Genomic DNA, 51,463 nt, shown 5'->3' on the forward strand with positions numbered 1-51,463 from the left:
ATGCACACACGGCTTTGCGGGAAGCACTTGATCTGCCGGACGAACCGTGGCGATTCCTGCCCGTGCAGTTCGGCAAGGCGCGCGCGGTGGCCGCGTATGCCGGTGACCGGCCCTGGGGGTTGATCCACGACGGGGTCGACGACGACAGCTCGGACGACGGGCTCGTCGTGTGCGTCGATCCGCACTGCGGGCTCGATCAGGTGGATCCCGGTGAGCTCGCCGCCAGAATGCGCGACCGCGCTCACGCCCCGGGCACGGTCGGCGCCGACACCGCGAAGGGCCGCTTGCGATGAGGCAGACCGAGATCGTCCTGCTCGGCACCGCGGGAGGTCCCCGCCTACAGGCGAGCCGGGCCGGGATCGCTTCGGCAGTGGTCGTCGGCGATGCGTTGTACCTGGTGGACTTCGGGTATGGCGCGTGCCGCCAGCTGACGCTCGCGGGGCTGGAGCTGGGGCGTCTGCGGGCGGGTTTCGTCACGCACCTGCATTCCGATCACGTCGCCGACCTGGCGAACCTGTTGCTGTACGGCCTGGTCGAGGACCTCGGTGCGGCTTCCGGGCCGGTGCGGCTGTACGGGCCCGGGTCCCGGGGTGCGGTGGCGCCGCTGTCCGCCGGCCTCGACGGGCAGGACGTCGTGTGCCCGGACGATCCGGTGCCCGGGTTCGCCGCGACGGTGCGCCACCTGTACCAGGCGTTCGCCGCCGACATCAACGACCGGATGCGGGACAACGGCTGCGGCCATCCCGACCTCCTGCTGGCGGCACACGACATTGCGCTTCCCGCCGGGGTGCCGTTCGATCCGGAGACCGCGCCCGCGCCGCCGATGGACCCGTTCCGCGTCTACCACGACGAACGGGTCGAGGTGTCGGCGATCCTGGTGCGGCACGCACCGATGGCCCCGGCGTACGCGTTCCGCTTCGACACCGCCGGCGGATCGGTCGTCTTCTCCGGTGACACCGGCGTCTGCGACAACATCGTCACCCTCGCGACCGGCGCCGACGTACTGGTCCACGAGGTCATCGACGAGCTGTGGGTGCGGCAGGTGCTCGGCGGCGGCGACACACCCCAGGCGCGGGCCACGATCGCGCACCACACCAGCGCGCACACCTCGATTCCCGACGTCGGCCGCATCGCCCAGAAGGCCGGAGTCGCCACGCTGGTGCTGAACCACCTCGTGCCCGGCGAGCCCGACCGGCCCCGGTGGCACGCGGCGGCCGAGTACTTCGACGGCAGGCTGATCGTGGGTGCCGACCTGGATCGGATACCGCTGGCCCGGTGACCCGAGATCCCTGCGACCTCCACTCATTCGACGATGAACGGGAACGACAGCATGTCTCAAGATCAGCAGATCGCGGTCGACACCGGCACTGCTTACGGATTCGTCCCCGGCAAGCCGCTGGAACAGATCGCCCGCGTCGGTCCGAAAACGCCGATGGGGGAAGTGCTGCGGCGGTACTGGCAGCCGGTTGCCCTGACGACCGGTGTCACGCAACGACCGCAGCTCGTCCGGGTGCTCGGCGAGGACCTGGTGCTGTTCCGCGACGGCTCCGGCCGCCCGGGCCTGTTGTACCCGCGGTGCTGTCACCGCGGTGCGTCGCTGTTCTACGGCGGTGTCGAGAACGACGGCATCCGCTGCTGTTACCACGGCTGGGTTTTCGACGTCGAGGGCCGGTGCCTGGAACAGCCGTGCGAACCCCAGCTGGGGCTGCACCGTGATCGCGTGCGCCAGCCGTGGTATCCGGTCGCTGAGCGCTACGGGCTCGTGTGGGCGTACCTGGGACCGCCGGAGCGCAAGCCGGTGCTACCGCGTTACGACGTGCTCGAAGAGGTCGGGCCGGGCGAGGCCGTGCACGCCGACGACTCCGGGTTTTCCGGCGGTGGTCCCGCGGAGCTGGACTTCAATTGGCTGTCCCACTGGGAAAACGTGATGGACCCCTTTCACGTTCCCATTCTGCACGCGCGGTTCAGCGGCAACCAGTTCGTGCCCGAGATGGCGATCATGCCCGAAGTCGCGTTCTCCTACCGCGACTACGGGGTCCGGGCGGAGTCGACGCGCGAGCTGCCCGACGGCCGCACGCTGCGCCGGGTCACCGAAGCCGTGTTCCCGAACCTGCGGGTCGTTCCGGACCCCCGGCTCAGCCTCGGCGCGTGCAACGTCCTCGGCTGGGTGGTGCCCGCCGACGACGAGAAGTTCAAGATCTTCACGCTGTTCAAGTCGGCCGACCCGGACCGGCTCGCCGCGATGCGCACCGAGTTCGAGGGCAAGCGCTGGGCCGAACTCACCCCCGAAGAACACCAGCGCATGCCGGGGGACTACGAGGCCCAGCGGAGCCAGGGCCCGATGAGCCTGCACATGGACGACCACCTGACGACGACCGACCAAGGCGTCACCATGCTGCGCCGGATGATGGCGCGGGTGGCCGCCGCGGTCGCGGACGGGCAGGATCCGCCCGGCGTGGCGTTCGACGAGGACGCCGCCCTGGTGCGCGTTCACGGCGGTAGCTACGTCGAGGCCCCGTGATGGAACACCGGATCCGGGTGCGCGCCCTCCGCTGGGAGGCCGACGACGTCATCTCCCTGGAACTGGCGGCCGCGGATGGCGAGCCGCTGCCCACCTGGGAGCCCGGCGCGCACATCGACCTGGTGCTGCCGGAGGACCGCGTTCGCCAGTATTCCCTCTGTGGTGAACCGGAATCGCCCACCTGGCGTGTGGCGGTATTGCGAGAGAAGGCCGGGTCCGCCTGGGTGCACGATCGGCTGCGCCCCGGTGCATTGCTCACGGTTCGCGGCCCACGCAACCACTTCCCTCTGGTGGACGCGCCGGCGTACGTGTTCATCGCGGGCGGAATCGGCATCACGCCGATCCTGCCGATGGTGCGTCAGGTGGCCAGCTCGGACGCGGATTGGCGGCTGCACTACGCGGGACGCCGGCGCGCATTCACCGAGGAGCTGGCCCGTTACGGGCACCGGGTGTCGTCGACGCTCGAGCGGTTCGATCTCGACGCCGTTCTGGACCGCGCGCCCGAGGATGCGGTGGTGTACTGCTGCGGGCCGCCCGCACTGCTCGACGCGGTCTCCGAGCGGTGTATCCGGCGCCTGTTCGTCGAACGGTTCGTCCCGCAGGTTCCGGCCGAAGCGGCGCGCTCCGGCTCCGGCTTCGACGTGCGGCTCAAGCGTGCGGGGCTGACTCTCCAGGTGGCCGACGGCCAGTCGATCCTCGACGTGGTCGAGGCCGCCGGCGCAGGTCCGCCGTCGTCGTGCCGGGAAGGGGTGTGCGGGACCTGCGAGACGCGGGTCATCGAGGGCGACGTCGACCACCGCGACAGCATCCTCACCGACGCCGAACGAGCCACGGGCGAAACCATGATGATCTGCGTCAGCCGTGCCGCCGCTGGCCGGCTCGTCCTGGATCTGTAATCACGCGGATGCCTCGTGAGAACAGTGTTGACACCGCAGGTGACACCACTTACGTTGCTGATTATGACCACAGCACAGGGGGCGGCAGGACAGGGTGCGCGCGGAACAGGCCGGCTGGACCGCGACCGGATCCTCGACGTCGCGGAGCGGATCGCGGCGACCGAGGGCACGGCGGGACTGACGATGCGCCGGCTGGGCACCGAGCTCGGGATGAACCACACCGCGGTCTACCGCCACTTCCGGGACAAGGAGGAACTGCTGGACCAGGTCGCCGACCGGCTGCTGGAACGGCGAGCGGAACCCGTACCGGGCGCAAACTGGCGGGAGACGCTCAAGAGCCAGTTGCGGCACGCGATGGGCCGGTTCGACGTGCACCCGGACCTGGCGCAGCTGATCGCGCTGCGGCCGAGCACTTCCGAGACCCTCGCCGCGCAGATGGAGCGGGCGCTGGAGACGTTGCAGGAGGTCGGCCTGACGCTGGAGCAAGCGGCGGCGGTCTACCAGATCACCGAGAACTACGTCGTCGGGTTCGGCCTGTACGCCTCGCTCGTGCGGTGCGCGGAACAGGAGGGGCGGACCCTCGACCGGGACGCGGAGCGGCGTGCGCTGGGCGCGCTGCACCCGGACCGGTTCCCGAACGTCGTCGCCGCGGCCCCGCGGCTGCTTCCCGACGACGAAACGATTTTCGAGATGGCGATCGAGATGGTGCTGGACGCCGTCGAGCGCATGGCCGGGGGAAAGTCCGTTACCTAGCAGGACGCTCAGAAGGGAGCGAGTCTGTGCGAGACAAGAGAATGGTGCTGAGCGCCGCGGCGCTGCTGGCACTGGTATCGGCAGGCTGCGGAGCCCCGGCACCCACCCAGGCCGCCAACCAGGCGGAAACGCTGTCGGCGACCACGCCCGACCCGGCCGGTGACACCGGACCGATCACCTGGGCCCTATACCGTGCGACGAACTCCCTGGATCCGATCAAGGCGTTCGACATGCCCGAGAACGCCGTCGTCGACTCGCTGTGCGAAAGCCTGCTGCGCGAGCAACCGGATCTCACCATCGCTCCCGGACTGGCCAAGTCCGCCGACTACGCCAACCCGACCACTCTCGTCCTCACCCTCCGGTCCGACGTGCGCTTCTGGGACGGGACGCCGCTCACCCCGGCCGATGTCGTCTTCAGCCTCGAGCGCGCCCGTGACCCGAAGGCAGGCGGCTTCTACTCGTCCGTCTTCGACCGGGTCAAGTCGATCGAGGCCACCGGCGCCTCGGAGGTCACGATCCACCTGGCGCAGCCGGACTACTGGCTGCGCGGCCAGCTGTCCACCATGGCCGGATCGATCATCGAGAAGGCCTATGCCGAGCGTGCGGGCGACAATTACGGCACGCCCTCCGGCGGCGCGATGTGCACGGGTCCGTTCAAGGTGAAGTCCTGGAACGGCGGTGGCGATGTCGTCATCGAGCGCAACCCGTCGCACTGGAACACCGGTGAGCACGCCAAAGCCGCGCAGATCACCTTCAAGGCCGTGGAGCCCGCCGCCGCGGTCGCCGCGCTGACCACCGGCGACATCCAGGGGTACTACAACCCGACCCTTCCGGCCTACCAGCAGCTGAAGCAGGGCGGCTCGGTGAACGTGGTGCCCGGCCCGTCCTTGACGACCGACGCGCTCGTCGTGACCAATCTGCAGGGGCCGCTGGGCGATGTCCGGGTGCGCCGGGCGCTGTCTCTCGCCATCGACCGCCAGGCCTACAGCAATTCCGTGTACCACGGCCAGGTCTCGCTGCCCCGCACCTCCACCAATCCCGGCACCTGGGCCTACGCCAAGCCGGTGTTCGCGTCGACCTCGGCCGTGGCGCCGGTGCTCGGCCGCGATCTCGACCAGGCCAAACAGCTTGTCCAGCAGGCCGGAGCGCAGGGGAAGACCGTGGTGCTGGCGGCCGTGCCGGCCCTGAACAGCCTGAACACGTTCGCCACAGTCGTGTCGGACGCGGCCAAGGCACTGGGCCTCGACGTGCAGATGAAGACCTTCTCCCCGGACGTCTTCGGCACCTTGTTCACCGATCCGAAGGCGCGGGAGGGGATCGACATGATGAGCACCCTCAACGGCCCCAGCTACGCCGACCCGGGCCCCTACCTGGCGACCTACACACTCCCGGACGGCTCGCAGAACTACTCCGGCTGGCAGGACGCCAAGGTGACGCAGCTGCTGAGCGCGGCGCGGGAGACCGCCGACGACACCACCCGGGCGCAGACCACGGCCGAAGCCGACAAGCTGATCACCGACCAGCTGCCGTGGATCCCGATCACCCACCCCAATTCGGTGCTGTACCTGTCGAAGAAACTCACCGGGGCGCCGACGTCGGACATGTTCATGAGCGGTCCGTGGGCGATCAACATCGGGGCGGCGAAATGAGCGATCTGCACTACCTTTCGGCGACCGAAGCGCTGCGCCGGTTCCGGTCCCGCGAACTCTCCCCGGTGGAACTGCTCACCGCGGTCATCGAACGCGCCGAGCAGGTCGAGCCGACCGTCAACGCCCTGTGCCACCGGCGGTTCGAGGAAGCCTTGCTGCAGGCTCGTGAAGCGGAGGAACGCTATGCCGGGCGAGGCCCCGCTCCGCGGCTGCTGGAAGGGATCCCGCTGGCGATCAAGGAGGAAGAAGCGATCTCGGGACAGCCGTGCACGCAGGGTTCACTCCTGTTCCGGGACGAGATCGCCGACCACACGTCGTGCTTCGCCCAGCGGATGCTCGACGCCGGTGCGATCGTCCACGCCCGCAGCACCACGCCGGAATTCTCGGCCGCCGGGGTCACCCGGTCGAAGCTGTGGGGCGTGACGCGCAACCCGTGGAATCCGCGCTTCGCCGTCGGTGGTTCCTCCGGCGGATCGGCCGCGGCGCTCGCCGCGGGGACCACGACACTGGCCAGCGGTTCGGACATCGCCGGCTCGATCCGCATTCCCGCGTCGTTCAACGGCGTCGTCGGCTACAAGCCGCCCTACGGCCGGGTGCCCGTCGATCCGCCCTTCAACTACGACACCTACCTGCACAACGGGCCGATGGCCCGCACGGTCGAGGACGCCGTTCTCCTGCAGAACGTCATCGCGGGACCGGATCTCTCGGACATCACTTCGCTGAGCCCGAAACTCGTGCTGCCGCAGCGTCCGGAACCGGTCGCGGGACTGCGGGTCGCGGTGTCGGTGGACTTCGGCGGCTGGGCCGTCGATCCTGAGATCCGGAAGAACACCCTGGGCGTCGCCGACGTGCTGCGCTCGGCCGGTGCGGTGGTCGAGGAGGTCGCGCTGTCGCTGTCCCGCGAGCAGGTGAACCGGGCCTCGGCGATCCACTACGGACTGACGATCGGCTTCCTCGAAGACCTCGTCCGCGCACATCCCGAAGACGTCTCGCCGTACCTGAGCGCTGTGGTGGAACGGACCCGGAGGCGGAGCCAGGGTGGCACCGTCGTGGAGGGGTACCAGCTGGAAGCCGCGCTCCATGCGTCGGTGGCCGAGGTGCTGCGGGCCTTCGACGTGCTGCTCTGCCCGACCGTCGCCACCCGCGGCCTGCCGGCCGACGAGGACTACGCGGGTGACGTCACGATCGAGGTCGGCGGCGAGGTGTTCGACGATCCCATCGACGCGATCCTGACCGTCCCCTTCAACATCCTCGGCCGGTGCCCGGTTCTCGCGGTGCCCTCGGGGTTCGCCGGCAACGGCGTGCCCACGGGCGTGCAGCTCGTCGGACGGCCCTACGACGACGAGACGGTGTTCCGGGCCGGCGCCGCGCTGGAGAGCGCCGATCCGTGGTTCGGTGTGGCGCAGCGGCGTCCGCGAGGTGGTCCGTCGTGACCAGCATGAGTGTGCGGCCGGCCACCGACCGGCCCGCCAAGGCCATGGGGGCGGCGCGGTTCGCCGTGCGGCGGCTGATGATGCTCCTCGGGACGCTGCTGGTCTCGAGTTTCGTGATCTTCGGTTCCCTGTACCTGGCGCCGGGCGATCCGGTTTCGGCGCTGTCGGGAGCGCGGACCCTGCCGCCGGAGGCGGTCGTGGCGCTGCGCGCGCAGTACCACCTCGACGACCCGTTCCTGACCCGTTACTTCCGCTGGCTGAGCGACGTCGTGCTGCACGGCAACCTCGGGACCTCGATCACCTACCGCGAGGACGTGAGCTCGGTGATCGCCTCACGGGCCGGGGTGACGATCGAGCTCGTGGTCTACGCCGGTCTGCTGGTGGTGCTCTTCGGGGTCGGCGCGGGTGTCCTGGCGGGTCTCAAACGTGGTCCGCTCGACTCCTCGATCGTCCTGGTCACCACGGTTTTCGCGGCGGTGCCGTCGTTCGTGGCGGCCATCGTCCTGCTGTCGGTGTTCTCCGTGAGCCTCGGCTGGCTGCCCGCCGTGGGCGCGGGCAGCGGCTTCGCCGGCAGCATCGAGCACCTCACGTTGCCCGCGTTCGCCATGGCGCTCTCGGCGATGGCCATCGTCACCCGCATCACCCGCGTGGCGGTCCGGACCGAGTTGGGGCGCGAGCACGTGCAGACCGCCGTCAGCCGCGGTATTCCGTATCCCACCCTCGTGCGCCGGCACGTCCTGCGCAACGCCGCCATCCCGGTGGCCACCGTCGTCGGGATCACGATCGCTTCGCTGTTCGGCATGTCGGCGGTGGTGGAGCAGGCGTTCGGCCTGAACGGCCTCGGCGCGACGCTGGTGAAAGCGTCCCTGTCCCGCGACTTCGCCGTCGTGCAGGGGGTCGCGCTGGTCTTCGTCACCGCGTTCGTGGTGGCCAACGCGCTGGTGGACGTGCTGTACGCCGTGCTCGACCCGCGGGTGAAAGCAGGGAGCCGCGCCTCATGACCGTTTCCACCGCGCTCCTCGACCGCGCCCGCACCCGGCGGCGGCGCATCGCGGGCAGGAAGGCCGTGTTCACCGCGTGTGCCGTCGTCGTCGGTCTCGCGGTGCTCCTGGCGATCTTCGGGCCGCTGCTGGCGCCGGGCGACCCGGACGCCGCCGACCTGAACTACGCCTTCGTCGGCCCGGTCTCCGGGCACCCGCTAGGCTTCGACAGCCAGGGCCGGGATCTGCTGAGCCGCCTGTTCACCGGGGCCCGGACGGCGATGGCCGGGCCGTTCCTGGTCGTCGTCATCGCGATGCTGGCCGGTTCGACCCTCGCCGTCGTGTCGGCGTGGGCGGGCCGCTGGATCGACTCGGCCATCTCGACGGTGACCGACATCCTCTTCGCCTTCCCCGGAATCCTGCTGGCGCTGCTCGCGGCCGCGGTCTTCGGGCCCGGCCTGACGGCCCCGACGGTCGTCCTGGCCATCGCCTACACCCCCTACATCACTCGCGTCCTTCGCGCCGCGGCGTTGCGGGAGAAGGCCCGGGCCTACATCTCCGCCTGTGAGGTGCAGGGCCTGTCCGCGGTCGCGATCTGCGTGCGCCACCTGCTGCCGAACGTGCTGCCGATGATGGTCGCCCAAGGCACGCTGCTGTTCGGCTACGCGATGGTCGACTTCGCCGCCATCTCGTTCCTCGGCCTCGGGGTGCAGCCGCCGACCGCCGACTGGGGCGTGATGGTCTCCACCGGCCAGCCCGGCGTCCTGCAGGGCTACCCGGCCGAATCGCTGACGGCCGGTCTCGGCATCGTCGTGGTCGTCGTGGCGGTCAACCTCCTGGGCGAGCACCTGGCACAGAACAGCGAGGAACGATGACCACACCCGTACTGGAAGTCGAGGACCTGGCCGTCGACGTGCCGGTGGACGGCGAGCTGCGCCGGGTACTGCACGGCGTGTCCCTCTCGATCGGCGCGGGCGAGGCCGTGGGCCTCGTCGGCGAATCGGGATCGGGCAAGTCGATGACCGCCCGCGCCATGGCCCGGCTCCTGCCGCCGGGCTCGACTACCGACGGGGCGGTCCGGTTCGACGGGACCGACGTGTCGAGCCTGACGGACAGCCGGCTGCGCAGCTTCCGCGGCGACGTCGCGATGATCTTCCAGGACCCCCGGGCGCACATCAACCCGGTGCGCCGCATCGGAGACTTCCTGACCGAAGCGCTGCGGACACTGGGCGGCGTCGACAAGCACTCGGCGGCCCGGCGGGCCATCACCGCGCTGGCCGACGTCGGCATCCCGGACGGGGAGCGCCGCCTCGACCAGTACCCCCACGAGCTCTCCGGCGGCCTGCTGCAGCGCGTGATGATCGCCGCGATGCTGCTCACCGAGCCGCGCCTGGTGTTCGCGGACGAACCCACCACCGCGCTGGACGTCACGACCCAGGCCGAAGTGATGGCGATCCTCGACGAGCTGCGTCGCGAGCGCGGGTTGGCGTTGCTGTTCATCACCCACGACCTCGACCTCGCCGGCGCGGTCTGCGACCGGACCGCGGTGATGTACGCCGGGCAGATCCTCGAAACCCGCGAAAGCGCCAAACTCCACGACGATCCGCTGCACCCGTACTCCGCCTCGCTCGTGTCGGCCCGGCCCGTGATCGATGAGACCGTGCCCCGGCTGGCCGCGATCCCCGGACGGCCGCTGAGCGCGTTCGAAGCACCCGACGGCTGCGCGTTCGCGCCCCGCTGCTCCTACGTCGTCGATGCGTGCCGAGCCGCGCGCCCGCCGCTCGAAGACGTCGACGGCGGCCTGGTCCGCTGCCTCCGCGCCGGGGAACTGCGTGGCCGGCTGAAGGAGGAGGTGGCCTTCCATGGCTGAGGCGGTACTGCAGGTCGCCGGCCTGCGCCGGGAGTTCGGCGACGTCGTCGCCGTGGACGGCGTCGACTTCAAAGTGCCCCGCGGTGGTTCGCTGGCGATCGTCGGCGAGTCGGGCTCGGGCAAGAGCACGGTGGCCAACATGATCGTCGGCCTGTGCGCCCCGACCGCGGGCACGATCACCGCGTGCGGCCGGGACCGCAGCAAGCCGGCCCGCTCGGCCAAGGAACGCCGGCAACGCGGGCGGGAGGTCCAGATCGTCTTCCAGGACCCCTACTCGTCGCTGGATCCCCGCCACAGCGCCGAGCAGGCACTCGACGAAGTGCTGCGCCTGCACGGGCGGTCGACGGGCAAAGAGCAGCGCCGGGCCCGCATCGCGGAACTCGGCGACCTGGTCGGGCTCGACGCCCGCCAGCTGCGCGCCCACCCGAACGCCCTCTCGGGTGGCCAGCGGCAGCGCGTCGCGATCGCCCGTGCGCTGGCCGCCGAGCCGGAGGTCGTCATCCTCGATGAGTCCGTGGCCGCCCTGGACGTGTCCATCCAGGCCCAGGTGCTGAACCTGCTCGCCGACATCCGCGAGCGAACCGGGGTGTCCTATCTGCTGATCAGCCACGACCTCGGCGTCGTCCGGCAGATCACCGACGAAACGATCGTCATGCACCGCGGGCGGGTCGTCGAACGCGGCCGGACCGCCGACGTGCTCACCCACCCCCGGCAGCCCTACACCCAGCTCCTGCGGGCCAGCGTCCCGCGGCCGGGCTGGAAGCCGACGCGCGCCGGGCGCGTCACTACCGAAGGAGCATCAGCATGAGCCGCCGGCTCGACCTTGCACTGGTCAACGGGCGCGTGCGCACCCTCGACCCCGCCCGGCCGTGGGCGAGCGCCCTCGGCGTCGCCGACGGGCGGATCGTCGTGGTCGGCGACGACTCCGATGTCCGCGCTGAGGCCGACGGCACCACGCAGGTCCTCGATCTCCGCGGCGCCACGGCCGTGCCCGGCATCGTCGACAGCCACCTCCACCCTTTCCAGGGCGCGCTCAAGGCCCGCGGCGCCGACCTGACGCAGGCCCGCACGCTCGACGAGGTCCGCCGGCTGGTGGCCGCGGAACACGCGCAGTGCGAGCCGGACCAGTGGGTCCTCGGCTACGGCCTGGACTACGACGTCTTCGCGCACACCGGCATCAGCGGCGAACTGATCGCCGGAGCCGCCGGTGGTGGCCCGGCCCTGCTGACCTTCGTCGACTTCCACACCGAGCTCGCGACGCCGCGGGCCCTGGAGCTGGCCGGGGTCGACGGCGCCCGGCGGTTCGGCGAGCACGCCGAAGTCGTCGTCGACCACACCGGCACGCCGACGGGCGAGCTGCGCGAAATGGGGGCGATCCGGCTGGTGCGCGACGCGATCCCGCCGCTCAGTGCGGCGGAACGCTACCGGCTGTGCGCCGAGCAGCTGAAGCGGTTCGCGGCGGCAGGCATCACGGGCGCCCACGGCATGGACGGGCGCGTGGCGACCCTCGACCTCCTGCGCGAACTCGAGGCCAGCGGCGACCTGAGCATGCGGCTGGTCATGCCCTACTGGGTGCAACCCGAGATGTCCCAGGAGGTGTGGGAGTCCTACGCACAGCATCGCGGGGAAGCCGGCGAACGCTGGCGCACCGGGGTCGTCAAACTCTTCATCGACGGCGTCATCGACTCCGGCACCGGCTGGCTGTTCGAACCCGACAGCGAAGGCGGGGGACTGCACCCGTTCTGGTCCGACATCGGCCGGTACTTCCGCGCGGTCGAGTTCTTCGCCGCACGCGGGTTCCAGATCGCCACCCACGCCACCGGCGACCGCGCGGTCCACGAGGCACTCAACGCCTACCGGGCAGCCGGAGCCGCCCCCGGTGTCCGCCACCGCATCGAACACATCGAGACGCTGCGCCCCGAAGACCTCCCGCGCTTCGCCGCCGAACAGGTCGTCGCCTCGATGCAGGCCCAGCACATGATGGGGCTGGCGCCGGACCGCTCGGACAACTGGTCCCGGCGGCTCGGGCCGCAGCGGTGTGACCGCGCCTTCCCGATCCGGGCGCTCGGTGAAAGCGGCGCCGTCGTCACACTCGGTTCCGACTGGCCGGTCGCCGGCTACGACTGGCGGGAAGGAATGGCCGCCGCCCAGCTGCGCCGCCCACCCGGCGACACCGACCGCGCTCCCTACGACGATCAGGGCATCGACGCTCTCACCGCGCTTCGCGGGTACACGGTCCAGCCGGCCCTCGCGACGGGGGACGCGGACCGGCTGGGCGCCCTGAAGCCGGGCAACCTGGCCGACATCACGGTCCTTGCCGAGGATCCAGTGGAGGTCGCGCCCGACGATCTCGTCCACAACCCGGTGGTCCTGACCGTGGTCGACGGCGAAGTCGTCCACTGTGGACCGGAATGCGCGGGGTGATGCCGATGTTGCCGCAGACATCCGCTCTCGAAGGCTGGGCGATGTCCCTCGAACTCGATGGCGAGATCGTCACGCTGGGGTTCGCGGACGGAATCGCGGGCTGGAGCCACCACGACGGCAGAAGCGGAGCCGACCCCTACGACGCCGTCGAGGTCGCGCCGGACATCTTCTTCATCGACGTCTGGCGGCGCAGCCACAGCGAGCGCGAGGCGTTGACCCTGATCGTCGACCGGACGTCCGGGCGGGCGATGTCGGTGCTGACTACGGTGAACGACCACGCGGTTCCCGGGAAGCCCCGGATCACCCAGACCTTCGCGGCCGGCACGCTCGCGGGCGTCGACGTCGAGCAGTCACCCGCGGAGACCCGCGACCTGCTGGGCCGGCGTCTCGTGACCGTCTACAGCCCGGAACTGGTCTACGAACACGTCTACCTCAACTCGCGGCTCTGCGCCTGGCAGTGCATCCGGGGCGACGAGCCGGGCAAGGCGGACTGTGACGAGGCCACTTACTGGCGTTTCGCCGAGAACCTCTACGTCTTCGCCTTCCGCGAACGGATGATCCCGTGCGCGTCGGTGATCCTCCTCGACCTCACCCGGTCACGCTCGACCGGAAAGTTCCTGGAGATCGAGGACGGAAAGATCCACAACGGCGGCATCGGTTCGGACCTCCACCTTCTTCCGGCTGCAACCTACCCCGACGGGCTTTCGCCGTTATGAGTGTTCCCACCGCTGATCCTGTGCGCTCGCTGGTCGACGCGGAACCGGTGCCCTTCTGGCTCGACGACCCGGCGCGGCCGGCGCCGTTCCCGGCGCTGGCGGGGGAGGAGACGTGCGACCTGGTGGTCGTCGGGGGCGGGTTCTGCGGGCTGTGGACGGCGCTGCTGGCCAAGGAACGCCGTCCCGAACTCGACGTCGTGCTGCTCGAAGGCCGGGAAGTCGGTTGGGCGGCGTCGGGGCGCAACGGCGGGTTCTGCGAGGCGAGCCTGACCCACGGCTTCGGCAACGGATTCTCGCGGTGGCCCGACGAGCTGGCCCAGCTGGAGCGGCTCGGCATGGAAAATCTCGACGCCATCGAAGACACCCTGCGGCGGTACGGGGTCGAATGCGACTGGGAGCGCGTCGGCGGGATCGCCGTCGCGACCCGCCCGCACGAGGTCGCCGAGCTGCGGGAGGGAACCCGGCGCGCGAACAGCGTCGGGACGAAGTACGAGTTCCTGGGCACCGATGAGCTGCGGAGCGAGGTGAACTCGCCGACCTACCTCGCGGGCGTGCTGGACCGTCGCGGTACGGCGCTGGTGAACCCGGCCCGGCTGGCCTGGGGCCTGAGGGAGGTTTGTGTCCGGCTCGGCGTGCGCCTCTTCGAGCGCACGGTCGCGACCGGCATGAGCACGCGCGGGTCCCGCATGGTGGTGTCCACCGGGTACGGCCGGGTCGTGGCCGGCAAGGTGGCGCTGGCGACCAACGCCTTCCCTTCACTGGTACGCCGGATCCGGCCGTTCGTCATCCCCGTCTACGACTACGTCCTGGTCACCGAGCCGCTCACCGCGGCGCAACTGGATTCGGTGGGCTGGCGACACCGGTACGGGATGTCCGACAGCGCCAACCAATTTCACTACTACCGGCTCACCGCGGACAACCGGATCCTGTGGGGCGGCTACGACGCCGTCTACCACTACGGCGCGAAGCAGTACGCCGAACTGGACCAGCGGCCGGCCACGTTCCGGGTGCTGGCCGAGAACTTCTTCCACACGTTCCCCCAGCTCGACGGCCTCCGCTTCACCCACAGCTGGGGCGGCGTGATCGACGCTTCCAGCCGGTTCACGGCGTTCTACGGCACGGCGTCCAGTGGCCGGGTCGCCTACGCGCTGGGCTTCACCGGCCTCGGCGTCACCGCCACCCGGTTCGCCGCCCAGATCATGCTCGACCACCTCGACGGCGTCCGCACCGAGCGCACCGAGCTGGCCATGGTGCGCACCAAACCCCTGCCGTTCCCGCCCGAACCGCTGCGCTGGCTCGGGGTCGAGCTGACCCGGCGGTCCATGGCCCGCGCCGACCGCGAGTCCGGCAAGCGGAACCTGTGGTTGCGGGCGATGGACACCTTCGGCCTCGGCTTCGACAGCTGACCTTCGCAACGAAAGGAATCTGGATGACAGTCCTGTTCGAACGGGTCACAGCGGAGTCGGTGCCCGCGGACGCCGTCCTGGTCCGGCTGTCCTCCGACAAGCGGCTCACCGTACTTCCGCCGGCATGACGGAATCCCCACTGAGAAGCGGGATCTCCGCGCTGGCGGCGGCCCGGCTGATCAGCGCCGACCTGGGTGCCGTCGAACTCGCACCTGACGGCGCGTCCGCGGAGCTGGCGACCGCTTCCGCCGGGCTCACGAAACTCGGGCACACCGAAATCGGGCTGTGGGAAGCCGGGCCGGGTATCGATGCCGACACCGAAGCCGACGAGGTGTTCCTCGTGTTGTCCGGCACCGGGACGGTCGAGTTCGCCGACAGCAGTGTCCTGCGCCTGCGGCCGGGGACGGTGGTCCGGCTCTGTGCCGGGGACCGTACGACGTGGCGGATCACCGAACGGCTCCGCAAGCTTTACCTGATCCGACCGGAGGATGAACCATGCTGTTCCGCAACGTGATCGACGGCCGGGTCGTCGACGCCGCCGACGGCCGGACCTACGACGTCGTCGAGCCGGCCACCGGTGAGGTCTACGCCCAGGCCGCGCTGTCCGGCCGGGCCGACCTCGACCGGGCCTATGCGGCCGCCGGACGCGCGTTCGAGCAGTGGGGCCGGACCACGCCGCAAGAGCGGTCACAGGCCCTGCTGCGCATCGCCGACGCCCTGGACGCGCGGACGAAGGAGTTCGTCGACGCCGAATGCCGCGACACCGGCAAACCGCGGCACGTGACGTTGTCGGAGGAAATGCCCCCGACGACCGACCACTTCCGCTTTTTCGCCGGCGCCGCGCGCCTGCTCGAAGGGAAGTCCGCCGGCGAGTACTTGGCCGGCCACACCTCGTTCGTCCGGCGCGAACCGATCGGCGTCGTCGGCCAGGTGACGCCGTGGAACTACCCGCTGCCGATGATGGTCTGGAAGATCGCGCCCGCGCTCGCGGCCGGCAACACGGTCGTCCTCAAGCCCAGCGACACCACACCGGCGACCTCGACCATGCTCGCGCAGCTGTGCCAGGAGTTCCTGCCGCCCGGCGTCCTCAACGTCGTCTGCGGCGACCGGGACACCGGCCGCGTGCTCGTGGCGCATCCGCGTCCCGAGATGGTGGCGATCACCGGATCCGTGCGGGCCGGCATCGAAGTGGCCGGATCGGCCGCCACCGACGTCAAACGGGTCCACCTGGAACTGGGCGGCAAGGCCCCGGTGCTCGTCTTCGACGACGTCGACATCGAGAAGGCCGCCGCCGGAATCGCCGGTGCGGGGTTCTTCAACGCCGGGCAGGACTGCACCGCGGCGACCCGCGTGCTGGTGAGCGAGCACATCCATGACGCGTTCCTGGACGCGCTGGCCGCCCAGGCGCGGGCGACGGTGACCGGCGGTCCCGACGACGACACCGCCGCCTACGGCCCGTTGAACAACGCCGACCACCTCGCCCGCGTCGCGCGGATGGTCGACGAGCGGCCCGCCCACGCCCGGCTCGTGACCGGCGGGCATACCGTCGGCGAGCGAGGCTACTTCTACGCACCCACGGTGCTGGCCGATCTCCGCCAGGACGACGCCTTGGTGCAGGATGAAGTGTTCGGCCCTGTGATCACCGTCCAGCGCTTCACCGACGAGAGCCATGCTCTGCAGCTGGCCAACGACTGCCGCTACGGCCTCGCCGCCAGCGTGTGGACCCGCGACCACGGCCGCGCCATGCGCCTGTCCAAGGAACTGGACTTCGGCGCGGTGTGGATCAACACCCACCTCCCGTACCTGTCGGAGATGCCCCACGGCGGGTTCAAGCACTCCGGCTACGGTAAGGACCTGTCGATGTACGGGCTCGAGGACTACACCCGCATCAAGCACGTGATGTCCTGGATCGGAGCGTGAGCGGCCTGCATGATGTGGGAGCCGGCGTGACCGGGGCAGCGGGAGGTTGCTGACCGGGTGGCACGCTATGCGGACTTCGAAATGGGCGGGCAGTGGGCGGCGCCCGGCCAGACCGCGCTGCTGGCACTGCTCGACGAACTCGGCCTGCCGACCTTCGCCCGCTACCGCGAAGGCCGGTCGCTGTACAACGTCGCCCGCTACCTCGGGCCCGCGATCCTGACCAAGCCGGCGCACGCGTTTCGGTGTTGCAGGGGGAAGGCCGTGCTCCGTCGGTGCTGAGCACGTGTGCGGTCCGCGACCGGTTCGAGCGCCTGCATGCAGTGCTGGCCGCCCGCGGCCAGCGAGGTCGCAACATCTACGGTCAAGGCTGTCTGGATGACACGGCGGCAGCGCTGGCCGTTTGGGGTGAACGGGGATCATGACAATCTCGCCCAGAGTGAGCCAGGTGATCGTGCCCCTTAGCCGGTCCCGCGGCGGACTCACTACCAGGATCCACCTGGCGTCCGACGGCCAGGGGCGGCCGCTGTCGGTAGCGCTGACTGGAGGAAACGTCAACGACTCCACCCAGTTCGCCACGGTCATGGCCGGGATTCGAATTCCGCCGCCCCGGCCCCGAGGCGACCGGCGAGGCGGCCGAGTCAGGGCATGGCGGACAAGGGCTACTCCAGCCGCGCCATCCGCACCTACCTGCGCTGACGCCACATCCCCGAACGCCGCGACCAACGAGCCAACTGGCGCCGCGGCACCCGGCGAATAAGGGCGCTACCGGTGAGACGGCCCCCGTCCGGTGGGGCATGTGCAAGAGTCGTGACTCTGCGCTACCATCATCTCATGATCTCCTCCAACACGGGAGATATCCCACGTATGGGGGTTCAAGTCTCGGACACAGTATTACCCCACGGATCGCGTAACGCGATCTTAAAGCCGGGTCATCGTAGTTCAGCTTGAGTCGATCTCTTTCAGTCGCCATCCGTCGCTGTCGCAGACTACGTTCTGTCCCGAATCGCGCAGTGCTATCGCGACGCGACTGCTCAGTGCCCGGGCAGACTTCAACCTGGCGTGGACGTCACCGTCTTGAATGCCGAGCCGGATATGGATCTCGTCGACGAGGTGGTCCTCGCGGATGTAGAGCGTCTTCAGCTGAGGCTGGTCCGCGCGTTGAGTGCCGGTGTGGCCGTGACGGCAGCGGTACGTCGGTCGCCCGTGGTTCCAGTGCGAGTCCAGCCGCCGGTCGCAAACACCGCAGTGGATCAAGCCGGCCAGCGCGAACCGGCGAGGCCGACCATCGCTAGCAGGGCGAGCGGCCCGGATCTGCTGCGCGGCGACGAAGTCCTGCTCCGTGATGAGCGCCGGATGCGCAGCCTTCGCGGACAGCGCCGGTGTTGACGCTGGGGCCTCGGAGCCCGTGGCGCGGCGGTTCCAGGTCTGGCGGCCGGTGTAGCGCGGGTTTGCGAGGATCACGGCGACCGTGCGCAGCGTCCAGGCGCGGGTGCGGTGTCGGTTGCGGTCCGGGTCGGCGCTGGACGGGCATGGGATGCCGCGTTCGTTGAGGTGCCGGGCGATGCTGGCGACGCTGTGCCCGGCGAGACGCTGGCGGAACATCCAGGTGACGTGCGGCGCGGCGCGCGGGTCAGGAGCGAGCCGTTGCAGCCGCCGTCCCCAGCGGGCATCGGCGGCGTTGGGGTGTGGGCCGGCGTCGACGAGCTGGTAGCCGTAGGGTGGTCGGCCGCCGAGGTAGCGGCCTTGCTGGGTGGCCTGGGTTGTGCATCGCCGCCAGGACGCGGTGGCGAGCGCGGAGCACTTCGCGCTGGGACTGGGTGGCCAGCAGCGACAGCAGTGCTCGATGGTCCCGGTTGCCGAGATCGACCGGTCCGCCTGTCTCGGGGAGCCAGAGCTGAATACCGTGGCGGTTGCACCAGGGTGTAGAGGGTGGCGAACTGGGTGCCGGTGAAGGCGCGTTCGTATTCACCGACCACGATCGTATCGATCACGGACTCCGGACTGGAGATTTCGGTCATGAGCTGGGCAGCCTGCGTTCGCTGTCGCCATGGGACGCGGCGTGAGGTGCCGGCGTCGAAGTAGGCGGCGACGACCCTGGCCGTGGCTCGTGACCAGTTCATCGGCCATGTCGCGTTGCCAGCCCTGTGAGGAGACGCGGTCTTGATGGCGGGTGGTCGAGGTCCGGGTTCCCGGGAGGAGTCGCGTTGGGCGAGCTGAATCGTGGGGCAAGCCGTTCGATATTTCGAAGTGGGAAGTGAAGGAAGTCTGGGAACGGGTCAGCGCCAACAAGGGTGCGCCGGGAGTGGACGGTTGCTCGATCGAGGACTTCGAGAAAGATTTACGGGGCAACCTGTACAAGATCTGAAACCGGATGTCCTCGGGGAGCTACTTGCTGCCGCCGGTGCTGGCGGTGGAGATTCCGAAGGCACACGGCGCCGGTACTCGGGTGCTGGGCGTGCCGACCGTGGCTGATCGGGTGGCGCAGAGCGACTGGGTGATCGATCTGGACATCGAGAAGTTCTTCGACAGCGTCCCGTGGGACCTGGTCGTCAAGGCGGTGGAGTCGCACACCGACCAGCGGTGGGTGGTGCTGTATGTCACGCGGTGGCTGCAGGCGCCGGTCCAGACCTCGAACGGGGAGGTCCAGTCCCGGGAACGGGGCACCCCGCAGGGGTCGGCGGTCTCCCCGGTGCTGGCGAATCTGTTCCTGCACTACGCGTTCGATGCGTGGATGGCGCGGACGTTCCCGGCCATCCCGTTCGAGCGCTACGTCGACGACGCGGTCGTGCACTGCACGAGTGAGGCTCAGGCCGAGCACGTAGCCCGGGCGATCGGCGTCCGGATGGAACAGGTCGGGTTGCGGTTGCATCCCGGCAAGACGAGGATCGTGTACTGTCAGGACGGTAAGCGGCGTGGTGTTCATGACCACACCGCCTTCACCTTCCTGGTGTTCACCTTCCGTCAACGCTGCGCCAAGGATCGTCAAGGCAGGCGGTTCAGTGCATTCTTGCCCGCGGCCAGGAAGGCCGCCCTGAAAAGGTTGAGTTCGCACGTGCGGTCCTAGCGGCTGCACACGCGCACGACCCTGACTTTCGCTCAGCTCGCACGGTGGGTCAATCCTGTCGTGCGGGGATGTATGCAGTACTACGGGGCTTACTACCGCTCCGCACTGCATCGGCTCCTTACCCGCATCAACACCTACTTGGTGCGGTGGATCCGAAAGAAATACAAACGCTTGCGGGGCATGAAATCCGCGGTCCGGTGCTGGCGGGGGATCGTCGTACGACATCCCCGGATGTTTGCGCACTGGGCATGGGTCGCGGCTGTCCCGCCTGCTCAACGATCAAGATGACAAGAGCCCGGTGACGAGAGATTGTCACGCCGGGAATCCGTGGGAGCCCGGGGGTGAGATTCCCCCGGGCCACCCGACTGAGTTCGGGTTCGCTCGCGGCTTTCCCTCGTGGGCGTCTCCGGTGCGTGTTCGTGGTGCTGGAGGTGCATGGTGGCGGTGCCGGAAGCAGTCGCCGGGCTCGCGGCGATCCCCGGCGTCCGCACGGCTGCCCAGCTCGGCGAGCCGAACCTCGATGCGTCGGCGTCCGCCGGGTCCCTGCCGGTGGCGCCGGCGCTGGCCAAGCTCGTGCCGGGCGGCCTCCGGCGCGGCACAGCACTCTCGGTCTCGGGCTCGGCCGCCCTGGTGCTGGCGCCGGCGAGGAACGTCGAGAAGTCTCGGGAGAAGCAGAAACAGGTGAGTCCTGAGTTCGACGACTACGAGGCACGGACGGACCGGCTCATTCCGATGATGCTGCTCGAGCGTCGTCTTTGATACCCGTGGTCGAGGAAGCCGGCTCCTCCTCTGTCGAATATCGGCGCCGGCTCGCCCCGACCGATGGACAGGACGCGGGTCCGACCGTCCCTTTGCCGGCATCACCGCCTATCCCGACTGATGCGCGACCGTGACACCCGGATTGATCGGCCGTGCCCGGGCGGTTCCCGGCCGCTGACCGCGGCGCGGAAGCCGGTCCGGGGGATCAGCTGCGGGTCCACCTCTGGTTGGTGCCGCCGTGGCAGTCCCAGATGATGACCTTCGTCCCGTTGGCGGTGGCGCCGCCGTTGACGTCCAGGCACCTGCCCGACGCCACCGCCGTCACGCTGCCGTCGGAGTTGACGCGGAATTGCTGGTTGCCCTGGCCGTTGCAGTCCCACACCGTCACGGCGGTGCCGTTGGCCGTGGCCTGGTTGGAGACGTCCAGGCACTTCGCGCCGTCGTAGGCGCGCAGCTCGCCGGCCGCGGTCGTGGTGAAGCGCTGGTTGGTCTGGCTGTTGCAGTCCCAGATCTGTGCCAGGGCGCCGTTGGTCGGCGTGCTGCCGGCGATGTCCAGGCAGCGGCCGGAGTTCTGGCTCACCAAGGAGAACGACGTGGGCGCGGGGCCCCCGCCACCGCTGACGACGTACACCGCGGTGCCGTGCGCCGGGACGCCGGCCGAGATGGCGCCGGACGTGGTGGTCGTGCCGTTGGTCCAGGCGTCGCGCAGCGTGAACGAGCTGCCCGACAGGCCGATCGCGCTCGCCGTGGTCGAGACGGTGGTCGTGCCGCCGCCCTGGTTGAACAGGGCGACCGCGACGTTGCCGTTGGCCAGCTGCTTGGCCAGGACGCGCCGGGTGCCGTCGTTGGAGATCTGCCTGGCCTGCAGGCCGAGGCTGTCCTGGTTGATGGCGATGAGGTTCGCGTTCTTCAGGATGGTCGACGTGGCGGCGTCCATGTTGCGCAGGTCGTTGCCCGCGATGAGGGGCGAGGCCATGACGGCCCACAGAGCGAAGTGGCTGCGCATCTCGGTGTCGTTCATGCCGCCGCGCCCGACTTCCATCATGTCCGGGTCGTTGAACCCGCCGGGCTTGGCGTAGGACGCCAGGGGCACGGTGACGTTGACGATGTTCTGGATGCCCATCGGGTAGCCGTTGGTCTGCCCGGTGTCCCACTTGTTGGTGATGTCCTCGGTGGTGCGCCACATGTTCGCCACGTCGCCCCAATTGCGGCGGGGTCCGGTCTTGTCGTGGATGCTGTTGGAGTTGATGCTGTAGACGATCGGGCGGCCGGCGGCGCGCAGCGCGTCGCGCATCTTGGCGAAGGTGCGCACCTGGTCGTCGATCGTGCCGCTGGGCGAGCACCAGTCGTACTTGAGGTAGTCCACGCCCCAGGCCGCGAACTGGCGTGCGTCCTGCTCCTCGTGGCCCAGCGCCCCGGTCGAACCGGCGTAGGAGTTGAAGTACTGGGCGCACGTCTCGGCCAACGGCGCCTGGTAGATCCCGAACTTGAGGCCCTTGCCGTGGATGTAGTCGCCGAGCGCCTTCATGCCGCTGGGGAACCGGCTCGGGTCGCCTTGGAGGTTGCCCGCGGAGTCCCGGTTCGGGTTCATCCAGCAGTCGTCCACCACGACGTACTCGTAGCCCGCGGCACGCATGCCGGAGTTGACCATCGTATCGGCCATCTGCCTGATCAACGTCTCGTTGATGTTGCAGCCGAACGTGTTCCAGGAGTTCCACCCCATCGGCGGCGTGCGCGCCACACCGTTCTCCAACGCCTCCGCCGACGACGTAGGCAGCACCGTCGTGATCGCGGACAGCAGCACGCCTGCCGCCAACAGCGTGGCCGCCCTGCGAGGGCGGGGAAGTCGTGTTGCGGTCACCCTGATCTCACTCCTCGGTGCGTACGACGTTCCGGTTGTTCGCCGACGGGGCTGTGACGCAGCGACTTCCGTCAGCGGCGCAGGCGGAAGCCAGTCTGGCATTCGATGTTCACGCTCACAAGAGCGCATTCCGCCGACGTCCGCGAACAGCGGGGTTCCGGTGCCGGATACGAAAGTTACAGCACCGAACCGCGGATTGGCCTTGACTGAACGCCTTGTTGGAATGGCGCACAGAACCGAGGAACGGAGACGATGTGGCGATTTCGCGGCGAGGCGTCTTGCGGTGGGCGGGCGCGGCGGTGGCCTCAGGTGCGATGGGTGTGGGCGGGGAGGGGATCGCGGACGCGCTCCCATCGCGGTGGGAGCGGTTGCGCGCTCGCCTGGACGGCGAACTCCTGGTGCCCGGTGATGACGGCTATGACACCGCACGGCTGCCGTTCAACTCGCTGTTCGACCACCATCGGCCTGCCGCGATCGCCCGGTGCGTGCGGCCACATGACGTGCAGCGCTGCCTGGAGGAAGCACGCCTGTCTCGCGTCCGCGTGGCTGCGCGTGGCGGTGGGCACAGCTACGCCGCCTAGTCCACACCGCACAACGGCTTGGTGGTCGACCTTTCGCGGATGTCCGCGGTCGAGGTGCGGTCCGACGGCACTGCCGTGGTCGGTGCGGGTGCGCGCCTTGGCCAGGTCTACTCGGCGCTCACCGCCGCCGGTCGGTGCCTGCCGCTGGGCAACTGCCAGTCCGTCGGCATCGCCGGGTTCACTCTCGGCGGCGGACTCGGCTGGACGCAGCGCACGTACGGCCTCGTCTGCGACAGGCTGCGTGCCGCCAGGATGGTCACGGTGGCCAGCCGGGTGGTCACCGCGTCGGAAGACCGCGAGTCCGAACTGTTCTGGGCGTTGCGCGGCGGTGGCGGCGGCAACTTCGGAGTGGTCACCTCGTTCGAGTTCGCCACCGCGCCGATGCCCGAGGTGCTGACCGTGTTCCGCGTCCGGTTCCCGGCCGGGTCGGCGGCAGACGTCCTCGGCGGATGGCAGCCGTGGAGCGTGGCGCTGCCCGATGAGGTGTCGACCTTCTGCGTGGCCACACCGAACGGCGCGGTGGACGTGCTCGGCTGCGGCGTCGGACGCGAGGGCGTGGTGCTCGCGGAACTCGCCCGCCTGCTCGACGCGACCGGCGTGGACGCACCGATCGAACACGCCGAGGTCGACTACCCGACCGCGACGGCGATCATGACCGGTGGTCAGCCGGCCCGCAACGCATTCCGCGCTTCGTCACGGATCGTGGACAGGTGGCACGACCCGCAGACGGTGGCGGACACGGTGCGCGGCATGGACAGCGCGCTGTTGATCCTGGGCGCGCTCGGTGGAGCGATCGACCGGCAGACGCCGACGGACACGGCCTATCCGCACCGCGGCGCACCGACGTCCATCGAAGTCTTCGGCTCCGTCGGCACCCTGCCGCCCGACCAGGTCACCCGTGAGGTGGACCAGGCGCAGAAGGCGTTGGCGCGCCTGGTCGGCACCGGCACGTACATCAACTACCTGGACCCTCTGCAGCAAGACTGGGCCCAGACGTCCTACCGGCACAACCTGCGCCGGCTGCGTGCCGTGGCGCGCCGCTACGACCCGGACCTCGTGCTGCGGTTCCCCCAGTCGGTGCGCTGAGCAGCGAGGGACTCCGCGTCCGCCAGGTACCGGGCCACCGGGCCCAGGGTCAGCATTCCACTGCCGGCGCCGGCGTCTTCCGCCTGAGCGTCCCGCAGGGCCGCCGCGGCCCGCGCCGCGGCTTCGGGTTCGTCGAGGCGGACTGCGGCGTGGGCGGTCAGGCACCACATCGCTTCCTGCATGTGGTCGGGAGGTGGCTCCGGCGCCGCGGCCAGGGCGGTGCGGGCCTCCTCGGCACGGCCTTGGCCCAGCAGCACGTGGGGCCATGCCCAGGGCAGATACGGCCCCCAGTCCAGGTGCCGGTCGGTGGGCGTGGGACGGTCGTGCAGCAGACGCAGTCCCAGTAGGGCGAGCGGGAACAGGCCACGGTGCAGGCCGGGCATCCCGGCGGTGCGAAGGGCCTCCTCCGCGGCACGGTACTGAGCCGCGGCCGCAGCCGCGGCCGGTCCGGCGGGCTCGGTGCTGCGGGTCGCCGTGACCCGGGCCCGGAACCAGGCGGTGAGGACGCCGACGAGAGGAGCCTCGGTGGTGGCGGCGAGATGATCGGCCGCCGTCGCGTGCGCGGCCGCGGTGTCCAGATCACCGAGGGCCGAAGCGGATTGCAGGCGGACGAGCCGGCCGAGGACAGCGAAGTTCGGCAGGCCGTTCCTGGTCGCCACGTCGAGGATCTCGGCACCGATCCCGTCGCGTACCGCCGCGAGGCCGGGGCGGGCGAAGGACTGCAGGAACACGCCGTTGAGCGCGAACGCCAGCAACGCCGGATCGCCCAGCTCCCGGGCCAGCGCCTCGGCTTGGTGCGCGGCCTGCCGGGCGCGGCTCAGCACGCCTGCGGCCAGGTCGGCGGTGCGGCTTTCGACAGCGATCGTGGCCAGCAGACGCGCCCGGAGGTCGGCGGGCGCGTCGGGTCCGAGCCGGGTGAGCGTGCGTTCGGCGGCGGTGACGACCGCCCGGGACTGTTCGGGGTCGTCGGCGCGGCTCCAGATGGCGGGAACGTCGTAGGCGCCGATGATCCGGGCGGTCAGGTGCAGGTCCCCGGTGCGTTCGGCGGCGTGGATCGCGGCGAGGCGGTCGCGCCGCGAGTGGATGAGCGCGTCGCCGCCGGCCAGCGCGAGCGTGCGGGCGAGGTCCACGGTGGTGCGTGGGCCGAGCCGGACACCCGGGCCGGTCCACGCGTTCGGCGGGCCTGGAGCGGGCCCGGTCAGGATGTCTGCCTCCAGACGTTGCAGGTCAGGTCCGGGATCGAGGCCGAGCTGGCCCGCGAGCATCGCGCGGGCGCGGCGAAGGGTCGACAGCGCGTCGGCCTGGCGGCCCGCGTGGTGCAGCGCGCGGGCCAGCAGTCCCCAGGCCGGTTCGCGCCACGGATGTTCGGTGACGTGCGCGCCGAGTTCGGCGACGAGGTCGGCGCCTTCTCCGGCGTCGAGGAGGATGCGGGCGCGTAGTTCCAGCGCCGCCAGCCGCAGTTCCTCCAGCCGGCTGCGTTCGCGTTGCGCCCACGGCGAATCCGGCACGTCCGCGTAGGCGGGGCCGCGCCAGGCCGCGAGCGCCGCGCTGAGTTCGGTCACCGCGCCGGGGGAGTGGCGGGTCCGGGTGAGCGCGTCCTCGAACCGGTGGACGTCCACGTTTTCGCGGGGCAGGCGCAGCGCGTATCCGGGGCCTTCGGTGACGATCACCCGCGGCGGGGTACGCGGTGACCGGTCGGGTTCCAGGGCGCGGCGCAGGGCGGCGACGAACGTCCGCAGCGCGCCGACCGCGCGTGCCGGTGGCTCGGTCCAGAGGTCGTCGACGAGCGTGTCGGTGGTGACCAGCCGTCCTTCGGCGGCGACGAGGCGGGCGAGCACCTCGCGGTGGCGGGGACCGCCGAGGTTGACCGGGCGCCCGTCGTCGTCCGAGGCCCGCACGGCACCGAGCACGTCGATTCGCATGCCCCCATCATCGGGGCCGGAGGCCGGAGGCGCCCGGGCGCACTGATCGGTTGCTGATCGCCGTCGCCCAGGCTCGGCCGGGTCAGGTTCCCGATCCGAAAGACGACCTTCGATGACACTCTCCATTCCCGGTTTCGACCACGTCCGCCTGCCCGGTACCGACGGTGTCGAGCTGGCGGCCGCGGTCGGCGGCAGCGGCAGCCCGGTGGTCCTGTTGCACGGCTTCCCCGAGACGCACCTGATGTGGCGGCACGTCGCCGAGCGGCTCGCCGGTGAGCACACGGTGATCTGCCCCGACCTGCGGGGTTACGGCGCCAGCGCCAAGCCGGTGGCCACCGGCGAGGAGGTGTACGCCAAGCGCACCATGGCCGCCGACGTGGTGGCTCTGGCGGCCGCACTTGGCCACGAGCGCTTCGCCCTCGTCGGGCACGACCGGGGCGCCCTGGTCGCCTTCCGGGCAGGCTTGGACCACCCCGAGACCGTCTCGCACCTCGGCATCCTCGACGTCGTTCCGACGCTGGACATGTGGAACGTGCTGCACGGCGTCTCGGCGGCGGTGGGTTACCACTTGTTCCTGATGGCGCAGCCGCCGGGCTTGCCGGAGACGATGATCGCGGCCAGTGCGGACGCCTTCTTCGGCTCGTTCCTCGACGCGTGGGCCAACGACCCGGCCGCGATCCCGGACGACGTGCGGGCGGAGTACCTCCGGGCGAGCGCGGCGGCGGTGCCGTCGATCGTCGCGGACTACCGCGCCTCGGCCGGCATCGACCTCCGGCACGATCAGGCCGACCTGGATGCCGGGTCACAGCTGGCCATGCCGGTGACGGTCGTCCAGCAGGACTGGGGCGCGCAACTGGGCTACGACGCCGCCGCCGTGTGGAAGGCGTGGGCGCCGGATCTGGACCACCGGCTGACGAACGCCGGGCACTTTATGGCCGAGGAAGCGCCGGACGAGATCGCGGGCGCGATCCGAGACCTCCTGACCCGCTGAGCTCGTCTTGATCAGCGGGTCGCTGCGCCCAGACCCGGGCCATCCTCCTAGGCGTTGAGCGGGACGCCGAACCATTGCCGGGTGGCGTCTCGGAGTTCGTCCTGGTCGGGGTGGGTCTCCGACGAAGCCCATGCCACGATGCAGGACGCGATCAACCTGGGCTGGAAGCTCGCGGCCGTGATCACCGGCGGCCGACGTTTCGACAGTGCCGACCACCGCCGCGACCACCTGCGGGTCCAGGTCGTCGACGGCGTCGGTGCCGGTGCGCGCGGCGATGGCGAGGGTCAGCTCGTCCTGCGCCGCGGCGTCCGCCTCGGCTCCGGCTCCGTCCGCGTCACGCTGTACGACGAAGCCGGGAGCCCGGTGGCCGTGGTCGAATCGCTGACGACCCGGCCGATGGCGGCGCCCGACACGATGCTCTACCGTCCACAATGGATTCCGGTCCCGCCGTCGGCGGCCACGGAACCGGTCCGGACCAGTACGGAGCCGCAGATCGCCGTCCGCGACGGCGTGCCGCACGTCCTGCGGATCACCCGGGCCGCCCCGGCACCGGCGCGGCCGATCGACCCGTCCGGGACGGTGCTGATCACCGGTGGCACGGGCGCGCTCGGCGCCCTGGTGCCCCGGCACCTCGTCACCGCGCACGACGCCCGGCGCCTCCTGCTGGTGAGCCGCAGCGGGCCGGCGGCGCCCGGAGCCGGCGAACTGCTCGCGTCGCTACGGGACCTCGGCGCGGACGTGCGGATAGTCGCGGCCGACGTCGCGGACCGGGCGACTGTGACGCGGCTGGTCGGCAGCTGCGAGCCGCCGTTGACGGCGGTCGTGCACAGCGCGGCCGTGGTCGACGACGGGGTGCTGTCGGCCCAGACGCCGGAACGCCTTGACGTCGTGCTGCGCCCCAAGGCGGACGCGGCGCTGGTCCTCGACGAGGTGACCCGGCACCTGCCGTCGACGGCCTTCGTCCTGTTCTCCTCGGTCACCGGCGTGTTCGGCAAGGCCGGGCAGGCCAACTACGCGGCCGCGAACCGGGTGCTGGACGCGGTCGCGTACCGCCGCCGCGCGGCGGGGCTGCCCGGGCTGTCGCTGGCGTGGGGGCTGTGGGAGCTGGGCACCGGTCTGGGCGACCGGATCTCGGCCACCGCCCGGCGGCGGATGCGCGCGTCCGGCGTGGAAGGGCTGTCGGCCGAGCAGGGCCCGGCGCTGTTCGACGCCGCGCTCGGCTCGGTCGAACCGGTGCTGGTGCCCGTCCGATTCGACCCGACGGTGTCGATGGCGCCGCCGACCGGCCGTTCGCCCGCACGCTTGCCCGCGCCGTGGGCGAGCTGGCCGGAGAACCCGGCTGAGCCGGAGCTGCGTGAGCTGCTGCGCGCGGAGGTCGCGGGGGTCCTGGGGCACCCGAACGCCGCCGTGATCGACGACGACCGCCCGTTCCCGGAGCTCGGGTTCGATTCCTTGACCGTGATCGAGCTGCGCACCCGCCTCGCCGGGTTGTCGGGCATCGACCTGCCCGCCACCGTCGTCTTCGACCGGCCCACCGTCACCGAGCCGGCGCGGCATCTCCTGGATCTGCGGCGTACCGCGCAGGAACGAAACCCGGCTCGTTCCCGTCAAGAAAATTACATGTCGTGAATTCGGCCATTCGCGCCGTGGAAACGGTTTCCTGTCCTTGACAGTGGTCAGGACGGCAGGTTTAGTTCATTATCTGGACGAAGTGGTCCGGCGAGGCGTTGGAGGCAATCGTGCAGGATCGCCACACATCACACGCCGATGATCCGACCGCCGGCCGTTCGCGGTTCTCCCGTCGGATGTTCCTCGGCGCAGGCGCGGGCGTTGCCGCCGGGGCGACGTTGGGACTGGCCGGGCCGGCGTTCGCGGAGACGGGCAAGGTGCGTGGAGAGACTCCGTTCGGGCCCGTTGTCGTGGCGGACCCGGGAGGACGGGCGTCCTACGCCCGGGCCGTGCGGCTTATCGCCGGGCGGCCTGCCGGGATGTCGCGGACGCTGCTCGCGACGTTTCAAGGGGGAGGCGGTCCGGGTTTCCCGCTCTACCGGAGCGACGACGGTGGCCGTACCTGGGAGAAGCAGGGCAGTGTGCCCAACGGCGATGAGGCCACCGGACTTTCCCTTCATCCGTTCCTGTACGAACTGCCCCGGGCGTTCGCGGGCTTGCCCAAGGGCGCGTTGCTCTTCGCCTGCAACTGGCTGGACAGCTTCACCAGCACCAACATCCAGCTTCACGCCAGCACGGACGGCGGCCGCACCTGGCGGTTCCTGAGCACGGTGGCCCGGGGCGGACCGCCCGACACGACGAACGGCGCGACGCCGGTGTGGGAGCCTTTCCTGCTGCTGCACGACAACCGGCTGATCTGCTACTACTCCGACCAGCGGGACCCGGAGTTCGGTCAGAAGCTCGCCCACCAGACCAGCACGGACCTGCGCACGTGGGGTCCCGTGGTCGACGATGCGACCGGGACGACGTACCCCGAACGACCGGGCATGACCACCGTGGCCAGGCTGAACCGGGGCCGGTGGATCATGACCTACGAATTCGGGGCGCCCGACGACCCGGACAACCCCGATCAAGGCCACTACACCTACCACGTGCACTACCGGATCGCGAAGGACCCGGAGTCGTTCCGGTTCTCCCAGGACACCCCGCTCCTCGACCAGAACGGCGTTGCGCCGAACGGAGCGCCCGTGGTGTCGTGGATGGACTCGGGTGGGCCGGACGGAACGATCATCGTCACGGACAACGACAATCAGGACTTCTTCATCAACCGCCACCTCGGCAACCCCGGGAATTGGACGCGCCTGTCCTCGCCCATGCCGGCCGGGTATAGCCGGTTCACCCTTCCCCTCGACGGTCTCCAGAGCCCTCGGACCCGTGGCCTGGTCTTCGTCATCACGGGAGCCCAGTACGGAAAATCCGCGCCGATCGAGGCGGGCATCATCTCGGTGGACGACTGCGAGAACCCGGACCCCCGACGGCAATAGCGCCACCGCCTGGAGCAAGCCGTGCCTGCCTCGCACCACCTGCTGCTGGCTCACGGGCTCGGTGTGGAAGCGATCCGGGCGCACGCCGCTCGCCCTGCGAACATCGGTCTCGTCTGCAACCTGTCGGGGATCGAACCCGCCTCGGACCGCGACGAGGACGTCGCCGCGGCGAAGCGGATGGACGGGCACGTCAACCGGTGGTGGCTCGACCCGGCCAACGGGCGCGGTTATCCGGCCGACATGCTCGAGGTCTACGGGGTCGAACCGCCCGTGCTCGGCAACGACCTCGACGTCATCGCGGCGCCCACGGACTACCACGGACTGAACTACTACTTCCGCCAGATCGTCGAGGACGATCCCACCGGGTACCGCCGCCATGGGCTGGGAAATCCACGGTCCGGGGCTGGCCGACCTGATCCACCGGCTGCACGACGACTACGGCGCGGAAGCCATCTACATCACCGAAAACGGTGCCGCGTTCGACGATAAGGTCGCCGAGGACGGCTCCGTCCAGGACGACGACCGCATCGCCTACTTCGAGGAACACCTCACGGCGGCCGCGTCGGCCGCCGAGGCGGGCGCCCCGGTCAAGGGCTACTTCGCCTGGTCCCTGCTGGACAACTTCGAGTGGGACAACGGCCTCGACAAACGGTTCGGCCTCGTCCGGGTCGACTACGGCACGCAGCTCCGGACCGTCAAAGCCAGCGGCCACTTCTACGCCGACCTGATCGCTGAGCACCGAAATCGCTCCTGAGTACTGCTCCCCGTTAGTTGACATCGTCGGAGCGAATGGCATGTAATCGATCCATGCGCATTTTTCTCGGATTGGCCATTGTGGGCATGGTATTCGCCGGCGGCTGCGCCGCCGGACTCCACGGTCAGTCCGAAAATCCATCCGTCCCTATCGCGGCGTCGTACACCACTACGGACCGCGCTTGGATCGAGATCACCATAGCCATGGACGAGCAGCTCGTTCCGCTGCTTGCCCTTGTAGACAGCCGCACCGGAACCGCGGCTGTCCGCGACCTCGGCAAAAAAGCCGACGCCTCGACGAAGTCGGAGCTGCTGGAACTACGGCGGCTTCACGATCAGGCCGGCCTCCCGGCGGAGAATCCCCACAAGGGGATGGAGATGCCGGGGATGGTTTCGTCCAACCAGGTCACGCAGGCCGGTGCCTTGCGCGATACCGGCTTCGACAACTACTTCAAGAAGTGCCTGCGTGATCACCTGGATCAGAAGAAACGTTTGGCGCTCGGCGAGAAGTCGTCCGGCAAGGAGCCGCAGACCGTGAGCCTGGCTTCGCGAGTCCTGCAGGAACAGGGCCAGCTCTCCGCGCTGGTTGAATAGCGGCCGCCGTGCCGACCGATCGGGACGGCACGGCAGCCGCTTATCGTCGCTTTCAGCCGCCGGTGAAGCTCGGCGTGGTCCCGCACTTGGCGTTCTGGTTCAGGCAGGTCTTGACCAGTGCCGCCAGTTTGACGTGGTCCCAGCCGTTCATGAAGTCACCGTGCATCGACGACGCCATTCCCGAGGACAGCGCGAGGCCGTCGCCGCCCAGGATGTCGTAGTTGACCATGTACGACAGGTTCGGCACCGCCACCGGGTAGTTCCCCTGGCACTTGCCGGCGACCGGGTCACCCATGTGCGACTTGTGGTCGGGCGAGTCGATGTGCTTGCCGTCCCAGCAGTCCTTGAACGTGAGCTGGTAGATCAGGTTCCCGCCAGGAGCACAAACAGGCCAGTTCCCGTCGGCGCTCCGTCCGACCTCGGCGCTGCCCGCGCACCAGAACTGGTTTCCCTGGCCCTTCTGGGTGGGCACCTGCAGCTTGGCGTCACCCTGCACCATCACCAGCCCGGGCGGGAACGGCCGGACGGCCGACGGGTCGGGGAGCCGGGAACCGTAGTAGACGCGCATGCTCTTGAACGGAACGGCCACCCCGTTCCGCTGCAGCTGCGGTACCCAGTAAGCGGCATTGTCGCCGGGAGAGTTACACGTCGTCGATCCGGCCGTCAGAAGGGTTTCCGTTGTCATGAACGCGTCGTTCCGCGGCCCGAAGAACGTGTGCATGTGGGAGGCACCGGGCAGGCGAGGGAAGACGATCGCGTCGTCCTTGGCTTCGTTCGCGATCGTGCAGTCGGTGTGGAACTCGGGGACCCTCGTCGTCCCGGCCGGCACCGGTGGCGGCACGATGCGCTGGTAGTCGGTCAGCTCGCGCTGGTACCGGGCCTGGTCGACGTCCACCCAGCCGGCATCCGCCGCGACGGAGCTGCTCGAAGCGCCGGCGGCGGCGGAGCCCGTTTCGCTTGCGCCGGCCACGAAGGCGGTGCTTCCGGCCAGCGCAAGAGCGAGGGCAGCGGTGAGAACGGCCCGGGTCCGGAGCCGGAAGTGTCGAGGTCGGCAACCGGTAGCCCGATTCGGCGTATTTCGCATATAGCTCTCCTCACTTTGTTTTCAAAATGTTGGATAGGCGCTACGAAGATCCGAACTACTGCAATAGTTGCCGAGGGAGTGCACGGTCGTGCTGACACCGCTGGGCGGCTGAACGTGTGCGCTTCAGCCGTACGTGGCCGCAGATGGCCTTATCGCCGTCGTGGTGACGGGGATTGCCTGGGCGCCGTTCAGTGTCGCGCGCGAAAAGTGCAGCCTATTGTCGGGGAGTCGTGTTCCCGCTCGCGTCGGCGAACGCGGTCGACCGCGGCGCGGAATCGGTGGTGGCGCACCATTCTCCGTGGTGGGCACGAGAGTCCCGCGGCAATGACTCAATTCTGCGGACACGGGCATCACTCGGCCGGAGCGGACGGCGGATGCGTCCCGCGGCTGCGGTCGATGGTGCTGCGGTGCGTCGTGGTCGGGAGAACGTCCTTGATCTCATCGAGCCCACCTGGTCAGTCGTGATCCATCGTGTCGCGCACTGTGCGCGTCACGATGCCGAGGCAAGCATGCGGCTCGCTCGGCATTCGGGTGAGGTGGCAGATTTACATCGACCAACCCGAAGTGCTGGAGTGTTCCAGGTGGCGGCCGCGGAACCGGTTCCATCGAGACAACTGAAAGTAAACCGTCCCGATTGGGTGACGTCAAGACTCTGGACGGCAATTTTCCCACCAACGCGGTGCGCCGCGGCGAGGCGCAGGGGACCGGGAGAAGTTGCCGCAGAGCATCCGGCTGGTCGGAAGGCGATCCCGGATTTAGCGTGAACGTCACGCCGTGAAGCCGCCGTCGATCGGAGTACCACCTCGCTCGGGTGACCGGCGCGGTCACTGACCAGGAACGCTGCCGCCGCACACCGACTGAGGTGCCGGCCAGCTTGGCGCGGCGCAGCGCGGCGGCCAAGGCCTCGGATCGGTAGACGGGGGCGACGAGCCCTGTTTTCTGATCGGTGCGAGCTTGGCGCATGTACTGGGGCAGCAGCAGGTCGCGATGCACGCACAGCACGGCCAGCATGGGGGCGGGCAGGACCCGCGGAGAGTGCACCACTACCACCGCCATGGTCACAGGTGCTGGCGGAGTAGATCTTGCGGACGGCGACCGCTGGGCCGTAGACCCGCAGCCAGCAGTGCAGGTAGGAGATGACGGTTAGGGCGATGACCAGCGGCAACGGCACCAGCAGGCGCGCTTTGGTGTACTGGCACTCGATGGCCCGGGTGAGTTGCCGTCGGCCCACGACAGCCGCCACGTCACGGCCCTCAGATCGGCGATCAATTTGCCGGCGCATTCACGACACCGTTTGCAGAAATCGGCTGAAGAGGAGCGTGCTTTTATGTGAAATCGAAGGCGCCGAGGTCCGTGTGGACCGTGGCCATCGATCAAGTCTGGTTCCGGCAACGTGATCGAAGACGGTTATGGCCGCCCGGCCCTGATGTGACGGACCGAGCTGCTGCGCGGCGTCCTCGTCGGCGCGTTGGCCGTCTGGGTACTCGTGGCCACCCCGCCACTGTGGACGCTGATCATCACCGCTTTCTGCTGGCCGGCGCCGGTAACGTCATCGACAACGTTTCAACAGCTCGATGTCGGCGAATTCGGCCTCGACGCTGAAGTGCTGCTCCTTGCGTCGCGGTACCGGGTCAGGTAGCCCTCGAGCAGGTCCGCGGTGAGCCGTTCGGGCAGCTCGTCGCGCTCGGTGCCCGGCGTGCCGAACACCGTGCGGCCGCCGAATTCCTCGGCGTACGCCTCGCGCGCCTTGGCGGCCCGCAGGTACCCGCGCGCCAGCCGCTGGACCAGCAGGGCGGTCCCGGCCGTCAGCAGCAGCCACACGATGAGCACCGGCGTGCTGAAGCCGACGCCGGTGACCAGTGGCAGCAGGACGAGCACCATCCCGGCGACCGCGACGACCACCGGCGTGTGCCCGGGGCCGCGGCGGCGGCCGTGCCGCATCCGGGTGTCCTCGCCCGCGAAGTGCCACCAGCCGAGGTCCTCGGCGTCCAGGTCGGGCAGGTCGGGGACGAAGCCGGGCTCGTCGCCGAAGCGCCGCCGGGGCCGCGGCCGGACCGGCACCGGCACCACGGTCGCACCGCCGGAGTCGTAGCGCGCGCGGGCGACCGGGTCGCTCAGGACGTCGTAGGCCTCGCGCAGCAGGCGGAACGTGCCGACCGTGCCGCCGCCGTCCGGGTGCATGGTCTTGGCCAGCCGGCGGTAGGCCGCCTTGACGTCGGCCGCCGTGGCGTCGCGACGGAGGCCGAGCACCTCGTAGTAGTCGACGTCGGGCACGCGGGTGGTCACCTCCGATGGCTGCGCGAAGACTTTATGGGGTCGGGTCTCCGGGGCTGTCACCGCCTCGGCGGCGCGCCAGGGTGATGGTCCTCGGTGCTGGTCAGGGCGGTGTGCGGGGTTTTGCCGGTGACGGCGGGGGAATCGGGGGCTCCGGCGGGGCGCTTGTGGCGGGGTGGGTGACGACGTCGGGCGCTTCACCGAAGTCTCGTTTGCGGTGGTCGGGTTGTGTCCACTTCGGACTGTTTGTCACTCGGAAGTGTTGCCGCGCGGGAGAAAGCCCGGTTGGTGGTGACTTTTCGTAGCCGGAAACCACTCGGATGGCCCTGAACATGTGTTCGAATACTCGGCTAGGCTGGGTCCATGTCCTCCTCCAGACGTGACGGGCCCACCGCCACCCCACCTCGGCAGCGGGCCCGTCACCCCCGTCAGCGCTCGCGCAGCAGGTACCGCTGCAGCTTGCCGCTGGCGTTGCGCGGCAGCGCGTCGAGGAAGCGCACCCGGCGCGGGTACTTGTACGGCGCGGCAACGGCTTTGGCGTGCTCCTGCAGGGCGTGCACGACGTCCGGGCCCGGGGCGGCGCCGGGCCGGAGCACGACGAAGGCGGTCACGACCGCACCCCGGTCCGGATCGGGCGTGCCGACGACCGCGCACTCCTCGACGTCCGGGTGCGTCAGGAGCACCTCTTCGACCTCGGGAGCCGCGATGTTGTAACCGGAGGAGACGATCATGTCGTCGCTGCGCGCCACGAAGCGGAAGTAGCCGTCGGGCTCGCGGACGTAGGTGTCGCCGGTGATGTTCCAGCCGTCGCGGACGTAGTCGGTCTGGCGCGGGTCGCCGAGGTAGCGGCAGCCGGTGGGACCTCGGACGGCGAGCAGCCCGGGCGTGCCGTCCGGGGCCGGCCGGCCGTCGAGGTCCAGGACGGCCGCGCGGAAGCCGGGGACGACCTTGCCGGTCCGGCCGGGGCGGGCGTCGTCGCCGGCCGCGGAGATGAACACGTGCAGCATCTCCGTGCTGCCGATGCCGTCGATCAACGGTGCTCCGACGACATCGCGGTACTGCTCGGCCACGGCGGCGGGGAGGGCTTCCCCGGCGGAGACGGCGCGGCGGACGCCGGCCAGCAGGGAGCCGTCGCCGGCGCCGAGGATCGCGCGGTAGGCGGTCGGGGCGGTGAACAGCACCGTCACGCCGTGCTCGGCGACGATCGAGGCCAGCTCCTTGGGCGTCGCGCGTTCCACCAGGAGCACCGACGCGCCGGCGTGCAGCGGGAACACCAGGAGGCCGCCCAGGCCGAAGGTGAAGGCGAGGGGCGGGGTTCCGCAGAACACGTCGTCCGGGGTGGGCCGGAGGACGTGGCGGGAAAACGTGTCGGCGATGGCGAGCAGGTCGCGGTGGAAGTGCATGGTGGCCTTCGGCGTCCCGGTCGTGCCGGAGGTGAAGGCGAGCAGGGCGACGTCGTCGGCGGCCGTCGGCACGTCGGCGAAGGTCGCCGGGTGGCGGGCGCAGCGCTCGGCCAGTTCGGCGCGTTCGGTGCCGAAGGGCACGGCCGGCAGCTCGGGCGGCAGCTCGTCGAGGAGGCGCTCGTCGCAGAGGGCGACCGTGGGCTGCGCGCGTCCGGTGATCTTGTCGAGCTCGCCGCGGCGGAGCATCGGCATCGTCGTGACGGCGACCGCTCCGGCCTTGAGGACGCCGAGCCAGCAGGCCGCGAGCCACGGCGTGTTGGTGCCGCGCAGGAGCACGCGGTGGCCCGGCACGACACCGAGGTCGGCGGTGAGGACGTGGGCGATGCGGTTGGCGCGGGCCAGGACGTCGCCGTAGGTCCACGTCTCGTGCGGTGAGCGCAGGCAGGGGCGGTCCGGGCCGAGGCGGGCGGCGGTTTCGTCGAGCAGGGCCGTCGCGGCGTTGAGACGGTCGGGGTAGTGCAGCTCCGGCAGGTCGAACACCAGCCGCGGCCACTGGTCGGGCGGTGGGAGGCGGTCGCGGCAGAACGGGTCCGTGTGGGCGCTGGGAGAAAGCTGCATCGCCGCTCCTCGTTCTCGGCCTGTCCGCCGAACGTAGCACTCGTTGCGACCGTCGAGAAGGCGCAATGTCGGATCGATGACGACAGAAATCGGAGAGCGATGGCGTTCGACCTGTAACCCCGGAGGGTGATTCGCCGACCTAGTCCCCGCCGGTGCATCCGGGGCGGCACCTGGGGAGGGAAGGCGAATGGACGGTTTCTCGCTGCTGGAGGAGGCCATTCGGTCGATGCCGGTGCCGGGAGCGCCGCCCCGCCTGTCGCTCGACGGGGCCGCTGTCGGGCTTTCCTTCCTGGACACCGCGCTGCGGCTCAACCACGTGCGGCGGCTGACCGAACGGATCTCGCTGGTCGATCACCGGGTCGCGCGGCGGATCACCGAGGTGGACGTCCGGCTCGGGATGCTCGACGAAGGGCAGCGGCAGGCCTCCGAACTGTTCCGCAGCATCGCCAGCCACCGCGCCGACGGCGCGGAACACCCGGCCGGACCGGCGTTCGTCGCCTCCGAGATGTGGGTGCCCGTCGCCCGGATCTCGCGGACGGCCGCGCCTGTCGACGTGCGGGACGCCTCGGGCCGGAAGCTGCCGCGGCTCACCCAGTACGAGACCTCGCGGCTGCTCGCCTCGGGGCTCTACCGCCTGCTGCGGGGCATCCTCACCGGGTTCCCCGACGCCCGGCGGGACGAACCACTGGCCCGGCTGCTCTACCAGGACCACGAACCGCGCTGGCTGATCCAGGCGGCCCTGCTCGCGCTGCTGACCGACCGCAGCCGGCCGACCGGTCCGCACCCGCGGGACCTCACCCCGGGGATGACGGCCGGGCACGCGGCCGACTGCCGCCGCAAGGCGCTGAACCTGCTCGCCGACTACCGCGAGCCGCTCGGGGACTACTTCGCGCTGCTCGACGTCGCCGTCAACAACTACCTGCTCGTGGTGGCCATGGACCGCGGGGCCGACGAGCACCTGCTCACCTACGAGGCCCCGCTCGCGGTGGAGAAGCCCAGGCCCCGCTGGTCGTGGAGCGGGACGCTGCGGGCCAGCAGCCGCGGGTACCTCGTCCAGTACGAGGGCGCCATCCCGGCGAGCCTGCGGTCCTACCACCTCGTCGTCGAGACCGAGCCCGGCGTGCACATCCAGAAGATCTACCTCCGGACCGACGCCGACCAGGGCCTCGCGGGCGAGCTCGTCACGGACCTGAAGACCCTCGCCACCCGGCTGGGGCCGGCGGCCGCGCCGCCTCGGAAGCCGCCCTACTCGAAGATCCTCGAGCTCCAGACGCAGACCACCCTCCGCCGGCTCGCCGATCTGCTCCGCCGCCGGCAGTGGGACGCCGAGCACGCGCGGATCGCCGTGCCCGAACAGCACCTGCCCGGCGTGGCCGAGCTGGGCTGGGCGGCGATCTCGGGCGAAGCCGTGGCCGACGGCGCCGCGCTCGACAACTCGCTGATCCGCCACCCGGTCGTCGAGCCGGCCCGGCTCGGGCAGGCCGCCCGCGAGGTCGAGGCGCAGGAACTCGAATACGACCTCGCCACCGAGGACAACCCGACCAGCAACCAGGCCAGCGTCTACTGGCGGCGGCGGGCGGTCCGCTCGCTCGACGGCGCGCAGATCCGGACCCGCGCCGGGATCCTGCTGCGCGACGCCACGCCGTCGAGCCCGACGACGGTGCTGCTCTACGCGTTGTCCGTCGCCCTCATCGCCTACTCCGCGGCCACCTTCGCGGGGCACCACTTCTGGCCGTATTGGGGCGCCGGCGCCGTCCGGCTGCGCGCGTCGAGCGCGTCGAACAGTCCCGGGGCGCTGATCGCCGTGCTGCTGCTCGTCCCGGGGTTCCTGTACTCCCGGCTGCCGCTGCCGGACCGGCATTCCGTGGCGGGGCACCTGCGGGCGCTGCCGCGGCTGGTGGCGCACGTCTGCATCGGGGCGATGGCCCTGCTGTGCGCGGCCATCGCCGCGGACTCCGCGCGGTCGGTGCTGCCCGTCGCGTTCGGGCTGGCCACCGTGGTGCCCCTGCTCTCGGCGATCGCCCTGGTGCCGCCGATCCGCTCGGCGTGGAGCCGTCGCCGCGACCCGCGCCAGGACGCCGAGGAGCTGCACCTCATGGGCGCGCCGCACTGGGTCGACGGCCGCGGGACGAGCAAGCAGCGCCGCCGGACGCCGGACGCGATCTTCTCGTCGTCGGGATCACTTTCATGAGCGAAGGGACGAACATGCCCGGCGATGCGCCGAAGGCCCGTTCGGCGCACGCGCTGGCCAACCTCGCGAGGGCGGGCTACTGGTCGCTGCGGCAGCCGCTGACCGAGGTCGACTTCGAGGTGCACCACCTCGTCGACCGGCCTGGCTACCTGGTCGGGCTCGTCACGGGGGAGGGCCGGAGCGAGCCGAAGTCGCGGTTCTTCCTGGAGACGCTGTCCTCGAGCGCGCACGGCGCCGGGCTGGTCGTCGGCATCCGGACCGGCGAGAAGCCCGACCGGCTCCGGATCCGCGACCACGGCAGCACCGTCGAGCCGGAGCTCGATTTCGGCTCGGACGAGCTGAGCCACGTCTTCCGCGGCACGGCCCGGCCGAACCTGACGTTCCTGGCCGAGTCCGACCGCCGGATCGAAGGGATCGTCGCGATCGCCGACGAGCCCGCGAAACTGCGGCTCAGCCACGGCACCCAGATCAAGAACCTGCTCGCCGCGCTCAGCCAGATCGCCGTCGAGGTGGCCCGCGGGCCGCTGCTGTCCATCCAGTGCCCGGTCCAGCTGCCGGTGGAGGTCGAGGCCGAATACCGGGAGGAGCGGATCCCGCGGGCCGCGTCGCTGGCCGTCCGGTTCTCGATCGCGCTGCAGCACCCGAGCGCCGAGCTCACGTTCGAGATCGCCGAGCGGATCATCCGGTATTGCGAAGAACGCGGATTCCGCCTCTGGCTCGCCGACACCCGGCTCGGGCACCGCACCGGCAACTGGTTCCGGATCCGCGCCCACCCGGCGGAAGAGCCGCACCCCGGCGAAGCACCCGAAGGCGTGCTGTCCACGATCATCCCGGTCACCTTCGTGGGCCCGGCGCGGGTCGGCTCGACGCACGCGCTCGTCTCCCTGCTGCTGCAGTTCCCGGAGATCGGCGTGGTCGGGGCGTCGATCACGCTGCTCGACGACCTCGCGTTCATCCACCTCCAGCTCGGCGTGGTCACCCCCGCCGAGGAAGTCGCGTTGCCGGTCGCCCACAGCAGCGAAGACCCCCGCACGGCGATCACCACCATGTTCGCCGGGTTCGCCAAGGTGCCCAACGGCAAGCACGGCCAGGAGCTGAGCGACCACCTGTGGGAGCGGGCCGGCGACTACCAGACGCTGGCCGGCCCGGTGGTCCCGGTGGTGCACCCGGCCGCACAGCGCCGGCTGGCGATCTGGATCTCGTGGCAGATGGAATGGACTCCGCGCGGCATTTCCGTCGCCGTGCGGGCGCTGCGGCAGGCCTTCGACTACATGGGCTTCCCGCTGCCGGAAGGGGACGCGGCCGGTGCCGAGGCCCGCGACGCGCCCAACCTCGAATACCTCATCTGCCGGGACCTCGGCAATTCCCTGTTGCGGGGCAAGGGCAAGTTCTCGGTGCCGCTGAACCTCGTCCAGCAGCGGTTCACCAGCACGGCGGTGGAGATCGCGCCTTCGAAACTGTGCGTCGGGCTGGAAGACGCGTGGAAGACCGCGCTGGACGAGGACCCGGGCGGGTTCGCGGTCCGGGAAGTCACGGTGGTGTGGCGGGAGTTCTGGCTGGGGCACTGGGCGGCCACGTCGGTCTGACCCACCGGTCACCCCGTCGTGCGGGCGCGGGAACCCGGTGTCGCGGGGCGCCGCCCAGTAGCTTTTCGATCATGGTCGAGACACCCGAACCCCCACCCACCCTGGCCGATCCGCGTGCGCTGCTGCTGGGCTACCTCGACCACAACGCCGCCGCCATCCTCCGCAAGCTCGACGGCCTCTCCGAACACGATCTGCGCCGGAGCGTGCTGCCGTCGGGCTGGACGCCGCTGGGCATGGTCAAGCACCTCGCCTGCACCGAACGGTTCTGGATCCGGTACCTGTTCGCCGGCGAGGACGTCGACTTCTCCTGGCCCGGCACCGCCGAGCAGCCCTGGTTCGTCGCGCCGGAAGAACCGTCGGCGGACATCACGGCGTTCTTCCTCGCGGAACGCGAAAACTGCGCCCGGCTCGCCGCCGTCACCCCGCTGGACGGCCGGGCCGTCCGCACCACCCGCCGCGGCGGCGCCGAAGAACACCCCACGTTCGCGTGGATCCTGTGCCACCTGGTGCAGAGCTTCGCCCGCCACGCCGGGCACGTGGACGTCGGCCGCGAGCTGATCGACGGCGTGACCGGCAGGTAGCGGTCAGGCGGGCGGGGCGACCGTGGCGTCCTGATCGGCGCGGCGCAGCGCGTCGGCGACGAACCCGGTCGCCTTCAGCTCTTCGACCAGCTCGTACAGGAACGCGATCGTCTCCGGGCGGCGGTCCGGCGTGGTGCAGACCGCCTGCCGGATCTCCATGAACCGCCCCGGGAGCACGCGGGTCCCAGGGTGGGCGGCAACGTAGGCGGCCATCGGCTGGCGGATCCCGGCGGCAACCTCCAGGCTCTCCGCCTCGAACGCCGTGACACCGTCCTCGCCGCGCACGACGGTGGCGTGCCGGAGGGTGCGGGTCAGGTACAGGTCGTACGCGGAGCCCTGCTTGACACCGATCCGCACGTCCGGCCGGTCGACGTCGGCGGGCGACGCCAGCGGCGAGCCGTCGGCGACGACGTACACGCCTTCGATGAGGACGTACGGCGCCGTGAAAGTCACCTGTTCGGCGCGGGCGGGCTCGATCGCCAGGAAAGCGAGGTCGGCCGCGCCCGAGGTCAGCGCCTCGAACGACTTGCGGGCCGCGTCGGCGCAGGCGAACTCGACCGGAACGGCGAGCCGCGCGGCGACCTCGCGGGCGAGGTCGACTGTGAGCCCGCCCGGTTCCGCCGGTGTGCCGTGGGCGAGCACGGGGTTGCCGAGGTTGATCGCGGCGCGCAGCGTGCCGGTGGGTGCGAGGTCCCGGGCGACGGCGGAAAGATCTCCCATGACCGGCGAGGCTAGCGGCGGGCCCGGGCGGACGCCCCGCGATTGTCGCTCACGCCACCGGCGGCTCGTCCGCGGTGGTGAGGGCGAATACCGTCTCCTGGTGGTAGACCTCGCCGGGCCGCAGCACCGTGCTGGGGAAGTCCGGCCGGTTGGGGGAGTCCGGGAAGTGCTGGGCCTCCAGCGCGAACCCGGCGCCGCGGTGGTACGGGCGCCCGCTCGTGCCGGTCAGGTCCGCGGTGAGGTAGTTGCCCGAGTAGAACTGCAGGCCCGGCTCGGTCGTCCACATGGTGAGCAGGCGCCCGGACGCCGGGTCCCACGCCCGGGCGGCGAACGGCGCGCCGGTGTCGAGCACCCAGTTGTGGTCGTAGCCCTGGCCGATCACCAGCTGGGGGTCGGGCTCGCCGACGCGGGCGCCGATCGGCGCCCACCGGCGGAAGTCGAACGGCGTGCCCTCGACCGGCACCGGGTCGCCGGCCGGGATCAGGTCGTCGCCGGTCGGGCAGAACCGGCTCGCGGCGATCTCCAGGCGGTGCTCGTGGACGTCGCCGGTGCCTTCGCCGGCCAGGTTCCAGTAGGTGTGGTTGGTCAGGTTGACGACGGTCGGCGCGTCGGTCGTCGCGAGGTAGGTGATGCGCAGCCGGTCGTGCGCGTCGAGGCGGTAGATGACCTCGGCGGTGAGCCGGCCGGGGTAGCCCTGGTCGCCGTCCGGGCTGATCAGGGTGAGCCGGACGGCGACGCCGTCGCCGTCGCGGATCTCGGTCGCCGACCAGACCCGCGTGTCGAATCCGGAGGGCCCGCCGTGCAGGCTGTTCTTGCCGTTGTTCAGCGGCACCCGGTACTGGACGCCGTCGAGGGTGAAGGTGCCGCCGCCGATCCGGTTGGCGAACCGGCCGATCACCGAGCCGAGGAACACCCGGTCCGCGTCGGGCCGGTTGTTGGCGACGTAGGAGCCGAGGTCGGCGAACCCGAGGACGACGTTGCCGGGGCGCCCGTCGCGATCGGGCGCTTCGAGCGACTGGATGACCCCGCCGTAGTCGAGCACGCGCACGACCGGTCCGCCGGGACGCCCCAGCGTGTACCGGTGGACGTCGGTGCCGCCGGCTTGGCCGAACAGCTCCCGGGTGAGTTCGGGTGAGGTCATCGGTGGGTCCTCCAACGGGCTGTTAGCGCTAACAGCGTGGGACGACGATAGAAGCGGCAGCCCGGCACGGTCAAGGACCGAAAGGCCGTGGCGGCGGCCTCGGCCCTCAGCGGTCGCCGGCCGGTGGGCGGGTGCCCAGCAGCCGGTGGGCGCACAGGGCCATCTGGATCTCCAGGCGCTTCGCCGGGTCCGCCAGCCGGTCGCCGAACAGCTCGCTCAGCTGGCTCACGCGGTAGCGGACCGTCTGGGGGTGGATCCGCAGGGCCTGCGCGATCTCCGGCGTGTTCCCGTTGTGCTCCAGCCAGCTCAGCAGCGTGTCGGCCAGCCGCGTCTGCTGCTTGGCCGTCAGCCCGGCGAACGGCGACAGCGCCTTCGCCGACAGTTCGTCCAGCAGGAAGCGGTCGATCAGCAGCCAGTGCGTCGCCAGGTGGTCGGCCGTGTGCGTGACCGGGGCGTCGCCGGCCAGGCCGCGGCGGACCAGGTCGAGCGTGCGGCGGGCCCACCGCAGGGACGTCGCCGCTTCGGCCGGGCGGACGCGGGGGCCGACCGCCGCGCGCCAGCCCGGGAGGCGGCCTTCGAGGCCGCGCAGGTCGCGGTCCGGGTTCGGGGTCAGCAGGCACGGCTCGGGGCCGTCGAGGTCGACGAGCACGTCGGCGGGCACCTGCGGGGTCGGCGGTGGGTGCCGGTCGGTCCGCGGGTCGAGCGCGACGACCGTGACCCACTCCGGGATCGCCCACTGCGCCGCCTTGGCCAGCGTCGACAGGGTGGCCGGGGACGACGGCGGGGTGGCCAGCAGCAGTTCGAAGAGCCGGCGCCGGCGGCGCTCGAGCGTGCCGGTTGCCATCGCCTGTGCCAAGGTGTACCCCTCGACCGAGTACGCGGAAATCTCCTCCACGTAAGCGAAAATGGCTTCCGCGCCGACGCACAGCACGGCCGCCGGGAACCGGTGCGCCTGGCCCAGTTCGGCCACGTACCGCCACGCCGCCCGCCCACCCGCGCGGTAGGCGGCCTGCAAAGAATTGAGGCTGCCGCCGTCGTGGTGGACGCGCTTGCCGACCTCCACGAACAGCTTGGGCCACTCGTCCTGTGTGGACGCCAGGTCCTCGATGCTGTCGATGCAGCTGAGGACCGCCTGCTCGATCGCGAGCACGGTCATCTTGCCGAATTCGCCCTCGAGGGGCTTGGCGTATTCGGGAACGGCCTTCTGGACCTCGTCGAGGATCCGCCGGGCGAGCGGGTCGGCGTGCGCCCGGAAGCGCCCGGCCAGTTCGGTGGGCAGCGAGCACCACAGCTGCCGCGCGCGGCCGGTGCCCCGCGGGTGCGGAATCGCCGCCTGCGTGATCGTCCGGCTCATGGTTCAGACCCCTTGCCGCGCCGCGTGGAGACTTCGCGCCGTCGTCGGCGCGAACGCCATGTACTCACACGGGAACGGACTTGGCAACCGGCGTCCCTGCCCCGGGAGCGGGTTCTGTCACGCCGGGACCAACGGCCGCACCGGAGTTTGTCACCTGCCCGACAAAGCGGAACGCTAACCGCGGCAAAGGTTTCCGGGATTCGATTTGTGAACTCAGGCGGTATCTTCGCGCCCTGTCCGGTTGTTAGCGTGATCAACCGGCATGCGTGAGGAGAAAACCCGATGACGGCGCTTGTTTCCTGGTGTTTCCGCCGGGCCGGCGTCGTTGTCGTGCTGTGGCTGCTGGCACTGGGCGGGCTGGTTTCCGCCGCGCTGCCCGCCGGCGCGGCCTTCCGCGACACCGTGGACCTGCCCGCCGCGGACAGCACGGCCGCGGCGAACCTGCTGCGCGCCACCGGTGCCGGCGGCGCCGGGGAACGCGTCGTCGTGCGCTCGCCGGACGGCCCGGTCGACACCGGCGCGGGCCGCGCCCGGCTCGACGCGCTCGCCGCCCGGCTGGCGGCGTTACCGCACGTCGTCGCCGTCGAGCCGCCGCCCGGCCAGGTGTCCGCCGACCGGCGGACGGCGGTGCTCACCGTGCGCTTCGACGCCCCGGCCGCCGACCTCGGGCAGGGGACGGCCGACGCGCTCGCCGCCACCGTCCGCGACGCCGACGGCCTGACCGCGGGTGCGTCCGGCGAGCTCGCCGCGATGACGGCCGCCGCGCCCGACCTCGGCAACGCCGGGATCGGCCTGCTCGCCGCGGCCGTGGTGCTGCTGGTGGCCTTCGGCTCGGTGACCTGCGTGCTGCTCCCGGTCCTCACCGCGGCGGTTTCGGTCGGCTGCGCGCTGGCCGCCGTGACGCTGTTGTCGCACGTCATGACCATGCCGAAGATCAGCACCGAGATCGCCGCGCTGCTGGGGCTCGGCGTCGGCGTCGACTACGCGCTGTTCGTGCTCACCCGCTACCGGCAGGGCCGCCGGGACGGCGCCGATCCGGCGGCCGCGCTGGCCGTCGCGGCCGCGACCTCCGGCCGGAGCGTGGTGTTCGCCGGGATCACCGTGTGTGTCTCGCTGGCCGGGATGCTCACCGTCGGCCTGCCGTTCCTCGACGGGATCGCGGTCGCCGCCACGGTCTCGGTGCTGCTGACCGCATTCGCCGCGCTGACCCTGCTGCCCGCGCTCCTGCGGCTGCTCGGCCGGCGGATGCGCCTGCGCCCGGACGCCGGGGCCGGCCGGTGGGCCCGGCTAGCCCGGTCGGTCACCGCGCGCCCCGGCCCGTACACCGCCGCCGCCCTGCTGGTCGTGGCCGTGCTCGCGCTCCCGATGACCGGGCTGCGGCTCGGCGTGCCGGACGCCGCGCTCGACCCGCCCGGCAGCGTCACCCGGACCGCCGCCGAACTGCTCAAGGAGGGTTTCGGGCCGGGCGCCGACGCGCCGCTGCTGGTGGTCGGCACCGGTGGCGAATCGGTGGGCACGCTGCGGGAAGCCCTCCTCGCCAGTGCCGACGTCGCCCCACCGGCCGCGTTGCCCGGGGGCGGCTGGCTGCTGACGGTGCTCCCGCGGACGGGCCCCGGCGACCCGGCGACCGGCGACCTGCTCGCTTCGACGCGGGTGATGGCCAAGCTCATCGGCAGCCCGGACGCGCACGTCGGCGGGGTCGTCGCGGCCCGGGCGGACTTCTCCGCGGCGATCACCCAGCGGTTGCCACTGTTCTTCGCCGCCGTCGTCGGGATCTCGGTCCTGCTGCTGGCCTGGGTGTTCCGCAGCGTGCTGATCCCGCTCACCGCGGCGGTGATGAACCTGCTGACCGCGGCCGCGACGACCGGGGCGGTGGTGTTCGCCTTCGGCGGCCCGATCGAGCCGTACCTGCCCGTCTTCCTGTTCGCCGGGCTGTTCGGGCTGTCGATGGACTACGAGGTCTTCCTCATCGCCCGCATCCAGGAGGCGTGGCGCCGCCACGGTGACACCCGCGCGGCCGTCGTCGACGGCGTCGCGGCGACCGGCCGGACCATCACCGCGGCGGCGCTGATCATGGCGCTGGTGTTCGGGTCGTTCGCTTTCGTCGACGCCCGGGTGGTGCGCGAGGCCGGCGTCGGGCTCACCGTCGCCGTGCTCCTGGACGCCGTCGTCGTCCGGTGCGTGCTCGTCCCCGCGGTGATGGCCCGGCTGGGCGCGGCGAACTGGTGGTTCCCGCGCCGCAAGGCCGTGGTCCCCGGCGAGCTCGTGGGGAGCACGCGATGACCCGGCGGACCCTGGTCGTGCTCGCGCTGGGCGCCTTCGTCACGACGCTGGACAACACGATCGTCGCCGCGGGCGCGCCGTCCATCGCCCGCGAGCTCGCCCTCGACGTCGAAGCCCTGCAGTGGATCGCGCTCGGGTACATGCTCCCGTTCGCCGGGCTCCTGCCGATGGCGGGTGCGCTGGTCGACCGCTGGGGCCGGCGCCCGGCCCTGACCGGCGCCCTCCTCGCCTTCGGCGCCGGTGCGGCGGCGGGCGGGCTGGCGGCCACCGCGTGGCTGCTGGTCGCCGCACGCGTCCTCCAGGGCATGGCGGCCGCGTTCCTGGTGCCGGGCCTGCTCAGCCTGCTGCGCACCAACCTCGACACGCGCGGCCGGACGCTCGGCGCGGCGGTGTGGACGGCCTGCCTGGCGGCCGCGCTGGCCCTCGGCCCGGCACTCGGCGGCGTCTTGAGCGAATACTGGGGCTGGGCCTGGATCTTCTTCGTCAACCTGCCGTTCGTGGCCGCGATGCTCGTGCTGCTGCCCTCGACCGTGCCGCCCGGCCGCGACGCAGGGACCCGCGCGCCACCGGCGTCGGCGATGATCCTGGTGACGGCGAGCCTGGTGCTGCTGACCACCGCGCTGGCCGAACCCGGGCTCCGGCTCCCGCTGCTGGCTGCCGGGACCGCGCTCGGCGTGGCGTTCCTCGTCCGGGAACGGCGCGCGGCCGAGAGACTGGTCCCGCGGGCCCTCACCGGGAACCGGGTGTTCCTGGGGTCGCTCGGCCTGCAGCTGCTGTGGGGACTGGGTATCTCCGGGATCTTCTTCTTCACGCCGTTGCTGCACCAGGAGTTCCTCGGGCTCGGCCCGGCCGGCGCCGGGCTGCCGCTGGTGCTGGTCGCGGTGGCGGTGGTGGCCGCGACGCCGCTGGTGCCGGCGGCCGTCGCCCGTCATGGTCCACTTCGGACGGTGGCGGCGGGGCTGGTCGTGGTGGGGGCGGGATTGCTCGCCCTCGCCGCGGTGAACCACGTGCCCGCGCTGTGGCCGCGCGTGCCCGGCATGGTCCTGATCGGCGCGGGCTCGGCCTTCACCGTCCCGATGACTTCGCACGCGCTCGACGTCGTGGCCGAGCGGTATTCGGGGACGGCGTCGGGATGGCTCACCGCGGGCCGGGAACTGTCGAGCGCGCTGGGTGTCGCGCTGATCGGCGCGGTGCTGACGTCGGTGCGTGCGGCCCGGCTCGACGCGGGCGTCCCCGCCGGGGCGGCGCTCGCCGGCGGGTACACCGCCGGTCTGCTCGTCGCGGCCGGGCTGACGTTCGCCGGCGCGCTGCTGGCCGTGCGCGTGCCGGGGACCCGGCCCGCCGAGACCTCGTCGCCGCGTGACAAACGTGCTGTCCCGTAACCCGTTTCCCCGTGAGTACCGGAGATCGAATCGTTGACAACCGCACCGGCGCGGTTATTCACTGCGCCGGTAAACGCTCTCTGCGAGGATGCCTTGGAAACCATTTCCCGGCCGGTTCCCGGCACCGGTGCCCCCGTCGCCGCCGGCGAGTCCTTCGCGACCCTCCTGGGTCAGTGGGCGCGCCGCCTCGGCGACCGGATCGCCGTGACCCACCTCGACCACCGCGACGGCGGAGACGGCCGGGCGGTCACGCTCACCTGGCGCGAGCTCGACGAGCGGGTCGAGGCGGTCGCGGCCCGGCTGTCCGAAGTGGCCGGTCCGGGGGAGCGGGCGGCGGTGCTGGCCGGGCAGTCCGCCGGGTACGTCGTCGCGTTCCTCGGTGCGCTGCGGGCGGGACTGGTCGCGGTGCCGCTGTTCGCACCCGGCCTGCCCGGGCACGCGGGCCGGCTGGCCGCGGCACTCGCCGACTGCGGCCCGCGCGTCGTGCTGACCACGGCCGGAGAATCCGGGGCGGTCACCCGGTTCCTCGCCGGTTCGCCGGTCGACCCGGTGGTGGTCGACGTCGACTCGGTGCCGCCGGCCGGGCCGCGCGAGTGGCCCGAGCCCGATCCGGACGCCCCGGCGTACCTGCAGTACACGTCCGGGTCGACGCGCTCGCCGGCCGGGGTCGTGCTGACCCACCGCAACGTGCTCGCCAACGCCCGTCAGGCCTGCGCGGCCTACGGCGCGGAAAGCGGGACCACGTCGACGGTCAGCTGGCTGCCGCTGTTCCACGACATGGGGCTGATCCTCGGCATCGGCGCGCCGATGGCCGGTGGCTTGGAATCGGTCCTGATGGATCCCCTGGCGTTCCTCGAACGGCCCGCGCGCTGGCTGCGGGCGCTCTCGGCCAGTCCGGGCGCGATCAGCGCGGCCCCCAACTTCGCCTACGCCTACTGCGCTTCCCGCGTCACCGAGGCGGACAAGATCTACCTCGAGCTGAGCCGGGTCGTCTCGCTGATCAACGGCAGCGAGCCGGTGCTGCCGGCGACGATCGCGAAGTTCCACGACGCCTTCGCCGAGTGCGGGCTGCGGCCGGAAGTGCACCGGTCCTCCTACGGGCTGGCCGAGGCCACCGTGCTGGTTTCGGTGACCGACGCGGGGAAACCGCCGCGGCAGGTCACCTTCGACCGGGCGCGGCTCGCCGCCGGGTACGCCGAGCCCGCCGTCCCGGGCGCGTCCACCACGACGCTCGTCTCGTGCGGCCGCCCGGCCGGCCAGCGGGTGCGGATCGCCGACCCGGTGACCGGGCGGCCCGCCGAGCCCGGCGAGGTCGGCGAAATCCGGGTCAGCGGCCCGAACGTCGGTCGCGGGTACTGGGGCCGGACGGAAGCCTCGGCGGCCACCTTTGGGCTGCCCCCGCTCGATCCGGAGACCGGCGAGGGCTGGCTGGCGACCGGCGACCTCGGCGTGGTCTTCGACGGCGAGCTGTTCGTCACAGGCCGGCTGAAGGACCTGGTCGTCATCGACGGCCGCAACCACTACCCGCAGGACATCGAGCAGACCGTCGAGGAGCACCCGGCCGTCCGGCCGCATTCGGCCGCGGCCTTCGCGATCGACGGCGACGGCGGGGAAGCCGCGGTCGTCGTCCTCGAGCGCGCGAAAGGCAGCGAAACCGACGTCGCCGAGGCCGCCGCGGCCCTGCGGGCGGCGGTGTCGGCCGGCCACGGCCTGCGCCTGCACGACGTCGTCTTCCTGCCACCGGGCGAGGTGCCCCGCACGTCCAGCGGCAAGATCAGCCGTGCCCGGAGCCGGGTGTCCTACCTGGACGGTGCGCTCACCGCGCGGCGGCTCGGATGAGCGCGCCGGACGCCGCGGCGATCCGCGCCTGGCTGACCGCGCGGCTCGGCGACGTGGACCCCGACCGGCCGCTGCACGAAACCGGACTGTCCTCACGGGACACGACGAGCCTGGCGGCCGACCTCGGCGCGTTCGTCGGCCGCCCGCTCGCCCCGACCCTGGTGTGGCAGTACCCGACGATCACCGCGCTCGCCTCGCACTTGTCCACTGTGGATCAATCGGCGGCGTACGTGCCGTTGGCGGACGACGGCGAGCCGATCGCGGTCATCGGCCTCGGCTGCCGCCTGCCGGGCGGGATCGAATCCCCGGAAGCGTTCTGGCGGTTCCTCGACGCGGGCGGCGACGGCGTCGGCGACGTTCCCGAGGGCCGCTGGGAGACGTTCGCGCCGGCGGAAGACTTCGCCGGCGTGCCGGCACGCGGCGGGTTCCTCGGCGACGTCGCCGGGTTCGACGCGGAGTTCTTCGGCATCACCCCGCGGGAAGCCGCGGCGATGGACCCGCAGCAGCGGATGCTCCTGGAGGTCGCCTGGGCGGCGCTGGAACACGCGGGGCTCCCGCCGGCCACGCTGCGCGGCAGCCGGACGGGAGTGTTCGTCGGGCTGTCGGCCACCGAGTACGGCTCGCTGACGATGACCGACGTCGCGGGGCTCGACGTCTGGGCCGGCACCGGCGCGGCGGCGAGCATCGCGGCGAACCGGCTGTCGTACCTGCTCGACCTGCGCGGCCCCAGCCTGACGCTGGACACGGCGTGTTCGTCGTCGCTGGTGGCGGTGCACCAGGCGGTGCAGAGCCTGCGCCGCGGCGAAAGCGAGACGGCGCTGGTCGCCGGGGTGAACGTCCTGCTCTCGCCCGCCATCACGGCGGGCTTCCACCGGGCGGGCGTGCTGGCCGCGGACGGTCACTGCAAGCCGTTCGACGCCGCCGCCGACGGAATCGCCCGGGGGGAGGGCTGCGGCGTCGTCGTCCTCAAGCCGCTGCGGGCGGCCCGCGGTGATCGGGTGCTGGCGGTGATCCGCGGCAGCGCGGTGAACTCCGACGGCCGGTCCAACGGGCTGACAGCCCCGAACCCGGACGCCCAGGCGGCCCTGCTGCGCGACGCCTACGCCACGGCGGGCGTCGATCCGTCCTCTGTGGACTACGTCGAAGCGCACGGGACCGGGACACCGCTGGGAGACCCGCTGGAGGCGGGCGCGCTGGCGGCCGTGCTCGGGTCGGGGCGGCCGGCGGACCGTCCGCTGCTGCTGGGGTCGGTGAAGAGCAACCTGGGCCACCTCGAAGGCGCGGCCGGGATCGCCGGGCTGCTGAAGGTGGTGCTGGCGATGACGCACCGGCGGGTGCCGCCGAGCCTGCACTTCCGTACGCCGAACCCGCACATCGACTTCACCGGGCTGCGGGTGGTTTCGGCGGGCACGGACTGGCCGCGTTACTCGGGAACGGCGCGGGCCGGGGTGTCGGCGTTCGGTTTCGGCGGGACGAACGCGCACGTGGTGGTGGAGGAGTGGCCGGCCGCGTCGTTCCCGGTCCGGGCCGGTGAGCGTGGTCCGCAGGTGTTCGCGCTGTCGGCCCGGTCGGCGGAGGTCCTGCGCGCGCGGGCGGGCGAGCTGGCGGACTGGCTGGCGGAGGCTTCGGCCCCGCTCGACGCGGTCGCGTCGACGCTGGCGCACCGGCGGGAGCACCTGCCGGTGCGCGGGGCGGTGGTCGGGGAGAGCCGCGACGAGGTGGTCGAGGCTCTGCGAGACCTGGCCGCCGGGACCCAGCGCCCCAATGTGGCGTTCGGTGCGTCAGATGCACCCAATGTGGCGTTCGGTGCGACGGAGGCACCCAACGCCACATTG

At 71.1% G+C, this 51,463-nt stretch carries 42 protein-coding genes and 2 pseudogenes (1 of these 44 only partly in view); 35 read left to right on the top strand and 9 right to left on the bottom strand.

Annotated features, from left to right (window positions below; genetic code table 11):
* The 18 genes and pseudogenes from ACWEF6_RS17080 to ACWEF6_RS17165 all read left to right on the top strand — a co-directional run.
* Positions 1–293, top strand: partial view of a hypothetical protein gene (locus ACWEF6_RS17080; protein WP_449683806.1) — the 3' portion only. It extends 223 nt beyond the left edge of the window; only the last 293 of its 516 coding nucleotides appear in the window; the start codon falls outside the window, past its left edge; it ends in the stop codon at positions 291–293.
* Complete coding sequence (locus ACWEF6_RS17085) at positions 290–1,279, top strand: MBL fold metallo-hydrolase (protein ID WP_449683807.1); 990 nt, start codon at positions 290–292, stop codon at positions 1,277–1,279. The genes ACWEF6_RS17080 and ACWEF6_RS17085 overlap by 4 nt, the downstream gene beginning before the upstream one ends.
* 51 nt (positions 1,280–1,330) lie before the next feature.
* Positions 1,331–2,521 carry a Rieske 2Fe-2S domain-containing protein gene (locus tag ACWEF6_RS17090; RefSeq protein WP_449683808.1) on the top strand — a complete coding sequence of 397 codons (1,191 nt, stop codon included), beginning with the start codon at positions 1,331–1,333 and terminating at the stop codon, positions 2,519–2,521.
* Positions 2,521–3,417, top strand: coding sequence for a PDR/VanB family oxidoreductase (locus ACWEF6_RS17095; protein WP_449683809.1), 897 nt, complete (start codon positions 2,521–2,523; stop codon positions 3,415–3,417). The genes ACWEF6_RS17090 and ACWEF6_RS17095 overlap by 1 nt, the downstream gene beginning before the upstream one ends.
* A 63-nt stretch (positions 3,418–3,480) precedes the next feature.
* A complete protein-coding gene (locus ACWEF6_RS17100) occupies positions 3,481–4,170 on the top strand; it encodes a TetR/AcrR family transcriptional regulator (RefSeq protein ID WP_449683810.1) in 690 nt (229 codons plus the stop codon).
* A gap of 26 nt (positions 4,171–4,196) precedes the next feature.
* Entirely contained in the window at positions 4,197–5,819 is a 1,623-nt protein-coding gene (locus ACWEF6_RS17105) for an ABC transporter substrate-binding protein (RefSeq protein WP_449683811.1), read from the top strand.
* Positions 5,816–7,252 (top strand): amidase, encoded by a 1,437-nt coding sequence (locus ACWEF6_RS17110; RefSeq protein ID WP_449683812.1) that lies wholly within the window; start codon positions 5,816–5,818, stop codon positions 7,250–7,252. Before ACWEF6_RS17105 ends, ACWEF6_RS17110 begins: the two co-directional genes overlap by 4 nt.
* Before the next feature lie 5 nt (positions 7,253–7,257).
* Positions 7,258–8,253, top strand: a complete 996-nt coding sequence (locus ACWEF6_RS17115) for an ABC transporter permease (protein ID WP_449683845.1) — start codon at positions 7,258–7,260, stop codon at positions 8,251–8,253.
* Positions 8,250–9,107, top strand: a complete 858-nt coding sequence (locus ACWEF6_RS17120) for an ABC transporter permease (RefSeq protein ID WP_449683813.1) — start codon at positions 8,250–8,252, stop codon at positions 9,105–9,107. Before ACWEF6_RS17115 ends, ACWEF6_RS17120 begins: the two co-directional genes overlap by 4 nt.
* Entirely contained in the window at positions 9,104–10,102 is a 999-nt protein-coding gene (locus ACWEF6_RS17125; RefSeq protein WP_449683814.1) for an ABC transporter ATP-binding protein, read from the top strand. Before ACWEF6_RS17120 ends, ACWEF6_RS17125 begins: the two co-directional genes overlap by 4 nt.
* Positions 10,095–10,910, top strand: a complete 816-nt coding sequence (locus ACWEF6_RS17130; RefSeq protein WP_449683815.1) for an ABC transporter ATP-binding protein — start codon at positions 10,095–10,097, stop codon at positions 10,908–10,910. The genes ACWEF6_RS17125 and ACWEF6_RS17130 overlap by 8 nt, the downstream gene beginning before the upstream one ends.
* Complete coding sequence (locus ACWEF6_RS17135) at positions 10,907–12,526, top strand: amidohydrolase (protein WP_449683816.1); 1,620 nt, start codon at positions 10,907–10,909, stop codon at positions 12,524–12,526. Before ACWEF6_RS17130 ends, ACWEF6_RS17135 begins: the two co-directional genes overlap by 4 nt.
* A 5-nt stretch (positions 12,527–12,531) precedes the next feature.
* Entirely contained in the window at positions 12,532–13,242 is a 711-nt protein-coding gene (locus ACWEF6_RS17140; RefSeq protein WP_449683817.1) for a MoaF C-terminal domain-containing protein, read from the top strand.
* Between the two features lie 20 nt (positions 13,243–13,262).
* Positions 13,263–14,648 (top strand): NAD(P)/FAD-dependent oxidoreductase, encoded by a 1,386-nt coding sequence (locus ACWEF6_RS17145; protein WP_449683818.1) that lies wholly within the window; start codon positions 13,263–13,265, stop codon positions 14,646–14,648.
* 124 nt (positions 14,649–14,772) lie between these two features.
* Positions 14,773–15,162 carry a cupin domain-containing protein gene (locus ACWEF6_RS17150; protein WP_449683819.1) on the top strand — a complete coding sequence of 130 codons (390 nt, stop codon included), beginning with the start codon at positions 14,773–14,775 and terminating at the stop codon, positions 15,160–15,162.
* The gene (locus ACWEF6_RS17155; RefSeq protein WP_449683820.1) at positions 15,144–16,568 is read left to right on the top strand and encodes a gamma-aminobutyraldehyde dehydrogenase; all 1,425 of its coding nucleotides are present in this window, start codon (positions 15,144–15,146) and stop codon (positions 16,566–16,568) included. The genes ACWEF6_RS17150 and ACWEF6_RS17155 overlap by 19 nt, the downstream gene beginning before the upstream one ends.
* A 57-nt stretch (positions 16,569–16,625) precedes the next feature.
* Positions 16,626–16,847: a hypothetical protein gene (locus ACWEF6_RS17160; protein ID WP_449683821.1), complete on the top strand. Its 222-nt coding sequence runs from the start codon at positions 16,626–16,628 to the stop codon at positions 16,845–16,847.
* 178 nt (positions 16,848–17,025) lie between these two features.
* A pseudogene (locus ACWEF6_RS17165) lies at positions 17,026–17,261 on the top strand (transposase); the annotation flags it as partial.
* Between the two features lie 246 nt (positions 17,262–17,507).
* Here ACWEF6_RS17165 and ACWEF6_RS17170 read toward each other — a convergent pair.
* Positions 17,508–18,533, bottom strand: a complete 1,026-nt coding sequence (locus ACWEF6_RS17170) for a recombinase family protein (protein WP_449683846.1) — start codon at positions 18,531–18,533, stop codon at positions 17,508–17,510.
* Positions 18,534–18,957: 424 nt separating this feature from the next.
* Between ACWEF6_RS17170 and ACWEF6_RS17175 the strand changes: the two genes are divergently transcribed.
* From ACWEF6_RS17175 to ACWEF6_RS17185, 3 genes are all read left to right on the top strand, one after another.
* Complete coding sequence (locus ACWEF6_RS17175; RefSeq protein WP_449683822.1) at positions 18,958–19,632, top strand: reverse transcriptase domain-containing protein; 675 nt, start codon at positions 18,958–18,960, stop codon at positions 19,630–19,632.
* 3 nt (positions 19,633–19,635) lie between these two features.
* Positions 19,636–19,920, top strand: a complete 285-nt coding sequence (locus ACWEF6_RS17180) for a group II intron maturase-specific domain-containing protein (RefSeq protein ID WP_449683847.1) — start codon at positions 19,636–19,638, stop codon at positions 19,918–19,920.
* A gap of 147 nt (positions 19,921–20,067) precedes the next feature.
* Positions 20,068–20,391: a hypothetical protein gene (locus tag ACWEF6_RS17185; protein WP_449683823.1), complete on the top strand. Its 324-nt coding sequence runs from the start codon at positions 20,068–20,070 to the stop codon at positions 20,389–20,391.
* Between the two features lie 205 nt (positions 20,392–20,596).
* Here the strand turns inward: ACWEF6_RS17185 and ACWEF6_RS17190 are convergent, their stop codons facing one another.
* The gene (locus ACWEF6_RS17190; RefSeq protein WP_449683824.1) at positions 20,597–22,195 is read right to left on the bottom strand and encodes a glycoside hydrolase family 27 protein; all 1,599 of its coding nucleotides are present in this window, start codon (positions 22,193–22,195) and stop codon (positions 20,597–20,599) included.
* Between the two features lie 659 nt (positions 22,196–22,854).
* Between ACWEF6_RS17190 and ACWEF6_RS17195 the strand changes: the two genes are divergently transcribed.
* On the top strand, positions 22,855–23,919 hold the full coding sequence (locus tag ACWEF6_RS17195; protein ID WP_449683825.1) for an FAD-binding protein: 1,065 nt from the start codon (positions 22,855–22,857) through the stop codon (positions 23,917–23,919).
* Here ACWEF6_RS17195 and ACWEF6_RS17200 read toward each other — a convergent pair.
* Positions 23,874–25,841, bottom strand: a complete 1,968-nt coding sequence (locus ACWEF6_RS17200; protein ID WP_449683826.1) for a BTAD domain-containing putative transcriptional regulator — start codon at positions 25,839–25,841, stop codon at positions 23,874–23,876. The genes ACWEF6_RS17195 and ACWEF6_RS17200 overlap by 46 nt on opposite strands.
* A gap of 112 nt (positions 25,842–25,953) precedes the next feature.
* Between ACWEF6_RS17200 and ACWEF6_RS17205 the strand changes: the two genes are divergently transcribed.
* The 6 genes from ACWEF6_RS17205 (at position 25,954) to ACWEF6_RS17230 (ending at position 31,172) form a co-directional block, all read left to right on the top strand.
* Positions 25,954–26,832: an alpha/beta fold hydrolase gene (locus ACWEF6_RS17205; RefSeq protein ID WP_449683827.1), complete on the top strand. Its 879-nt coding sequence runs from the start codon at positions 25,954–25,956 to the stop codon at positions 26,830–26,832.
* Positions 26,833–26,913: 81 nt separating this feature from the next.
* A complete protein-coding gene (locus ACWEF6_RS17210) occupies positions 26,914–28,461 on the top strand; it encodes a KR domain-containing protein (protein ID WP_449683828.1) in 1,548 nt (515 codons plus the stop codon).
* A gap of 461 nt (positions 28,462–28,922) precedes the next feature.
* Positions 28,923–29,825, top strand: a complete 903-nt coding sequence (locus ACWEF6_RS17215; RefSeq protein ID WP_449683829.1) for an exo-alpha-sialidase — start codon at positions 28,923–28,925, stop codon at positions 29,823–29,825.
* Between the two features lie 63 nt (positions 29,826–29,888).
* Entirely contained in the window at positions 29,889–30,314 is a 426-nt protein-coding gene (locus ACWEF6_RS17220) for a family 1 glycosylhydrolase (RefSeq protein ID WP_449683848.1), read from the top strand.
* The gene (locus tag ACWEF6_RS17225; RefSeq protein WP_449683830.1) at positions 30,202–30,579 is read left to right on the top strand and encodes a family 1 glycosylhydrolase; all 378 of its coding nucleotides are present in this window, start codon (positions 30,202–30,204) and stop codon (positions 30,577–30,579) included. Before ACWEF6_RS17220 ends, ACWEF6_RS17225 begins: the two co-directional genes overlap by 113 nt.
* A 53-nt stretch (positions 30,580–30,632) precedes the next feature.
* Positions 30,633–31,172, top strand: a complete 540-nt coding sequence (locus ACWEF6_RS17230; RefSeq protein WP_449683831.1) for a DUF305 domain-containing protein — start codon at positions 30,633–30,635, stop codon at positions 31,170–31,172.
* A gap of 52 nt (positions 31,173–31,224) precedes the next feature.
* On the opposite strand, the gene ACWEF6_RS17235 is transcribed toward ACWEF6_RS17230, so the two are convergent.
* From ACWEF6_RS17235 to ACWEF6_RS17245, 3 genes and pseudogenes are all read right to left on the bottom strand, one after another.
* Entirely contained in the window at positions 31,225–32,142 is a 918-nt protein-coding gene (locus ACWEF6_RS17235) for a DUF1996 domain-containing protein (protein ID WP_449683832.1), read from the bottom strand.
* 1,695 nt (positions 32,143–33,837) lie between these two features.
* A pseudogene (locus ACWEF6_RS17240) lies at positions 33,838–34,530 on the bottom strand (J domain-containing protein); the annotation flags it as partial.
* A gap of 428 nt (positions 34,531–34,958) precedes the next feature.
* Positions 34,959–36,551 carry an AMP-binding protein gene (locus ACWEF6_RS17245; protein WP_449683833.1) on the bottom strand — a complete coding sequence of 531 codons (1,593 nt, stop codon included), beginning with the start codon at positions 36,549–36,551 and terminating at the stop codon, positions 34,959–34,961.
* Positions 36,552–36,738: 187 nt separating this feature from the next.
* Here ACWEF6_RS17245 and ACWEF6_RS17250 point away from each other — a divergent pair, with 187 nt between their 5' ends.
* The 3 genes from ACWEF6_RS17250 to ACWEF6_RS17260 all read left to right on the top strand — a co-directional run bounded on the left by ACWEF6_RS17250 (position 36,739) and on the right by ACWEF6_RS17260 (position 40,909).
* The gene (locus ACWEF6_RS17250; RefSeq protein WP_449683834.1) at positions 36,739–38,742 is read left to right on the top strand and encodes a hypothetical protein; all 2,004 of its coding nucleotides are present in this window, start codon (positions 36,739–36,741) and stop codon (positions 38,740–38,742) included.
* A complete protein-coding gene (locus ACWEF6_RS17255) occupies positions 38,739–40,328 on the top strand; it encodes a hypothetical protein (protein WP_449683835.1) in 1,590 nt (529 codons plus the stop codon). The genes ACWEF6_RS17250 and ACWEF6_RS17255 overlap by 4 nt, the downstream gene beginning before the upstream one ends.
* Before the next feature lie 71 nt (positions 40,329–40,399).
* Complete coding sequence (locus tag ACWEF6_RS17260) at positions 40,400–40,909, top strand: DinB family protein (protein WP_449683836.1); 510 nt, start codon at positions 40,400–40,402, stop codon at positions 40,907–40,909.
* Positions 40,910–40,912: 3 nt separating this feature from the next.
* Here ACWEF6_RS17260 and ACWEF6_RS17265 read toward each other — a convergent pair whose 3' ends face one another.
* The 3 genes from ACWEF6_RS17265 to ACWEF6_RS17275 all read right to left on the bottom strand — a co-directional run bounded on the left by ACWEF6_RS17265 (position 40,913) and on the right by ACWEF6_RS17275 (position 44,124).
* Positions 40,913–41,629, bottom strand: coding sequence for a transporter substrate-binding domain-containing protein (locus ACWEF6_RS17265; protein WP_449683837.1), 717 nt, complete (start codon positions 41,627–41,629; stop codon positions 40,913–40,915).
* A gap of 49 nt (positions 41,630–41,678) precedes the next feature.
* Entirely contained in the window at positions 41,679–42,770 is a 1,092-nt protein-coding gene (locus tag ACWEF6_RS17270; protein ID WP_449683838.1) for an aldose epimerase family protein, read from the bottom strand.
* A 106-nt stretch (positions 42,771–42,876) separates the two neighbouring features.
* On the bottom strand, positions 42,877–44,124 hold the full coding sequence (locus ACWEF6_RS17275) for a PucR family transcriptional regulator (RefSeq protein WP_449683839.1): 1,248 nt from the start codon (positions 44,122–44,124) through the stop codon (positions 42,877–42,879).
* Between the two features lie 282 nt (positions 44,125–44,406).
* Between ACWEF6_RS17275 and ACWEF6_RS17280 the strand changes: the two genes are divergently transcribed.
* The 4 genes from ACWEF6_RS17280 to ACWEF6_RS17295 all read left to right on the top strand — a co-directional run.
* Positions 44,407–46,407 carry an MMPL family transporter gene (locus tag ACWEF6_RS17280; RefSeq protein ID WP_449683840.1) on the top strand — a complete coding sequence of 667 codons (2,001 nt, stop codon included), beginning with the start codon at positions 44,407–44,409 and terminating at the stop codon, positions 46,405–46,407.
* On the top strand, positions 46,404–47,789 hold the full coding sequence (locus ACWEF6_RS17285) for an MFS transporter (RefSeq protein WP_449683841.1): 1,386 nt from the start codon (positions 46,404–46,406) through the stop codon (positions 47,787–47,789). The genes ACWEF6_RS17280 and ACWEF6_RS17285 overlap by 4 nt, the downstream gene beginning before the upstream one ends.
* Before the next feature lie 93 nt (positions 47,790–47,882).
* Positions 47,883–49,628 (top strand): fatty acyl-AMP ligase, encoded by a 1,746-nt coding sequence (locus tag ACWEF6_RS17290; RefSeq protein ID WP_449683842.1) that lies wholly within the window; start codon positions 47,883–47,885, stop codon positions 49,626–49,628.
* Positions 49,625–51,463: type I polyketide synthase (locus ACWEF6_RS17295; RefSeq protein WP_449683843.1), on the top strand; the 1,839-nt coding region annotated here is incomplete at its 3' end. The genes ACWEF6_RS17290 and ACWEF6_RS17295, both read left to right, overlap by 4 nt.

The organism is Amycolatopsis sp. NPDC004772 (assembly GCF_053601215.1).

Excerpts from the sequence above, each read along its gene's own strand:
- ACWEF6_RS17085 (WP_449683807.1), top strand. The coding sequence starts at position 290 with ATGAGGCAGACCGAGATCGTCCTGCTCGGCACCGCGGGAGGTCCCCGC.
- ACWEF6_RS17090 (WP_449683808.1), top strand. The coding sequence starts at position 1,331 with ATGTCTCAAGATCAGCAGATCGCGGTCGACACCGGCACTGCTTACGGA.
- ACWEF6_RS17095 (WP_449683809.1), top strand. The coding sequence starts at position 2,521 with ATGGAACACCGGATCCGGGTGCGCGCCCTCCGCTGGGAGGCCGACGAC.
- ACWEF6_RS17100 (WP_449683810.1), top strand. The coding sequence starts at position 3,481 with ATGACCACAGCACAGGGGGCGGCAGGACAGGGTGCGCGCGGAACAGGC.
- ACWEF6_RS17110 (WP_449683812.1), top strand. The coding sequence starts at position 5,816 with ATGAGCGATCTGCACTACCTTTCGGCGACCGAAGCGCTGCGCCGGTTC.
- ACWEF6_RS17115 (WP_449683845.1), top strand. The coding sequence starts at position 7,258 with ATGAGTGTGCGGCCGGCCACCGACCGGCCCGCCAAGGCCATGGGGGCG.
- ACWEF6_RS17120 (WP_449683813.1), top strand. The coding sequence starts at position 8,250 with ATGACCGTTTCCACCGCGCTCCTCGACCGCGCCCGCACCCGGCGGCGG.
- ACWEF6_RS17125 (WP_449683814.1), top strand. The coding sequence starts at position 9,104 with ATGACCACACCCGTACTGGAAGTCGAGGACCTGGCCGTCGACGTGCCG.
- ACWEF6_RS17130 (WP_449683815.1), top strand. The coding sequence starts at position 10,095 with ATGGCTGAGGCGGTACTGCAGGTCGCCGGCCTGCGCCGGGAGTTCGGC.
- ACWEF6_RS17135 (WP_449683816.1), top strand. The coding sequence starts at position 10,907 with ATGAGCCGCCGGCTCGACCTTGCACTGGTCAACGGGCGCGTGCGCACC.
- ACWEF6_RS17140 (WP_449683817.1), top strand. The coding sequence starts at position 12,532 with ATGTTGCCGCAGACATCCGCTCTCGAAGGCTGGGCGATGTCCCTCGAA.
- ACWEF6_RS17150 (WP_449683819.1), top strand. The coding sequence starts at position 14,773 with ATGACGGAATCCCCACTGAGAAGCGGGATCTCCGCGCTGGCGGCGGCC.
- ACWEF6_RS17155 (WP_449683820.1), top strand. The coding sequence starts at position 15,144 with ATGCTGTTCCGCAACGTGATCGACGGCCGGGTCGTCGACGCCGCCGAC.
- ACWEF6_RS17185 (WP_449683823.1), top strand. The coding sequence starts at position 20,068 with ATGGTGGCGGTGCCGGAAGCAGTCGCCGGGCTCGCGGCGATCCCCGGC.
- ACWEF6_RS17200 (WP_449683826.1), bottom strand. The coding sequence starts at position 25,841 with ATGCGAATCGACGTGCTCGGTGCCGTGCGGGCCTCGGACGACGACGGG.
- ACWEF6_RS17205 (WP_449683827.1), top strand. The coding sequence starts at position 25,954 with ATGACACTCTCCATTCCCGGTTTCGACCACGTCCGCCTGCCCGGTACC.
- ACWEF6_RS17225 (WP_449683830.1), top strand. The coding sequence starts at position 30,202 with ATGGGCTGGGAAATCCACGGTCCGGGGCTGGCCGACCTGATCCACCGG.
- ACWEF6_RS17230 (WP_449683831.1), top strand. The coding sequence starts at position 30,633 with ATGCGCATTTTTCTCGGATTGGCCATTGTGGGCATGGTATTCGCCGGC.
- ACWEF6_RS17245 (WP_449683833.1), bottom strand. The coding sequence starts at position 36,551 with ATGCAGCTTTCTCCCAGCGCCCACACGGACCCGTTCTGCCGCGACCGC.
- ACWEF6_RS17250 (WP_449683834.1), top strand. The coding sequence starts at position 36,739 with ATGGACGGTTTCTCGCTGCTGGAGGAGGCCATTCGGTCGATGCCGGTG.
- ACWEF6_RS17255 (WP_449683835.1), top strand. The coding sequence starts at position 38,739 with ATGAGCGAAGGGACGAACATGCCCGGCGATGCGCCGAAGGCCCGTTCG.
- ACWEF6_RS17260 (WP_449683836.1), top strand. The coding sequence starts at position 40,400 with ATGGTCGAGACACCCGAACCCCCACCCACCCTGGCCGATCCGCGTGCG.
- ACWEF6_RS17265 (WP_449683837.1), bottom strand. The coding sequence starts at position 41,629 with ATGGGAGATCTTTCCGCCGTCGCCCGGGACCTCGCACCCACCGGCACG.
- ACWEF6_RS17270 (WP_449683838.1), bottom strand. The coding sequence starts at position 42,770 with ATGACCTCACCCGAACTCACCCGGGAGCTGTTCGGCCAAGCCGGCGGC.
- ACWEF6_RS17275 (WP_449683839.1), bottom strand. The coding sequence starts at position 44,124 with ATGAGCCGGACGATCACGCAGGCGGCGATTCCGCACCCGCGGGGCACC.
- ACWEF6_RS17280 (WP_449683840.1), top strand. The coding sequence starts at position 44,407 with ATGACGGCGCTTGTTTCCTGGTGTTTCCGCCGGGCCGGCGTCGTTGTC.
- ACWEF6_RS17285 (WP_449683841.1), top strand. The coding sequence starts at position 46,404 with ATGACCCGGCGGACCCTGGTCGTGCTCGCGCTGGGCGCCTTCGTCACG.